Origin of the sequence: Pseudoalteromonas sp. BZK2 (assembly GCF_014349195.1) — a bacterium.
GTDB lineage: Bacteria > Pseudomonadota > Gammaproteobacteria > Enterobacterales > Alteromonadaceae > Pseudoalteromonas > Pseudoalteromonas simplex.
Genome location: NZ_JACSOG010000014.1, coordinates 57,672 through 115,342, shown reverse-complemented (window position 1 = coordinate 115,342; position 57,671 = coordinate 57,672). Strand labels below are relative to the sequence as shown.

Genomic DNA, 57,671 nt, shown 5'->3' with positions numbered 1-57,671 from the left:
AAATTTCCGAAAAGGTTAATATACAATGCAAACGCCAGTCATTCTGATCGTAGAGGATGAAGACGTAACTCGACTAAACCTCGTTAGTTTATTTGAAGCCGAAGGTTACAAAGTTATTGAAGCCATTGATGGCGATGATATGCATGACAAGCTTACAAATAATGATGATGTGAACCTTGTAGTTATGGATATCAACCTACCAGGTAAAAACGGGCTTATTTTAGCGCGTGAATTACGTCAAAAACGTAATGTTGGTTTAATTTTCTTAACAGGTCGTGACAACGACGTTGATCGCATTTTAGGTCTTGAAATTGGTGCTGATGATTACATCACAAAACCATTCAACCCTCGCGAATTAACTATTCGTGCTCGTAACCTTATTTCGCGCACAGCATTAGGTGGCGAAGAAGCGAATATTGAAACAAATGGTGTTATTACATTTAACGGTTGGGAACTTGATGAAAACAGCCGTTGTTTAACATCTCCAAGTGGCGACGCTAAGCGTTTACCTAAAGGTGAATACCGCGCACTTCGTTTAATGCTCGATTCACCAGGCCGTATTTTCAGCCGTGAGCAATTAATTAAGCACATGACTGGCCGTGAGCTTCGCGCAAATGACCGTACTGTAGACGTAACCATTCGTCGTATCAGAAAACACTTTGAAAGCGATAACAGCACCTCTGAGCTGATCAGCACCATCCATGGTGAAGGCTATCGTTTCATTGGTAAAATCGACAGCTAATTAGAATTAATCTTCTAACTGCTGTAAGAATAATTGGAGGGCGTCACGCCCTTCATTTATTTTAACTGCAAGTTCATCAAGCCACTGTTGTAACTCTTCACTACTTTCTTCAAGCGCGCCGTGTTCCATCTTCTTAGCATGTAACTGCACATCGTTTAAGCCTACAGAGCCAGCTGCACCTTTCAATTTATGCGCCACCGATTTGTATTCTTCTCTATCATCTTCAGCTAACGCATCTGCTAGCTCAGTTTGATACTGAGGGTTTAACTTATTAAATAACTCACAGCTACGATTAAAAATAACCAGCCCCATTGAGCCTACAAAGTCTTCGATGGTTTCTATATCGAGAAGCTCAACACGTATACCCGATAAGTCTTTTTCCGTCACGGCTTTAATTGGCTCAGGCTGACAATTTTGTTGCTGTTTTATATCAAATAGCTCGCCGAGCATTTTATCGAGTTTTGTGGTGTTGATAGGCTTAGCGAGTGCACCTTGAATATTAATACCCGCAAGTTCTTCTTCGGCACTACGCACGTTGGCAGTCAAGGCAACGATTGGCAGCTTATCAAAGTGCTCATCATCACGAATTTGACGAGCAACTTCATCACCATTGATGTCTGGTAATTGCATATCAAGTAAAACGAGGTCTAAGTCATCTTCTGTGTAGACAAACGACAGCGCATCTTCACCTGTTTCAGCCCAAATAACTTCGTGGCCACGCTGCTCAAGTAAGTTGGTAGCAATCTCAGCATTTAGCGGCACATCTTCAACTAAAAGAATATTTAAGCTGCGTACCGCATAACTTTGCTCAGCTGGCGCAATACAAAGCTTAAGGGGAATTTCGACAACAAAAACACTGCCCTCACCTTCAGTACTGCTGACATTGATTTCACCTTTCATCGCAGTAACAAGTGCTTTAGTTACTGCAAGACCAATCCCTGAACCAATTGCATTGGTGCCTTTGATATCAGGTGCCTTATAGTACATGTCAAAAATACGGTGCAGCTGCTCTTGAGGAATGCCTTGACCGGTGTCGCTTACACGCATCACTAACCAAGGCCCATCAGCGCGATTCTCACGGCGACATTCAAGCTCAACATGACCCTGTTGGGTGAACTTAACCGCATTATTGATGAGATTCCAAACAACTTGACGTAAACGAGTCGGATCAAGTGACGCATAAACGTCTAACGTACCTTTGCGTTTAATATTGAACTCAAGCCCCTTTTGCTCAGCAATTAAGCCTGCAAAGTTCACCACATCATTTATAAAGTCGGCCACATTGACAGAGTCAGCAACAATATCAAGCTGCTCACGATCAATTTTATCCAAGTCGATAATATCGTTAAATATATTGCCAAGGGTTTCGGCACTTGAGAATACCGTGTTACACCAACTACGTTGTTGTTTATCAAGTTCTGTATCTAGCAACATGCGGGTTAAACCCACTATACCGTTAAGCGGTGTTCTTAGTTCATGACTAAGAGTCGCAATGAATTTACCTTTATCTTTGTAAGCCGCTTCAAGGGCCTGAGCCGCCTCTTTACGGCTGGTGATATCACGGCCAAAGGCAAGTAAACCAATGTACTCACCTTTTTCATTAATAAAGGGTAACTTACGCATCTCAAACCAACGCTTTTCACCATTAACAGGGTATTCAACGTCAAGTGTAAGAGCTTGGTGAGTTTGAGATACTTTTTTGTCGGTGCGAAGTACCTCCGGTAAATAATCACTTGGATAGATTTCTTCGACACTCTTGCCGATTAACTCATCGCTGCTTTTACCAATCACTTGTTCGAACATTTTATTACAGCCAGCAAACACACCATTGTTGTCGCGGTAATAAAACAAATCGGGAGATGAGTCGACAATAGAGCGTAATAGCATGCCTTGTTGAGCTAGTTCTTGTTGAGTTTTCTTACGCTCAGCAATTTCGCGTCTAAGTTCTTCTATTGCTCTGTGCTTAGCATGAAACGCCATTTTACGTTCATCAATCTCTTCGTTTAAGCGACTGATATTGTCTTTTAGTGTTTGATTGAGCAGTTTTTCTTGTTTGGTTGCGCTATCTAGATAACTATAAGATGCTTCTAACTGGCGAATAGAATTGAGCAGCACTGTTATTAATATCGGCGATACTACTGCGGTAAAAAACAACACAGCTAAAACATCAACTAAAGTTACCGTACCGACTGCTACATAATAAAACATGCACGATAAAATCAGCGACATGACCAGTAATAAGGCATAACAGGCAGCGGCAGTTTTAAACTCACCGTACTTAGAAATAAAGCTTGAGAGTGTGCGAGCCCAGGGACTCAAAGAAGAATCAATCATATATTAAAGCTTAGGCACATAATCGAAAAAAAACAGCATAGTTAATTTTATCACTATTCCTTTAGAAATATTCATATTGTGCGATAAACATAGAATTTTTTCATCAACGCCGCTTTTTTATATTTTTTCATGTAAAATACCGCGCTTTAATAATTGCAAAGAATGAGTATTACCATGCAAACCACAATGCCAGATATTGCTGATACGGCTCCCGCCTTACAAACAGGTAAATTAGACTGGGTTGGCATGGGCGAAATTGAACTTCCTTTCATTTTTGAAACTCGCAATATTGCCCCTGTAAACGTAATTGCCAAGGCACGCGCTTTTGTAAACTTGCATAAAGAAGACGCCAAAGGCATTCATATGTCGCGTTTATTTTTAGCCCTTGATACCTTATCAACCGAGCAGCAAGTTAATCCACAAACTCTCAAGCAAGCACTTGATGCCTTTATTAGCAGCCATGATGATTTAAGTGACCAAGCACAAATCGAATTTAAGTTTGAGCTACCACTGCGCCGAAAATCTTTATTAAGTGGCAAAGTAGGTTGGAAAAACTACCCGATTCATCTGATCGCTAAGATCAACCAAGGCATTGTAAGCTTTGAGTTAATGGTTAATGTCACTTACTCGTCAACATGCCCATGTTCAGCGGCTCTTGCTCGTCAATTAATTCAAAATGCCTTTAGCGAAAAGTTTGCAGAACAAAATGTTGATAAGCAAACTGTTTTAGAATGGCTAGGCACAACTGACGGGATTGTAGCTACACCACACTCACAGCGTTCAATCGCCAACGTGAAAGTAAAACTCGACAGCCAAATTGACAGCTTTGATGTGGTTGGCTTAATTGATGCTTTAGAAACTGAGCTAAAAACGCCAGTACAAGCGGCGGTTAAACGTGAAGATGAGCAAGAGTTTGCCCGCTTAAATGGTCAAAACCTCATGTTCTGCGAAGATGCTGCACGTAAAATTAAAGGCTTACTTGAACAGCATAACTACGCAGATTACTGGCTACAAATAAACCACTACGAATCACTTCATGCCCATGACGCGGTAGCAATCGCTGTTAAAGGGGTTGCTGGCGGATACACGGCTTAAAAATTTCGGGTAGCTCCATACAGTTAGGCACGCTAATTGCTATTAGTTTTCAGTGTCAATTTGTTGTTGTGGAGTTACCGTATGGAATTCGCTTTATTATCAATTTTAGTATTAGTCGTCGTAGCCTCTGTTGTTGCGTCAAAGTTTACCGATGAAGGCGGAAACCCTTACCCTTTCACTCGTAAGCAAACTGTTTTTACGCAAGTTGAGAGTGCTTTTTTACACCTGCTAGAACGTGCTGTAGGTGACCAGTACAAAATCGTCAGCCGTGTTAAACTAATTGATTTAATCGACTGTAAGCAAGGCTTATCTGTCAAAGCTAAACGTGCTGCAATGGCTAAAGCCAAAAACAAACAGTTAGATTACGTGCTTATCGACAAGGACAAACTTAGCATTGTTGCCGCTGTTGATTTAGTAAATAACACCAACCGCGACGGCCATAAAGCACAACGTGACTGGTTTGTCAGTGGCGCGTTAGAAGCGGCAGGCATTCCGCATATTCGTATGAAAGTAAAATCAGGCTATCAACCAAGAGAAGTGCGTGACGCTATCATGTTTAAACTTGGTAAACCTGCAGCAGCACCGGCAAGACCTGCACGCAATCGAGTAACTAAACCAGCAGTACTATCACCATCACAAGCAAAAGCACACTCAACGGCGCTTGCAGAAATATAGTCCGTCATAATATTGGCAAAAGCAGACTTTAAGGTCTGCTTTTTTGTTTGTTTTAGACATTTTTAGGTATAATCATCCTATTCAATCTAAGGAATCAAATATTATGCACGTTGGTATTATTGGCGCGATGGAGCCAGAAGTAAAAATCTTACGCGAAGCAATGGTAAACCCAAGCATCATGACTAAAGCTGGTTTTACCTTTTACACCGGTGAATTAGCGGGTAACACTGTTACTTTAGTTCAATCTGGTATTGGTAAAGTAGCTTCTGCAGTAGCAACGACACTACTAATAGACAACTTCAGCCCAGATTGTGTGATCAACACAGGTTCTGCAGGTGGTTTTGAGCCATCGCTAAATGTAGGTGATGTCGTTATTTCTTCAGAAGTTCGTCACCACGATGTAGACGTGACTGCATTCGGTTACGAAATCGGCCAAGTACCACAAATGCCAGCGGGCTTTGCTGCGCACCCTAAATTGATTGAAGCGGCAGAGCAAAGCGTAAGCCAAATCAGCGATGTTAAAACCATGATTGGCCTAATTTGTACTGGTGATTCATTCATGTGTGACCCGGTAAGAATTGAAAAAACACGCGCAGAATTTCCAACTATGCTTGCAGTAGAAATGGAAGGTGCAGCAATTGCACAAGCTTGTCACGTGCTAGAAACACCATTTGTTGTTATTCGTTCAATGTCTGACATTGCTGGCAAAGAATCGCCGCAATCATTTGAAGAGTATATCGAAACTGCATCTATCAACTCATCTAAAATGGTTGTTGCTCTTTTAGAGAAGCTAACATCGGTGAGTTTATAAGGTGATTGCAAATATTGTTCAAAACCATTTGGACATTATTGTATTTTTTGTAGCGCTCTTAGCTGAGCGCTTCTTTCCTTTGGTTAGTTGGTATCATCCTAATACCTTTTTAAGCGTTATTTTCTCTGCCCTCAGCGATCGTTTATACAACCCAACGAATCCTAAAAGCTATCAATATTTAGCCTCAACTTTGGCTTTTACACTCACCATTTTAGTGATAGTGACATTAGTTGTGCTGTTTTTAGAGTTTGCTTTTTACCCTGAGTTATTAAGTGGCTTAATTTTATATTTGTTACTCAGTAGCCGCGCGCAAGAGAAGAAATCATTACGTATTGCCAGATTGCTCAAGCTCAACCAAAAAGCGACTGCTAGAGAGCTACTCTCGAGCCTTGTTGCCCGTGATGTATCACGTTTATCGGCTTCTGGAATTTGTAAAGCAACCATGGAGTCACTGGTGTTACAAAGTGCGCGGCATTATTTTGCCGTTATCTTCTTTTATCTACTTGGCGGCGCTATCCTTGCTTTAGTTTATCGCTTACTGACATTAATTCATCAAGCATGGCGAAAAAACCAAAAACCAAACAACCCGTTTTTGGCTACCATTGCTAAGTTACTATTTGTATTGGAGTGGTTACCCACTCGATTAGTTGCATTAACCATTGCAGCAACCAATGCCAGCAAACAATGTATTCATTACATTAAGCACTATGGCAGACATTTTTATCAAACCAATACGGGTTGGCTGTTAAGTGTTACATCGGCTGCTCTACAAGTGCAATTAGGCGGCCCTGCCCTTTACCAAGGTGAGCGCTTTAATAAAATGCGTGTTGGTACCGATCGCCTACCAGATGCCGATGATATTCCCGCTTTAGTGAATCGCTTAAATCAAGCGAAAGCATTTTGGTTACTACTTATCATCGCCATTGAAGTGGCTACGCTGTTTATTAACTAAAAAAAGGCACAAAAAAACCAGCCGCAGCTGGTTTTTATTCTGTTAGCTTATTTAAGCTAAGGTGATTTTAGCAAACTTACGTTTACCTACTTGGTAAATCTGTGTAGTGCCTTTAGCAACTTCAAGCTTAGTATCCGTTACTTTTTCTTCACCATTAATCTTTACAGCGCCTTGTTTAATCATACGCATTGCTTCTGACGTACTAGCTACAAGGTTCGCTTCTTTTAATAGATTAGTGATAAACACAGTGTCTTCAGCAATTGTTACTGTTACTTCAGGGATCTCATCTGGTAATGCATTCTTTTGGAAACGCTTGATGAAATCTTGATGAGCACCTTCGGCTGCTTCTTCGCTGTGGAAACGTGCAATCATTTCTTTGGCAAGCTCAATCTTAATGTCGCGCGGGTTTGCACCATCTGCAACACGTTGTTTAAGCGCTGCAATCTCTTCGATAGATAATGCACTTAATAAGTCATAGTAACGCCACATTAGCTCATCACTAATAGACATCACTTTACCAAACATGTCGTTAGGCTCATCAGTAATACCAATGTAATTACCTAATGACTTAGACATTTTCTGAACGCCATCAGTACCTTCAAGCAGTGGCATCATAAGTACTGTTTGTGGCTTTTGACCTTCGTCTTTTTGTAATTCACGACCCATTAATAGGTTAAAGCGTTGGTCTGTACCGCCAAGCTCAACATCAGCTTCTAATGCAACTGAGTCCCAACCCTGTACCAGTGGATATAAAAATTCGTGGATAGCAATTGATTGACCGCTGGCATAACGCTTTTTAAAGTCATCACGTTCTAGCATACGTGCTACTGTTTGACGCGCAGCCAGTTTAATCATACCTGCTGCACCTAAGTTCTCCATCCAAGTAGAGTTGAATGCAACTGTAGTTTTAGCAGGATCAAGAATCTTAAATACTTGCTCTTTATAGGTTTCAGCATTAGCTAATACATCTTCACGCGTTAACGGTTTACGCGTTACGTTTTTACCCGTCGGATCACCAATCATACCGGTGAAGTCACCGATCAAGAAAATCACTTCATGACCTAGGTCTTGGAAGGTTTTCATTTTGTTGATAAGAACTGTGTGACCTAAATGCAGATCAGGCGCAGTTGGATCGAAACCCGCTTTGATCTTAAGTTTCTTACCAGACTTTAGCTTTTCGACTAATTCGTCTTCAATTAATATCTCTTCTGCACCGCGTTTTATCTCAGCTAGAGCGGTTTGTAAATCCACTGTGTATTACTCCAAAAATTCAGCTACCGGGGCGTGGTGGCCTGTCAGGGTTATAAATATAGAGCTAAAAACTTTAAAATTTAGCTAGTTAGCACCAAAAAGCGACACTAGAAAAAAGCCTAACTTAAATAGTTTAAGAAACAGCCCTGAAGGCAGCGCGCATGATTGTTCTTTATACCGCGTTATTGCAATTTAATGAAGGGACTTTAGTTAACTAATGTAGATTTAGTTTAACCATAGACATCTGCTGCAATTTTAAACAAAAAAGTTTAACGCGCAGGCCAATTCTAGCGTAAAATAGCGCCAGTTTAAATCTACAAAACACTGGTATTTGCTCTATTTTAGGTATATCCTGCGATATTAGTATTTAAATTTCTTGACAGCAGAAAAGGCACGATATGGTTCACGTAGTGCACAAACTTCCCAAAAAACACAAACTGCTTATTCTCGGTTTGGTTTCTGCTATTGTCGGCTTGGCGTTATTGCCTTCTGAAAAAGCCACCGCATCAAAGGACAACAGTGCAAACGCACTTGAAATTGGCAAACGCTACGAATTACAAGTTAAAGTTGATGATAACGAAAAACTAACTGAGCTTAATTCGGAGCAAGCAGCAGCAAAACTTCCAGAATACGAGCTTATCGACCATGAAGTACGTAATGGCGATAATTTAGCACTTATCTTTAAACGTGCGGGTTTCTCAGCGCAAACATTACACAAACTAGTTAATACCAACGCTGAAACTCGTAAGTTAACAAAAATTCACCCAGGCGAAATCTTAAGCTTTGCAACCGCTGAAGATGGCTCTTTAGCGCAGCTTCGTTATGTGATCTCAAAAACAGATACCTTATACGTTACATTAAATGACGAAGGTAACTACGACACTTCTATCGATAGCAAAGAAATCGAAACGCTAAGTAAATCTGCAGGCGGCGAGATCTCTAATAGCTTTTGGACATCAGGCATTGCCGCTGGCTTGAGCGAGCGTCAAATTATGAATTTTGCTGACATCTTTGGTTGGGATGTCGACTTTGCTAATGACATTCGTAAAGGTGACCAATTTGGTCTTATTTACGAAGCTCACTATGTTGATGGTGAATACATTGGCGACGGTAAAATTATTGCCGCAGAGTTTATTAACCAAGGCGAGCGTTACACTGCTATTCGCCATACCGATGGTAACTTCTATACGCCTGAAGGCCGCAGCATGAAAAAAGCTTTCTTACGTGCGCCAGTTAACTTTAAGTATATTAGTTCGAGCTTTAACCCACGTCGTTTACACCCAGTGACCAAAACGGTAAAACCACATAACGGTATCGATTACGCAGCGCGTACAGGTACACCTGTTGTGTCATCAGGTAATGGTAAAGTGATTAGAGCAGGCTACAGTAAATACAATGGTAACTATGTATTTATTAGCCATGGCACACAATATGTAACTAAGTACTTACACTTAGACAAAAAGATGGTTAGAACTGGTCAGAAAGTGAAGCAAGGCCAAAAGATTGGTACGGTTGGTGCGACAGGTCGTGTAACGGGCCCACACTTACACTATGAATTCTTAGTAAACGGTGTACACCGTAATCCGAAAACGGTCAAACTACCTAAATCAGAGCCTTTACCGCGCGATGAGTTAGCTAAGTTTAAACCGATTGCTGATAACTTCTTAGCGCAATTACAACGTAACCGTGAGTTACAATTGGCGTTAAATAAGTAGTTAAGTAAACATATGAAAGCCGCTTCAATTGAAGTGGCTTTTTTGTGCCAAATAAACCCGGCTAAAACTATTATAGACTTTACTAAAATGAGTACTGATGGCACTGCGGTTTAATACAACTATTACCTTAAAAGAACATAGATAAGTTGAATAATCAGCGAAATCATCACCAGTGGCCAAATGTACTTTGCATACTTTGTCGCGCCATCAAGCCCCATTCTAGACTGATACTTTTCAAGTAGCGGTATCAGAATAACCAAGGCAACAAAAAGGCATAATAAGATAATAAAAACATTCATGGCGGCTTCCTTACACAACTATCATTTAACTACAATTTCTTTAGGGTGACCCTAGTCTATAGGCAAAAAAAAGCGCAGTAAAATAACTGCGCCAGTCGGTTGGAAGTAAATCGACTTAGCCAACAATCGCTAACAGAATACCTGCTGCAACGGCACTTCCTAATACCCCTGCTACGTTTGGTCCCATGGCATGCATTAACAAGAAGTTATGCGGGTTGCTCTCAAGGCCGACCTTATTAACCACCCGTGCTGCCATTGGTACCGCTGACACACCTGCTGCGCCTACTAATGGGTTGATTGGCGATTTAGAGATCTTATTCAGACCTTTTGCCATAAACACCCCTGACGCTGTACCAATTGCAAAGGCCAATGCACCTAACACCAAAATACCGATTGTTTCTACGGTTAAGAACTTATCGGCCGCAAGCTTTGAGCCTACCGCTAAGCCTAAGAAAATGGTGGTAATGTTGATGATTTCGTTTTGTGCACTATTGCTTAAACGATCAACCACGCCCGATTCACGCATCAAGTTACCTAGGCAGAACATGCCCACAAGCGGCGTTGCTGCTGGTAAAAACAAGATGGTTAAACTAAGCACCATTAACGGAAAAACAATTTTCTCTTTCTTCGATACTGTACGAAGTTGCGGCATTTGAATTTCACGTTCTTCTTGCGTTGTTAATGCACGCATAATTGGCGGCTGAATAATTGGCACAAGTGCCATATATGAATAAGCCGCTACTGCTATTGCACCAAGTAAATCAGGTGCCAGCTTAGATGCTAAGAAAATAGCTGTTGGACCATCTGCTCCACCAATAATGGCAATGGCCGATGCATCTTGAAGTGTAAACTCAAAACCAGGAATAAAGTTAAGTAGAATTGCACCAAATAAAGTAGCAAAAATACCAAACTGCGCAGCCGCGCCTAACAGCAACATACGCGGATTTGCTATCAAGGCACTAAAGTCTGTAAGCGCCCCCACGCCCATAAAGATCAAAAGTGGGAACACCCCAGAGTCAATCCCTATGTGATACACGTAATAAAGCAAACCACCCGGTTCAGATAACCCGGCTACAGGAATATTAGTTAAAATAGCCCCAAAGCCGATAGGTAATAACAATAATGGCTCAAATTTACGGGCGATTGCGAGATATAATAACCCGCAACCTACCGCAATCATTATTAATGCAGGAAAGGTAAAGTTAGCAATACCTGTCGCATGCCAGAGGTTTAAAACACCATCCATCCTCTGTCTCCTATGCTAGCGCGATTAGCGCATCGCCAGTGGCAACAGAGTCGCCCTCTGCTACTAATACTTCAGCTATTGTACCTGAGTGTGCGGCGCGAACTTCTGTTTCCATTTTCATTGCTTCCATTATGATAACCACATCACCTTCATTTACTGTTTGGCCAGCTTTTACTTTCACTTTGAAAATATTGCCTGCTAACGGCGCGTTTAAGGTTTCGCTAACAGACGCTGAGGCAGATTGAGGAATTAACTCACTGTCTTTTAGAGTTACTTCTTTTAGTTCACCACCTTGCGCTACAACGACATCGTAAACTTTACCGTCAACTTTAACGCTGTATTGCTCTGCTTTTGCAGGACTTGAAGCGGCTGGTTTGCTTTCTGACTTAGCAACTTCACCCGTTGGAATTGCTTCAAACGCATCAGGGTTGTTACGGTTTTTAATAAACTTAAGGCCAATTTGAGGGAATAATGCGTAAGTAAGCACATCATCAATCACGTCATCAGCAAGCTCTAAACCTTGCTCTTTAGCTTCACTTAATAACTCTGCTTCAAGCTTCTCAAGTTCAGGCTCAAGCTTATCAGCAGGACGGCAAGTGATTGCTTCAGCGCCATCTAGTACACGTTCTTGCAGCTCTTTATTCATTGGCGCTGGTGTTGCACCATACTCGCCTTTAAGCACACCCGCAGTTTCTTTCGTGATGGTTTTATATCGCTCGCCAGTCAACACATTAAGTACCGCTTGAGTACCAACAATTTGCGAGGTTGGTGTAACGAGTGGAATGTAACCTAAGTCTTCGCGAACACGCGGGATCTCAAGTAATACTTGATCAAGTTTATCAGCAGCACCTTGCTCTTTAAGCTGATTTTCCATATTAGTTAACATGCCGCCCGGCACTTGCGCTAATAAGATACGTCCATCAACGCCTTTAAGGCTGCCTTCAAATGCAGCATATTTCTTGCGTACGTCACGGAAGTAAGCAGCAATTTCTTCTAATTGGTTTAAATCAAGGCCTGTATCTCGCTCAGTGCCTTCTACAATTGAAACGATGGTTTCTGTGGCGCTATGACCATAAGTCATACTCATTGACGAAATAGCCGTATCAAGCATATCGATACCTGCATCGATCGCTTTTTGATAAGTTGCAGTGCTTAAACCTGTGGTTGCGTGGCATTGCATCGCAATAGGAATAGACACAGTTTCTTTTAAACCTTTGATCAACTGTTCACAATCATAAGGCTTTAATAAACCTGCCATATCTTTGATACAAATTGAATGACAACCAAGATCTTCTAGTTGTTTTGCAAGCTCAAGCCACATATCAAGCGTGTGGACTGGGCTTACTGTGTACGAAATAGTACCTTGGGCATGAGCACCTACTTTAACAGCAGCTTTAATGGCAGTTTCAAGGTTACGCACATCGTTCATCGCATCGAAAATACGGAAAACATCAACACCGTTTTTGTGGGCACGCTCAACAAACTTTTCGACTACATCATCAGCATAATGACGGTAACCTAGGAGATTCTGTCCGCGTAGTAGCATTTGTTGCTTAGTGTTTGGCATTGCCGCTTTTAGCTCGCGAATACGTTGCCAAGGATCTTCACCTAAATAACGGATACACGAGTCAAACGTCGCACCACCCCATGATTCAATTGACCAATAACCCGCATTATCGAGTTTTTCTGCCATGGGTAGCATGTCGTCTAAGCGCATACGCGTTGCCAAAAGAGACTGGTGTGCGTCACGCAATACTAATTCGGTTAGTTTTAATTTAGCCATGTTTAAGCTGCCCCGTTATTTTTGTTTATTTCGAAATTGAGCAATTGCAGCGCTGATTGCTGCAATATGTGCCTGTGGCACACCCTGTTGAGGTTGAATTTTTGCTGTACGCGTAGGTTCTGCAATTGCAGGATCATCAAATCGACCCACTACCTTTGACATTAAAGTGACTGCTGAAATCAAAATAGTCAGAAAAACAAACACGCCTACCATGCCTGTCACCATCAAACTGGCCGCAGTGGTGAGTAATCCACCTATATCCATACGACTCCCCTCGCTTACTTAAAATAAAAAGTTATTTTTGTTAAATAATTATGCACCAATAATAACAAACAAAATTCATTTGTATAGCACCATTGTAAATTGGTAAAACCAATTAAATTTAAAATAACATGACGTACATATAATTAACACCCCACTATTTATGCATTTAAAGCCCCGCTATAGATGATATAAATAATCAATATAGCCAGTCGTTATATGCTGAACTATTAATTAATAGCAACAAAATGGCTAAAAACCACACACAACAAGGTGTTAGAGGTAGCCAACCCAAATAAAGTTAAATTGGTCTTACCATTTATTGGTGCATTATCTCTTTTTCTCATGCATCTCAATATGAAAAAATATCACTATGAATAAGTTACATGCTTACTCGTAAAAGTTACCAAATGATGAGCTATCTAAAGAACAACAAAAACACACAACCCATTGAAATATATAAAATAAAAGTTCTGGCATAAAACTCGCTTCAGTTACATCGAACTTAAGAAAATTTAAATAGCCAAGGAGACCACTATGTTACGCTGGACAATTACTTTTCTAGTTATCGCGTTAATCGCAGCAGTGTTAGGTTTTGGCGGTATCGCAGGAGCCGCTGCAGGCATCGCTAAGATTATCTTTTTTATATTTTTAGTATTACTTGTTATTTCGCTGGTATCAGGAGCACTTAGAGGCAACGTCCCTAAGTAGTTAAAAGCAGATAACCACTTACTTTATTTTTAAATTTACAAGGAATTTCATTATGAAAAATTCAACTTTAAAAGCCGCAACTATCGCCCTATTTTCAGGTCTTTTCATCATGGGTTGTGAAGACAACTCTGCTGAAGACGCAGGTGAGCGTATTGACGAAGCAATTACTGATACACAAAATGCAGTTGAAGATGCATGTGAAGAAGTAAAAGAAGGTGTTAACGCAGAAGAAACTAACTGCTAATAGCACACCTTACTTAAGAAAAGCGGCCAAGTGCCGCTTTTTTGTTTTTTAAATGATGCATGAGATCTGAGATAATCGTAGGAATGGTTTTAACCGTGAACTTTTGGCTATAGCGTGAGTTTTTTCGGCGTTAAAACGCCTCCTACAAGTCTTAACTTGGGTTTAAAGTCTGATGACTTTATAAACCACCGCGCGAAATAAATTTCACGCCTACGTGAGCCTCAAACTCGATAACTTTACTCTTTCCTCTAGAAATTCGCTAACTTGTTGGGTTTTAATCTGATAGCTGACGGCTCTGAGTGCGTCTCCGTTCTACCCAACGTTATCACTCACATACCTTAGTGAGGGGCACATTTGTCGTTACACTTGCTATATGCCATCGGCCGTCGATAAAACTTACTTTTGCGACATCGCTTACAGCAAAATCTCCGGGGACATTTAAACGCGTTAAGTTACTCGCTAACGGCTGCTGACAATATGGGCCGGTATCACCATGCATTACAAGTACAGGCTTATTGGTGTGCTTTGCAAAGTCGCTGATGGCATCTCGGTATAGTTTAAATGCATCACAATTAGAGCGCTGTGATTCACTACAGGCGGGTTTACTGCTTGGGTGGTAAATATCAGCCTGAAAGCCAAACACATAGGCCTTAGCATCTTGTTGAACAAGTGCTTGTTTTAACCAAATTAAGTTGTACTTATCACGTTTGTCAGCGGCATCAAGTGCCGCGCTTTTATCACTTTTTAAAATTTGTGAGCGGCCATTAAAAGTGCCCGGAATGTGTAAGGTACGAAACTCAATACCATCAAACTGCCAACGAGCATTCTCTAGCATTTCAGCTTGTGTTGTATAACCCTGTAGTTGCTGTGCTTTTTGTGTATAAGCCTCGTCGAACATTAAGCCTTTAACAAAGCTTAGCCGCTCAAGCTCATCAAAACGTACCGATAGCTTTTCTCGGTCACAATCGGTCCATTCATTATCACCGGGGGTGTAAATAAAAGGCTGTGGGGTCAATGACGTCAATAACGCTTTATTTGTTTGCAAAAGCTTGTTCGTGCAAGCAAGCGCCCCGGATTTCATATCACCAAGATGTATTAAAAAGCCATGAGGTGTTGCTTCGATTGCCTTGGTAATTTTTCCGCCTTTGGCGAGATTAATTTCATCAATCGGGGTGTATGGCATATCGCCCATAACTAAAAAAGTATTTGTGGTCATTGCAAGTGCTAATGACATTGAACTAACAAACATACAACTTACGCCTTTAAAATACACATACCTTAAGCTCTCACAATGACAACTAAATGAAAACCAACTACGGCAGATTTTTTCTATCAATGTTAAACTGCTGTCAGCAAATTAAGTGAGCCCACGAATGACATTAAGTACAACTTACACATTAGATAAACCGTATTATTACGAATGCTTTGATGAGTCTTTGCCTTATTCATCTCAAGCCAAGCCTAAATACCCGCTGTTGATATTGTTAATAACCTTAGGCTTATTGGCGTTTTATCAATTAGAGAATCATTACCTTGGTAGCTTTATGATTATGCTTGCCGTCGTTGAGTGCTTATCGTTTTATTACAAGCGCCCATGGTGGGTCACAAGACAAATGATGAGCCGTGCATCAGGCAGCGAAGTGACTATCGTATTTGATGATGATGGGGTGAAAGCCGAAAACCCGCATAAAAGCTACCAATTAAGCTGGCAACAGATTAGTGAGATTATTGAAACTGAGCGAGGTTATATTTTAAAGGCACAGCGCGGTATGCAATATATTTCTAAACAAGCGCTAAATGATGAAATGACAGCCGAACTAAATAAAAGAGCCACTCAGTGAGTGGCTCTTAAAATATCTGTCGCTGATTAAACGTTGCCCGGATTTGGGTTAGATTTCTCTGCTTGAATTCGCATGTAGATTTCTTCACGATGTACTGATACATCTTTCGGTGCGTTTACACCAATGCGAACTTGATTTCCTTTAACACCAAGAACAGTAACTGTTACTTCGTCACCGATCATTAGGGTTTCACCTACTCTACGAGTTAGTATTAGCATTCTCTTGCTCCCATGTTCCAAAAAATTAAAAGATTCCGCGTCAAAAACATTCTAATGAAATCTAGACTTAAAAGTAAGTAAAAACTCTAGATCTTATTCATTTTCGGTTAAAAAAACTTTGTGTAGCGCACGTACAGCCAGTTCTAAATACTTTTCGTCAATTAAAACTGATATCTTTATTTCTGATGTCGATACAAGCATCACTTTGATGTTTTCATCGGCAAGGGCATTAAAAAATAAACTTGCCACACCAGAGTGAGATTTCATCCCTACACCTACTGCAGACACCTTGGCAACATTGCTGACCCCTTTAATAGATTCTGCGCTGATACCATCTTGGTTACTGGTCAAAATTTCAAGGGCTTGCTCAAAATCATTCGTGTGCACAGTAAAAGCATAGTCTATTTTTTCAAAGTTATGATTAACTTGATTAATCATATCTATTTCGATGCCAAATTCTGCAAAAAGTTTCAAAATTTTTGCAAGGTTTTCCGTTCCTTGGTGTACGCCATTGACGTAAATCAAGCTTTCGTCACGATTAAAGGCGATACCCGACACAATGTTTGCTTGCACATCCGGCTCCTCAAAACTGATCAAGGTCCCTTGATCCGGGTTAAAACTCGATAACACTCTGAGCGGTATATTGTATTTTCCTGCCGCTTCGACACTACGAATATGCAGTACCTTAGCCCCAAGACTAGCCATTTCGAGCATTTCTTCGAAGGTGACATGGCTCATACGTCGCGCATTAGGCTCAATACGTGGGTCGGTGGTGTATACCCCATCAACATCGGTGTAAATTTGACATTCATCGGCATTGATAGCGCCTGCAATCTCAACCGCAGAGGTATCAGTACCACCGCGACCAAGCGTGGTGATATTGCCTTCAATATCGCGGCCCTGAAAGCCCGCTATTATAGCAATCCGGTTATGTTCAAGTTCATGCTTTAGACGAGTCGCCGCAATCTCTTCAATCCGCGCTTTACCAAACATGTTATCGGTGCGAATGTTGACCTGATCAGCAAGTAAGCTTACCGCTGAGTGACCACGTTTAATAATAGCCATAGCGAGTAAAGAGACCGACACTTGCTCACCGGTGGTTAGCAATACATCAAGCTCACGAGCACTGGGTCGAGAATCGATTTGTTTAGCGAGTTCAATTAGACGGTTAGTTTCTCCCGACATCGCCGAGAGCACCACCACAACTTGATGGCCTTGTTGTTTGGTTTTTACAACAAGGTCGGCGACGGCCTCAATTCGCTCTATTGAGCCAACTGAGGTGCCACCGAATTTTTGGACGATAAGTGCCACTAGTGATTAAGAACGCTCAGTTAACCAAGCCGTTACACTTTCTAAGGCTGCAGCTAGGTTCTCTGGCTGAGTACCACCTGCTTGCGCCATATCAGGACGACCACCGCCCTTACCGCCTACTTGTGCAGCCATGTGATTTACAAGTTCACCGGCTTTCACTTTACCTGTTAAGTCTTTAGTTACACCGGCAATTAGGCTTACTTTGTCGCCATTAGCAACACCAAGGGCAATAACACCTGAGCCAATCTTCGTTTTCAGGTCATCAACCATGCCACGTAGTGCTTTAGACTCAGTACCTGCAACATCAGCAACCAGTAGTTTAATACCGTTCACTTCAACAACAGAGTCAAGTAACGATGCACCAGCCGCACTTGCAAGCTTGTCGTTAAGCTGTGCAATTTGCTTCTCAAGGCCTTTTGATTTCTCTAGTAACGCAGTTACTTTTTCAAGTACTGTGCTGCTATCACCTTTTACTAGTGCTGCAACATCGTTTAACTGTTGTTCTTGCTCACTTACATAAGCAACCGCTTCAGCACCCGTTACCGCTTCAATACGGCGGATACCGGCCGCGATACCGCTTTCTGATACGATTTTAAATAAACCGATATCACCTGCGCGCTTAACGTGAGTACCACCACATAGCTCGATTGAGTAATCACCAATGGTTACTACGCGCACTTCGTCATCGTATTTTTCACCGAATAATGCCATCGCACCTTTTGCTTTTGCATCTTCGATAGCCATTAGCTCAGTTTCAAGCGCAAAGTTACGACGGATTTCATCGTTTACCGCGCGCTCGATTTGACGTAATTCGTCTTTTGTTACCGCTTCAAAGTGTGAGAAGTCAAAACGTAAACGTTCAGGGTCAACTAGTGAACCTTTTTGACTTACGTGCTCACCTAAAATTTGGCGTAATGTTTCATGCAAGATATGCGTTGCAGTGTGGTTTTTCTTGATGCTATCGCGACGTGCTGCATCAATGGTTGCCTCTGCTTTATCGTTTGTACCAATACGACCTTGTACACGACCATGGTGTGCAAATGCATTACCAAGTTTCGTGGTGTTAGTCACTACAAACTCACCACCAGCTACTTTTAACACACCCGTGTCACCAACCTGACCACCTGATTCAGCGTAGAACGGTGTACGGTCTAAGATTGCGATACCTTCTTGACCATCTTCAAGTACAGAAACCGATTGACCTTCAGAGAAAAGTTCAACCACAGTACCTGTGTAATGTTCTGCATCGTAACCTTTAAAGTCTGTGTGTTTTTCAGACTTAAGTTGTTGGTTGTAATCAGCACCAAACTTACCCGCTTGCTGTGCTTGCTTACGCTGAACAGCCATACACTCTTGGAAGCCGTGCTCATCAATCGTCATGAAACGCTCACGCGCCACGTCAGCCGTTAAATCAGCTGGGAAACCGTAAGTGTCGTACAGTTTGAATACCAAGTCACCTGGGATCACATCACCTTCGATGTCAGTTAGGCTTTCTTCTAAAATAGCCAGACCACGCTCAAGTGTTTTACCAAACTGCTCTTCTTCAATACGCAGTACTTTTTCAATAATTTCTTGTTGCTTAGCAAGCTCTGGGTACGCTTGACCCATTTGCTCAATTAGCGCAGCAACTAGCTTGTAGAAGAATGCACCTTTCGCACCTAGCTTGTTACCGTGACGAACAGCACGACGAATGATACGACGTAATACATAACCACGGCCTTCGTTTGACGGCATAACGCCGTCAGATACTAAGAACGCACACGAACGAATGTGGTCAGCCACAACGCGTAACGATTTATCATCTAAATCTTGTGCGTTTGTTACTTTAGCCGCTGCTGCAATAAGCGCTTGGAATAAATCGATTTCGTAGTTTGAGTGCACGCCTTGTAAAATTGCAGAGATACGCTCAAGACCCATACCTGTATCAACAGACTGCTTAGGAAGCGGCTCCATTGTACCGTCGGCATGGCGGTTATACTGCATAAATACTAGGTTCCAGATCTCGATGAAACGGTCACCGTCTTCTTCAGGTGAACCTGGAGGACCACCCCAAATTTCTTCACCGTGATCGTAAAAGATTTCAGAACATGGACCACAAGGACCTGTATCACCCATTGACCAGAAGTTATCGCTAGTTGCAATGCGAATAATACGGTCTTCACTTAGACCCACTTCTTTATGCCAAATGTTGAAGGCTTCTTCATCATCGTGATAAATAGTAACAAGGAGCTTTTCTTGCGGTAGTTTTACAACGTCAGTTAAAAACTCCCAAGCAAATTTGATTGCGTCTTGCTTGAAGTAATCGCCAAAGCTGAAGTTACCTAGCATTTCAAAGAATGTATGGTGGCGTGCAGTGTAGCCTACGTTTTCAAGGTCGTTATGTTTACCACCTGCGCGTACACAACGTTGTGAGCTGGTTGCACGTGAATAAGGGCGGCTTTCCGCACCTAAAAATACATCTTTAAATTGCACCATACCGGCGTTGTTGAATAATAACGTGGCATCGTTACCCGGGATCAGCGAGCTTGAAGGAACAATTTGGTGTTGTTTAGAGGCAAAAAAGTCTAAGAACTGTTGCCTGATCTGTGCGGTAGTCATATGCTGCATGTGAAAATCTCACCCGTTTATTGCTGTGCTTGCATTGCAAAATCAATTTGTTCGTAATTAAAGCCTCGATACATCAAGTAGCGTACACGTTTCGCTCTTTCTTTCTGGTCGAGTTCTTTACCTGAATTTGAAAACTTCTTTAAATATGCGTCCTTTGCGAGTTCAAACCAATCGATTTCGAACTCCTCGAGCGTCTTGTCTAGTAGTGCTCGATCTATCCCTTTTGCCATTGCTTCGCTCTGAATGCGTTTTACACCATGATACTTAGCTAAATGGCGGCGTACAAACCCTTCGCAATAGCGCTGTTCGTTAATAAAGTTGTGTGATTCACACCAATCTAACAAGCGCTCTGTAAACTCAGGTGTCGCCTCTTTTTGCTGTAACTTTCGCGTTAAATCCCGACGCGAATAATCTTGTCGGGACAATAACCAAAGTACGTAATTCTTTAACTTTTGTTCTTTATCATCCATTACGCGTCAAAGCGTCCTGATTGTGACTGTGCTTCAGGTGCTTTTGTTTGGTCATCACCTTTTGGCACAACTGGCATAAAAATGGCCTGAAAAGACACGAAGAAGCTAATGTAACAAATTGGCATTAAAACCAATAGTGGAATAAACGATAAAGGAATACAGATCACCATTAAAACAGCGCAAATTAGGCCATAAACACCAAGTGGCGCCATATTATGGTAAAACACCATGAATGAGGTTTTTAAAACCTGAAACATATTGCTTTGCTTTTGAAAATAAACCAAAGGCACTGCATAGGCAAAAGCAGTTAAATACACACAGATCGCCAATAGAAATACCGCAACTTGCCCCATTGAAATGGTTGCTAATAAATCGGCAATATGTGTTTGGTTTTGTGGGTCGAAAGTTTGACTCGAAATAACTGCGTAGGCATCTGCAAAAATGAAATTAGACAGTAAGGCTAATAAAATACCTGCCGCCATCTGATACACAGCCACACGCACTAAACCTATACGGTTTCCTTTATTACTAAATGGCTTAAAAATATCAGCTTGGCTGATAGTCCCGCCTTGCTGCTTAGTTAACACAGCTTGATAAAAACCTGCCATCAAAAATGGCGTCACAAACGCACCAACAACTTGCAGTAAAGGTAGCAGCAATGCCAAAAAGCTAATTATCACGATTAGCAGATGCATTAAAATAAAAGTCAAAGGTTGCAGCTTAAAGATTTCCCACCCAGCTTTAAACCATTTAACGCCCGCATCAGCTTTAAAAATACGTACTTCGATCGACATAGTTTCTCATTCAATAACGACAAAACGCACCGAGTATAACTGGGTGCGCCGCTTGTTTATAGTCACCTGTTGTGAAATTTACTCAGGCTTTTTAATTTTTTTAATATCAAGCATGTGCGAGCCATGTTTGATTTTCGTTTCAAGGTAAGCTCGGTTACCTACCACACCCGCTTTAATGTGCGCATGAGTGCCAACCACTGAATCAACTTCAATACCCGCATCACGCAGTGCTTTGAGCTTATTTGGGTTGTTAGTCATTAACTTAACATGCTTTTGATTGAGTGCTTCGAGCATTAATACCGCGTCAGAAAAATCACGTAAATCATCAGCAAAACCCAAATGGTTATTTGCTTCGTACGTATTCATACCTTGCGACTGTAATACGTAAGCATCAATCTTATTGTATAAGCCAATACCACGGCCTTCTTGGCGTAAATACAGTAAAATACCACCCTGCTGGTGCATCATCTCGATACACTCATTTAATTGCTCACCACAATCACAACGTGAAGAGTGAAATACATCGCCCGTTAAACACTCTGAATGCATTCGAATTAAAGGAACATCTTGCTCTGTGTCTGCTTGATTAAACACTAAAGCAACATGTTCTTGGCCATCATTTAAGCCACTGAAGGATACGATTTCTGCAGGGATATCACTGTTTTTGCCAACATTCAGCTGGACTCTTGCTCTTACTTGCGCCACGACAAATCCAAATTAAAAAATAAATGCGATACTGCAAATGTGATTACAACAGCTTGAGGTTGTAAGGATGCAACATACGACGAGTGATAACTAATATTGAGGCAGTTACCAGCAATTCAAGTATTATACACTCAAACCACCCCAAGATACGAGCTTTGCGCCTCGCTTTAGTGGCGCTCATCAAACACTTGAAAACTCGCCGTCATACAGCTACCTAATTGAATTGTAATGCGTTTTAAAAAATCACATTCAAAATATTCGAAAAAATAGATTAGTTTAATCTCGATAAACAGTCAGACCTTGTTCAAATTGTTAATAAAAACATACTATGTATCTTAATATTCAACAGTGACACAGCGAGTGTAACTTGCTACCTTGCACCTAATGATGATAATGATTATCATCAACTAGTATTAATTCCCTTCTCTATCTCAGGGCAAAATAATAAGGAATATTATGAAAAAGAGCTCGCTTGCCTTATGCATGGCACTTTTATTTAGCCAGCAAAGCATGGCTAATGAAACGACCACACAAGAGTTTAACGACACCTACCGCGCTTATGTCGCCGCTGTAAAAAATCAGCAAGACAGTAGTGAGCTTGCAAAAAAAGCGTTTGAACTAGGCAAAAAAGTTTATGGCGAAAGCGCCGACAACACTGCGAACCTTGCTATTAACTATGCAAACAGCCTAGATAAAAGCGAGCAAGAGCAACGCTTTGAGTTATATCGTACAGCCTACGAAATACTAGAACAAAATCACGGTAAACTCAGTGCACAAGTGTATGACTCATTAATCGGCATGGCAGAATCAACACCTTCAGCTAAGCGTGCAGATACGTATTTAGATGATGTCATTGCCATTGCTGAAAAACAAAACTCCGCCAAGCTTGTTGCAGATGCAAAAATGACCGCCGCTCGTATCCTTGCATATAAAGGCACTGGTGAGCGCTATTACACAGCAAAGAAATATCTTGAAGAAGCCGATGATTACTATCAAGAGAATTTACCCAATAACGCTGTCGATCGTATTAGCGCTGACTTTTTAGTTGCCGCATTTGCAGAAAATCAACGTAAATACAGCACCGCCATTGAGCGTTTAAATCACGTGGTAAGCGTATTTGATCAAGAGCTAGACTTTGATCATCAAACCGAATTAAACGCCCATTCAAAGCTAGTTCACTTATACGAAAAAACAGGTAAAAGCGACGAAGCAACTAAACATTGCTTAGCGATTGCGAAAATGGTGCCGTGGAAAGAAAGCCAAGAACAAGAGCCGTTATATCGCGTACATCCTAAATATCCAAAATCAAAAGTTCAACGTATGGAAGATGGCAGTGTCGTAATGGAGTTTGAAGTAACCCCGTCAGGCTTTGTAGACAACATTACTGTGGTTGGCTCTGAGGGTGGCTCTGCATTTGAAAGAGAAGCTGTTAAAGCAGTAAAACAGTGGCGTTATGCCCCTAAGTTTGAAAATGGGCAAGCTATTGCTGCGACTTCTCGGGTGCAATTAGATTTTAAAATCAACAACTAAATAACAGGGTCGCAGTGCGACCCTATCATATCTTGTTAAGTAGTTTATCTGCTGCGTTCTCAATTAAATCGAGTACTTTTTCGAAGCCTTGATCGCCACCATAGTAGGGATCAGGGATCTCGCTTTCCCCTGCGTCACCATGACTTAAAAATAGCGACAGCTTATATTGTAAGTGCTCTGGACACTGGGCTTTTAAATCAGCAAGATTTTGCCTGTCGGCTGCGAGGATTAAATCAAACTCATAAAAATCAGCTTGAGTCACAGGTCGCGAATAAATTCCTTTAAAACTATAGCCGCGCTTTTCGGCTGCTGCTTTTGAGCGAGGATCTGGTGGATTACCTTGGTGATAACCAATGGTGCCAGCAGAATCAACTTTGACATTAATACCTAATGACTTTGCTCGACTACGAAGCACCGCCTCAGCTGTGGGTGAGCGACAAATATTGCCCAAGCAAACAATCAAAATCTTCTTCATTAAAATGAACCACCTTTATTATTTGCTTCAAAAAATTGCTTAAAACTCATAACTCAAGTTGATACCACCATCAACACGTTTATTATCATCGTTTGAGGCTTCACCGTACCCTAATTCAAACCTCAATCGCCAACCGTCTTGGTTTAAGCCACTGAAATTATAGCTGTAACTAAGCCCAATACCATTAGTGGTTTCTTCATCAAACGCTTCAGCGAGAGCACAACCAATTGCGTTGGCAAATGCTGCTGTAAGTTCATCGCTATTTTGAGATTCATCGCACTGAGTATCTACTTCTCTGTTTCCTAATGCGCCAACCAGCAAGCCGATTGCATGTTTATTATTATCACTTATAGCTTGCTCAAAACCCACAGAAAAACCATCATCAAGGCCTATCTTATAATTGCCATACCAACGCTGGCTTAAGTCAGCACTTGCAACAGATACTTCAGGTATTACAAAGTACGGATAGCCACCACCAATCGAAAAACTAATATCATTAGCGCTAGCAAAAGTGGGGCCTAGTAGCAGCAACGAGACAACTGTATGTGTTATTTTTTTCATTGTTCACAATCTTTAAAATTTTGACGCAACAAAAAATAAAGCAAAATAGGTACAAAGACAACTTTTTAGTATTGATTTAGTATCTTTTCGTCATACTTATCAACATCTAAAGTTAAATTGTACTGCTGCGCAACACTATCAAGCTCAGCCTGTTTAATTGCCAACTCATCCATGGTAATAGTGTTGTCATCAAGCTGCCATAACAAACGTGACCCCGCATAACTGTATTGAATTGCTAATAAAGCATCGGCATTGCCCTCACGCCCTGCTGCTTTTAACTTTGGCATTTTACGGGTGATTTTATTCAGCGCTTTTTTAAGCTCCCACACATAGACAATTTCAGTCATGTAATCATGATTGCGGTACTTATTAAGCACAAAGCCCACCAGCAAACTACACACAACAACACCTAATAGGTTCCAATGAAAATGGCTACCGCTTGGATCAGGAAATAACGCAATTAATGTTTGTGAAATGGCTAAACTGCCAACGGCTAAAGCAATTACACAAGCAATAATTACTTGGTTTAAATGTTTACGGTAACGGGCTTTATCTATTTGAATAAGTTTCATAACAACCTAAAAAACTTGTGAAAAATAAAAAGTGAAAAAAATTTCACCCCTTTTTTATTTGCCAGCCGTTTTAGCTATGAAAGCAATTATCCAAAGAGGAACGGCTATGCATACTTTACCACTAAACTCAGCAAGCTTGAATAACAGCAATGCTGCTTTAAAGACAACCGCAGCAATTATTGGTGGTGGTGTCATGACCTTTGCAGCATTTGCATTTATGCAGTACTTAATTTCTGCTGAGCAAAGAGCCGATGTAAAAACAGGCCCAGACATCACGGTTGAAATTTATGAAGTACCGGAAGACTCAAAAGTGCAAGTAAAGCAAACACTGCCTCCACCGCCAGTTGCTAAAATGCCACCAAAAGTGCCACCGCGGCCAACCATTGATACGACCGAAACAGTTGTGGTAGCTGATTTAACACCAACAATGACATTCGATAACATTGGCGACACACTGAGCAAAACTATTAATCAACCAACAGGAGATGCAACGCCAATTGTGCGTATTAACCCTAAGTACCCTCCGGTAGCAGCTCGCGACGGCATTGAAGGTTGGGTGCAAATTAGCTTTAGTATTTCACCGACTGGTGAAGTGATTGATCCTGTTATTATTGATGCTGAGCCAAAACGGGTATTTGACCGTGAAGCAATTCGCGCGATTAAACGTTGGAAATATCGCCCTAAAGTTGTTGAAGGTGTGGCACAATTACAAACAAACCAAAGCGTTCAACTTGATTTTAAAATAGATGGATAACTGCCTATGCTAATGAGCATCAAGACATGGTTATTTGACAAGCCAAACACAGATTGTTTGGCGCAGTATGCCAAAACGGGCGACAACCGTTACCTTAACCAACTCGTTGCTCAATACGGGAACGATCTTTATCACTATCTAGTTACACAAAGTGATAAAGATCTTGCCCTTGATATATGCCAGCAAACCTGGTTAAAAGTTATTGATAAACGCGACTTTTACAATGATCAGAACAACCCAAAAGCGTGGCTTTTTCGCTTAGCTCGTAATTTATTAATTGATGAATTTCGTAAGCAGCAAAAGTTCGTTGAATTAGAAGATAACCAACTATTTGCTGAATCTCAGGATGCAAGTTATCACTACGACTATGAAGCCTTTGATAAAGCACTTATGGCGCTTAGCTTTGTACAACGTGAAGCGCTGACCTTACAACAAGAAGGCTTTAGTCTCGAAGACATTGTTGCAATCACACAAAGTAACCCAGAGACCATTAAAACTCGGCTGCGATATGCCCGTCAAAACCTGAAACAACAACTAGGAGGCCATCATGAAGCGTAACGACGAGCAATTCGATGCTGATTTAAAAGCACATTTTCAAAAACGTAAGGCAGAGCACAGCTTAAGCAGCGACGAGCTTTCACATATGCAAAAGCCACAGTCGGCAACGCCAAGACCACAGCACTTTTTAGGCCTGCAAATGACCGGTGTTTTTGCTGCTTTAGCGATTCTTGGCTTTGTCATGCTGCAATACAACAACCGTGAATTAACCGATGTTTACGCCGTGGATTTATCAGATTATCAATGGCTTGAGGTACACGAACTCGACGCCAAAGGCAGCTATGTGAGTAATCTTAAACAACAAAAACAAAGCCTAGATGCGAACTACCAACAAGCATTAGCCAATCACCAAGCCCGCACCAGCTTCACCGGCCGTCTAGTCAGTGTTGATAACGACTGGTATATCGCCGACTGCGAGCAAAATGTCATAGTACAAATTAAACAATCACTCCTTGAAGAACTACAAAAACACGGCACCCTAGATACTCATATTCACCAAGGTGACCTACTCGCCCTAGACCAGAACAAACAAGGCCAAATCATCGCACTCAAACAGTTAACCCATGAGGCGGAAAATTGTACGAGTTAGCGAGCTCGTAGGTTGGGTAGAGCGTAGCGAAACCCAACACACTCAGAGCAGTCAGATTTAAAAAAGTTAGCGAGCTACAAGGGGAAAGAGTAAAGGAGTACCGTAGGCGTGAAATTTATTTCGCGCGGTGGCCGCAATCCATACTCTTGTAGGTCGGGCTTTAGCCCGTTAATGAAAAGATAATTTGTCGCCATAAATGACGACCTACGTGACGTTGGGTAGAACGGAGTGAAAACCCAAACACACTCGAAGCCGTCAGCTATCAGATTTAAAACAATTTAGAGGGCTACAAGAGTAAAGTCGCAAGTTTTTAGGTAGCAGCTGGTTTAGCCCGCGTAGTTAGTCTTCAGATGCCAGATCATTTTTCTGACATCTGATCCCTAATATCAATCTCACTCCCCTACCCTCGGCAACATGCTTTTACTAATCACTTCAAATGTATCTAAGTCTACCAGCATAGAGTAAACTTCATCGTTGTTAATAAATACAACGAATAAATTGCCTTCAGCGTTGAGGTTAGACTCTACAATGCGGTTGTAACCTGAAATAACTTCGCTGTAGTTTGAGCCATCAATCTTGCTTAGCGCGAAGGTGCGCTTATCTTTGCCATCGAGCAGTTTGTCGTTGTTGGTATCGTTTTTGATAACTTCGTAAGAAACGGCCTTAGGAGCATTGGCTTTTTGCTCATTGTAAACTCGAGTATCAAACTCTTCGTAATGGCTTAAAGCACCAAACTCTATGATCAACTGATCCGTTGTTTTAAATAGCCACTTGGCGTGATTGGTTTTGTCATTAAGAAACAAAATGTTCTTTGAGCGCGTAGGTCTGTATTTATAACCACCGCTAAAATTATTGTAAACTGTTACATCAGCTTTCACCTCGATATCCAGTTTTTCTGATTCCAACGGGATAAAGTAAAAATCACTCCCCTCGACCTTACGGGGGTAACCCAGTTTCCACTTTTCTTGCTGCTTTTCATCTTCAGCTAAGTTTAGTGTTTGTTGCTGAACATGGTTATCGGACTTTAGTAAGTAAGCAACAAAATTATACCCTATTGCTGCAGCTCCAATGATTAAGCCCATAAGTAAAATTAGGCCGTTAACATTCCACACCCATTTAAAAAACTTTTCTGACTTCATACGACTGGTTAAATCCTTTTAAGAATAAGAACTTGCTAAGCTAGCAGATTTAAAACAAGTTAGCGAGCTACAAGGGGGAAAGAGTAAAGGAGTACCGTAGGCGTGAAACTTATTTCGCACGATGGTTCAACGAGCCACCAGCTTTCAAACTGACGGCTGACAGCTAATACTCCACTCTTTACCTCGCTTTTCCTACCAATAATCGCACATTGCTCTAATGTTAATAACAATTTAATGCTGAACCAGCTAGGCTAGTAACATCGTGTTTAAATATTATGGAGTTACCATGAAAAGGTCTTTGTTTAACCGTTTAATCATTACCTCAATTAGCTTGTCGAGCTTGCAAGCGTGCGCTCAGCCGGAGCAAAAGATCCCTCTGGATGCTAGCGCTAATGACTACAAACTAGAATTAGTAAGTGAAGGAATTCAAATTCCGTGGGGTATGGCTTGGCTTAACGAGCGTGACTTACTCGTTACCGACAGACGTGGCGAGCTTAGATTAATTCGTGATGGCAAACTCGTTGAGCAAATAGTTAAAGGCACACCTAAAGTACATGATGAAGGTCAAGGGGGCTTATTAGACATAGAGCTTGATCCGAACTTTGCCGACAATGGCTGGATTTACTTTTCGTACTCGGGCTATGAAGGCGATGGTGAGGGTTATAACACCTCGATTATGCGCGCCCGCTTTAAAGATATGGCTCTTATCGATCAGCAATTATTGTTTGATGGCGAGCCTAATATTGAAACAACAAAACACTATGGTTCGCGTATTGAGTTCGACAAACAAGGTTACTTGTACTTCTCTATTGGCGACCGTGGCAAAAGAGACGTTCACCCACAAAGCCTTGACTATGATGCTGGCAAAATTCACCGTATCAATAGCGATGGCTCTATCCCTAAATCAAACCCGTTTTATAACCATAAAACAACTCACAAAAGTATTTATTCATATGGACACCGTAACCCTCAAGGTATGGCGATGCACCCAGAAACGGGAGTTATTTGGAGCCATGAACATGGCCCGCGGGGCGGCGATGAAATCAACATAGTTAAAGCAGGTGCTAACTATGGTTGGCCTGAGATCACTTATGGGATCAACTACATTGGTACAAAAATTACTGACGAAACCAGTCGCGAGGGAATGGAACAACCTGATTGGTATTGGGTGCCTTCCATTGCCCCTTCTGGAATGGAATTTATCACCAGCGATAAATACCCTCAGTGGCAAGGTCAAATTGCCGTAGGTTCGATGAAGTTTGGTCACCTTGTGTTAGTGAAACTTAATGGTGACAAAGTAACAGGCCACAGTAAGGTATTTGAAGGTGTAGGTCGCGTGCGCAGCCTTGCCACCCATCCTAATGGTGATTTATATCTTGGTGTTGATGGTGTCGGTGTTTATAAGGTTGTACCTAAATCGTAGGTTAGATAGAGCGAAGCGAAACCCAACACCTCAGAGCTATCAGCTTTCAAACTGACGGCTATCAAACTTGAACATACGACTTACGTTACAAGCAATAAAAAACCACAGACTCCTCTGTGGTTTTTTACTTATAACTTAAGGCTTAAAGCTATTACTTATAAAACAATTATGCTCGTCACTAGGTAAGCAATAAAAGTTAGCGCACCGCCGAATAAGGCATATGGCATTTGGGTTTTTACGTGAGTTAATAAATCACACCCTGATGCAATGGCCGATACTGCGCTGGTATCTGAGATTGGCGAGCAGTGATCGCCAAACACACCACCACCTAGAATAGCAGCAATGACCAATGAAGGTGGTAAACCTAATGCTTGAATGAGCGGTACACCAATTGGAATAAGTATTGCGAATGTGCCCCACGAAGTACCTGTGGTAAATGAAATTACTGCACCGGTTAAAAACAGCACTGGCACAACCAAGTAAATAGGTAAGAAATCACCGACTAGTCCGGCTACAAACACACCCGTACCTAGGTCTTTTAAGCTTGCACCTAAAGTGAGTGAAAGTAATACAATAGACACTAATGGCAGTAACTCACCCATTCCTTTAAAGCCAATATCAACAAGCTTATGATGCGTAAATTCACGCGAGCTAATCATTAAAAAGTAAGCCACAACACAAGCTAAAATAGTTGCATACAGCACTGATTTAGAGCCGCTGCCGCTGGCAATATCGCCATCGCCAGTCCAGAACATAAAACCAACCATGCTACCAATTAAAGTGATAAGTGGCACAAGCATGTAACGCGCTTTTGAGCCTTTGACTTCTTCTGTTAGTTCGGTTTCTTGTTGTTCAAAATTTTCTTCTGCTTGCTTTAATGGGCCATGTACCTTGTCGAAAGTAATCGTATAAAACACGATAAGTAGCGCGATAATGGCATAGAAGTTATAACCAATACTGCCCCATAATACCGATACAGCTGACTCTTCCATTTCGTAGTTGCCAAGCAAGCCCAACACATAAGCGCCCCAGCCATTTAGCAAGATTAAAATACATACAGGTGCACTAGTACTATCGATAATGTAAGCAAGGCGCGCTCGGCTCATTTTAAATTTATCAAACAAACCACGCGATAAAATCCCCGAGGTTAATACACTTAAGTTCGATTCAATGAACACCGCAATACCTGAGAACATGGTTAAGTAACCCACTTGGCGCTTACTTTTTGCAACCCCTTTGTTCATCAGTAAATTAACCGTCGCAGCCACACCGCCAGATTCACGAATGTAGGCAAGTAAAGCACCGATTAGAACACTAAAAATAAGGATACGGCTATTACCAGGGGAGCTGGCAACTTCAATGACTCGCTCTATGGTATTAATAAAGGTGAAAAACAAGGTATTACCTTCACCATTCAGAGCAAGTAAAAACTCAGACGACGCAACAGCGACTAATAACGCCATGATCACTTCTTTGCGCCAAAACACAATTAAGATAGCAATCAAGGGTGGTAAAATTGAATACCAAGACATAAAAACCCTTTTAAATTAAGAACAACATTTTATTTTTATTATGCGAAAACTTGCTAAGCTTAATGGCTTTGCCACCAAACTCAACTTAATTCGACTAGTGATTTAATATACTCTCATAAATCAGTGAGATAATAGAGCCATACTTACCTGTTTCAAAACGCTTGCCGACAAACTGGTAATTTTTTTGCGAGCCTTCAATTGGGGTATGACGCGCATTGGTTAGTAGTACAATAGCAAGGTCGTATTCGGGGTCAATAACGGTTACAGTGCCTGTCCAGCCCGTATGACCAAAAGCCCGCGGGCTAGCATAAGGGCCAAAATGCCATTTGCGCGCTTGATGCCCAGCGCGTCGCCACCCTAACCCATAGGTCTCATCGCTTGCTTGGGAGTTTGTGAATTGTTCAAGTACTTGTGGCGTAAAAATTTGTTTGTTGTCGTAACCGCCACCATTGAGTAACACCTGCATAAGTACGGACAAGTCACCAGCGGTACTAAATAGCCCCGCATGCCCCGCTACACCACCTAAAGCATAAAAGGCTTTTTCATCATGTACTTCACCTTGCAGTACATCGGTTCGAATGTTTTCAAACTCAATGCGACCACCTCGGGTGTTGCCGTTAATCTCAGTAGCGGCAATCTGTGAAGCTAAAAAGCCTTTTTGCAATGGATTATAAACCGTATGTGTTAAACCAAGCGGCTGATAAACTTGGCTCTCAACATAGGTATCGAGCGCCATACCGCTGATACGCTCAACTAATACACCAAGCAACATATAATCGATATCAGAATATAGGTGTTTTACGTTACGACCAGCCACAAAAGGCACGCCTGTTAATAACAGGTTTTTAGTACGTAGGCTGTTTTGAGAAAAAAAGCGCTCACCAAATTTATTGTCTTTACGATGAAAATCAACCACGGCTGGGTAACCCGCACTATGGGTGAGTAAATCTTTTACTAAACGCTGTTCACGGCCGCTGCCTCTAAATTCTGGTAGGTAATAGAACAGCGGTTTTTCTACGTCGAGTTTTCCTTCGCTGGCAAGCTTCATCAGCGCAAAGTTAGTGGCAAACATTTTTGAATTTGAAGCTATATCAAACAAGGTATCGTTTTGCATGGCTTGTGGGCTTGCAAGCTCACTGCCATCAACATGGTACTTTTTAGCCGCGCCATAATGGCTTAGTTTGATCAACTTGCCATCTTTAATAACGGCAAGTACTGCGCCCGGAAAGCCCTCTTTAATCTCATGATTAATTAACTCATCAACGGCACTAAAACGCTTTTGACTGTTGTTTGTATCAAGCGTTGGGTAAGGAAAACGTAAGGTTAAGCTTGCCCCTTCAGGCAACACATTCTCTACCTTATAAGTGTTAATGCCATCGCGGGTGCGTTTAGCTAAACTGTATTGATATATTTTTTCGGCTGTTAATGGTGAGGCAATATTAATTTTTTCACCATTAATGAAAATATCAGCACTGGTTGCATCTTGATTTTCAATGATGATTTCACCGCGACCTTTATAGGCTATAAAAGTGCCTCTGTCGTTCACTAGCGCGCGGCTACTCGGATCAAGCGCCGGAATACGCGCTACAACTTGTGCATTGGCCAGTGTTTTTGGCGCAGGCTCAACCGCTTGCTGTTGCTGCTGATATTCTTTAAATAACCGCTCAAGCTTTTTAGGAAAGTACTTATCTAGTAATGCAAATAGCACAGCGGCACTTCTTGCATCACTATTACCGCTTACATGCCAAGGCAAAAAGTGCATTTGAAAAGCACTTAGGGCATCGAGCGTTTGCGAATCAAGCTGACCCGTTGCAATCACCTCATAGCCGTAACTGCGCAATGCTTTTTGCATTAACTCAACAGAAGGTTTTGATGCGCTAAATAGCTGCCAATACTTATCAACGGTGTTGCTGTCATACCACGCACCGATACCTGCTTTATACAGTTGATACCAAGGAAAACGCGGGCCTGGGTCGTTCTTACGGCTTGGGGCAATATCAGAATGGCCAATAACTTGAGTTGGGCCGATATCTGGATTACGAGCAAGAATATCTTTGCTTAGCTTGATTAGTAGTTCAATTTGTTTGGCATCATAGTCTGGAAAAATACATAACTTGCTGGCGTCGTTTTCCATTGCAAGCTTTGTTTGCTCAGGAATATGACAGCTTGGTACATTCACTATTTCAATACCAATAGAATGATCGTTTAAATCTTCTCGTCCTTGCCAAAAGCTGCGTCCGGCGTGCCATGCTCTATCTTTTTCATCAACTAGCTGAATAATTTCTAAATCATCTTTTGGGTAACTAGGATCGCCTGATTCGGGTAATAAATAATGTGAACTCAATCCCCCTTCATCCACGAGCGCACGCATTGATTTTTCGTAATCAATAGCGGTGTAATGCATCACTAAGAACTTAACACGATGGCTGTAATTAGCTGATTGTGTGTAGGTATATGGATTACTGGCACAGCTTACTAATAATGCCGCACTACTGAGATAACACAGCTGTTTAAGTAATGTTTTCAAAGGGGTAAAACTCATAACAGATTCATACCTGATGATTTAAGCATTGACGATTCTCAGCAATACAGTAGCAACACCCACTTAACATGTAAAATATTTTATTTCACATTTGAAGAATAAAAAGCATACATTATCGCTAAGTTACTAAAAATAGGGCTTTCTCAATAATTAGTGTTGTATCTATTATGGAATAAAACTATATTATTCCATCTAAATTAAGAAAAATATTCCAAACTTAGGTCTGCTAAAACAAAAATAAGTCGTCGTGTTAAGCAAACAATGCGCCCAAGCCCTGTGTTTATAATAGAACCATGCTTTGCGTTTTGACTAAGTTAAGCAAACAAAGTGAGCCCTATGTCTACTTTTGTAAAAATTAAAGCCTTACGCCAATCTCTATCGAGCAGCGAAGCTAAGCTTGCTGACTTTACGTTAAATTCAGCGAATGCGATTCGTAATTTATCATCGGTTGAACTAGCAAAAGTGGTTGGTGTAAGCCAATCAAGTGTGGTGAAGTTTTCGCAAAAGTTAGGTTATAAAGGCTTCCCTGCTTTTAAGCTTGCGGTAATTGATGCCCTTAACGATGAAACGAGCGAACCTAAGCTACATGGCAAAATCACCCTGAATGACTCGCTAGAGCAAATCGCCGAAAAACTATTAAGCAGTAAATTGGCGGTGTTAACCGAAACCAAAAACCTCAACGAAGCACCGGCTGTCGAAAAGGCGGTAGAGCTATTAAAATCAGCAAAGCGCATTTTAATTTGTGGTTTAGGTGGCTCAGCGCTGGTTGCAAAAGATTTTTCTTATAAATTACAAAAACTCGGTATGCCTGCAATTGCAGAGCCAGATGGGCATGCACAACTTGCGTATGTTGCGACCTTTTCGAAAGGTGATTTGGTCATCGCGATTAGTGAATCAGGTATGACTCGCGAAATTGCCGAAGTTGTTAAGCAAGCCAAGAAAAATTCAAGCTCGGTGATCTCAGTGACAAAATTTGGCAGTAGCCTTGTTGCCGACTCAGCTGATGTAAAACTTTACTCGGTTGCTGAGGGTGAGTCTGTACGTTTATCGTCAATTTTAGCGCGAACGGCACAAGATTTTGTCATTGATATTTTGTTTATAGCCCTGACGCAATCAAGCCGTCAAGGCCGTAAGTTACTAGAACATTCTAATGAAGTTGTTGGCGAATTTAAGAATAACTAATTTCTTCATTAAAGTTACTTAAATACTAAAAAGCAGCTTAGGCTGCTTTTTTGTGTCTATTTTATATTTGTAATTAACAATTCATTTTTACCCTCTAAATCATTTACTCGATTAGCTAAGATACTGACCAAAAAGTCATAATTTCTTACAAAGTTTTGCTAACACTAAATTAGCCACTCGCTAAGGCAAGCCATTGCTAAGCTTTACCTAAAATCGGTTATATATTTTATTCCTAAAAGAACAACTTGAAATAAAAAAATATTCTTGACCACATCCAATAACACCTGTTTAATATATGGGCAACATAATTTTAAAGTTCATAAGTCTCAATTGGGTAAGTAGTCCAGCAAAGCATATAAATATAAGGACGGGAAACAATGAAACAACATGCATCCACACTCGCAATGAGCTATATAGCAAAAGCGACTAGCAATGCACTTCGCGCAAAGAAAACAGCCTTAACCGGTGTTGTTATGGCCGCGGCACTCGCCAGCGCGCCAGCCTTTGCAAATCTAACCGGGGGGATCAAAGGTAAGGTATCATCACCAGAAGCACAGCAGTCACTGGCGGGGATCACCGTTACAGCAAAAAGTAATGTGATGCCAAAACCACGTACTGTCGTTACACGAGAAGACGGCAGCTACGACTTACCACAATTAAAACCGGGTACTTATGAACTGACTTTCACCGATAAAAACGGTGTAACTCAAACCATGACTGTGGATGTTTTACTTGAACAAACTTCGAGCCTAAACGTCACTATGGGTGGTGCTAACGAAAACGTTGAAGTCATCACGGTTACCGGCAGTAAATTATTCCGCCAAGGTAAGTCTGCACTAACTAACTCATTAGGTGAAGAAGCAATCAACAGCGTGCCTGTTGGTCAAGATTATCGTGACCTATTAAAACTTGTACCGGGTGTTGAGCTTTCGGCAAATACAATTTTAGGTCCGTCAGCGGGTGGTTCTGGGGTTGATAACTCTTATGGATTTGACGGTGTAAATGTTTCAATGCCAATGTTTGGTAACTTAGCATCAGAGCCATCAACTCACGACGTTGCTTACGTTACTATGGACCGCGGTGGTGCAAAAGCGGTTGGTTTTAACCGCTCAGGCGGCTTCTCAATCAACACCGTATCAAAATCAGGTACTGACGAGTTTCACGGCAATGTAGAGTACAAAGTACAACCAAAAAGCTTTGTTGCAACACCTGTTGGTGAAGAAAGCTATGAGCTCGATAAAAGCTGGTTAACAGCAAGTTTAGGCGGTCCACTTATTGAGGATACCTTATATTTCTATACCTCTTATTATCGCCCAGAAGAAACTCGCTCGAATAAAGATACTGCCTATGGTGGCGTTAAAGAATATGAAAGTATCCGTGATGAATACTTTGGTAAATTAACTTGGGCGCCAACTGACGATATTTTAATTAATATTTCACAACGTACATCCGACAAAGAAGTTAAAGGTGATTCAATTGGCGCTTACGAAACTGACAGTGTATCTGTCGGTAGTAAAGCTGACCAAGATATTTTTACTTTGGATGGCTCTTGGATTTTAGGCTCTGCAACCACTCTATCATTCCAATACAGTAAGTTTGAATTAGAAACAGGTTCGAAACCAGATACAGAGTTGAGTGTCGTACCTTCATTAAATAGTCAGCTTGATGTTAACAACCTTACTCAGATGGGTTACTTCTCGGTACCAAGCCTTAGAGACTATGATCCTGAAGAAGGCTTCACTGAAGAACAAATTGCTATTTACAATGCTGGAGCTACCGGATTAATTAATACCTACGGTTACACGGAAGATGGAGTGTTAAAAGGCGGTGGTGGAGTTGGCGCTTATTCACAATATGACAATATTAACTTCTATCGTGATTCGTTTGAAATTAGCTTAGAGCATGAATTTGACTGGGGTGACACATACCACACGCTTCATTTTGGTGCTAAGTGGGAAGAAAGTGAAGAGCAACTTACCCGATTATCAAATGGCTGGGGACGCATCTCTTACCTTGGCGGTTTAGTCGATGCTGATGCAGACACTGAAGGCTTTGACCCTGCCGATGCTATATATAGAGCACATGTACAACAAATGAGTCTGGCAACTGAAGATGGAAGCACAGTCTCAGGTATCGATTCTGAAATGCGCAGCCTCAATTTCGAAATAAACGATACTATTGAGCATGGTGACTGGACTTATAATATCGGTTTACTTGTGAGCCAAGATACTTGGTACGGACAAGGCTTAAAAGCGAAGTCAGGAACCGTTTCAGGTTATGAGTTGGCTCCAGGAAATAAGTACGAAATGTATAAAACAGATTGGAGTGATATGCTTCAACCTCGTTTAGGTGCAACCTGGACATACTCTGGCGAAGATTCAGTATTTGCGAACTTTGCTATTTATAACCCTGAAGCAAGCTCTTTGGCTCGTGCAGCTTCATGGGATCGTAATACTCGCGCTGAAATTGAATTACTACTTGATGAATCAGGTAATATTCTTTCTGCATCACCTCGACGCGGCTCGTCAGGTAAAGCATTCCAAGAAGGCATGAAGCCTCGTCGAATTAATGAGTTCACGCTTGGTACCACTAAATACGTGGGTTCTGATTTAGTATTACGTGCTCACGTACGTCACCGTAAAGGTATGCATTTTTGGGAAGATATGCCAAACACTGCACGCTTAACTGACTACTCTGGCGTTGATGCTGATGGCGTACCGCAACATATTGCAGATAAAGGTTTATATGTAGATAACCTAGATGAAATCCGCGATGAAATTGGTGGTTCTTCTTATGTGATTGCTGAAGTCGATGGCGGTGAAACCAAATATTGGGAAGCCAGCATCGAAGCTGAATACTTAGGTGAAAACAGCTACATCAATGCTTCATATGTTTGGAGCCATTACTACGGTAATTTCGACCAAGACAATACCACAACAAGTAATGATGCAAATAACTTTATTGGCTCATCATACTATGGTGATGGTCGCGGTCGTTACTCATGGGATAACCGATACGGGACTCTTTCCGGTGATAAGCCACATAAAGTTAAAGTGTATGGTTACTACACTGTGCCGTGGGAAGCAAACATTGGTGCTTACTTTGTATTCCAATCTGGTCAAGCTTGGGAAAACTGGGATGGTACTATGTATGGTTATCCAACCAGCCATGTTAGCCGCTATGCCGAGCCTGCAGGTTCTCGAAGAACTGCAAGTCACTGGCAACTTGACTTAAACTACACCCAAGACTTTAAGTTCTCAGGTGATATGGAATTACAATTCCGCGCAGATATATTTAATGTCTTTAACCGCCAAACAGGTTACAACAAAAACCCATATGTACTTGATGAAAACTATGGTGAATCACGCAGTTACTATAACCCGCGTAGTTTGCAGCTTTCAGTTAACTTCAAGTTCTAAGTTAATCAATCCTGTTGGGGCCGCTATTGCGGCCCTTTTTTATGCCTCAAAAAAAGTAAAAGACAAAGCTTAAATTGTACAAAATGCTTTTGCAGCATCTATATTAGCCGCCTCTTTCATGAAGTAGTCTAGCTGCACCGTTCGGGTTATCGCTCGCGACTCGCTGTTACTTTTACTTGCCTGCCACAGCCAATGTTTAAGTGACTCTCGCGACACATCGACAAACAGCCCTTCTGGGAAGCTCTCTACAAAACGAATATCAGTGGTATTACCTTGTTTATCAATAGTAATAATAAAGCGCGCACAGCCTGTCTGCTTAGATATTAAAGCAGCTTGAGGATAGTTGGGCTTTGTTGCATGTTTAAGTGTCCACAGCTGCTCTGCTGCGTTTTTATCATCACGAAGGTCGAGCACATCGGTTGAGTTACTTGTTGTAGTGTTTGGGAGTTGTGAGCAGCCAGCGAGTAAAGCGAGTGCGGCAATTAAATGAACTTTCATGGTATATCCTTATAAATCAAGTCCCTGAATATACCACAATTAATTTTTAGAAATATAAAAAACGAGGCAAGCGCCTCGTTGTTATTGCTCTAATTATCTAATTATTATTGATACAGCAAATATGGCGTTCGCTTGCGTTTAAAAGCGTTCAAATCCGCTTGCCAGCTTTGCTTTATTTGCTGCTCTGTTTGGCCGGCTTCAATGGCTAAACGCAATTTATCAGTTCCTGCAAGTTTATCCATAAAACCAGCGCGTTCAAAAAACGTTTGATCATTCGCGCTCAACTGTTGATAAGCCGAAATAAACAAACTTAAATCTAAACCATGAATATCAGCATCTCGTAAGTCTTGACCAAATACTTCAACCCCTTTGAATTTAGGGTGCATTGAAGCGCCTTTAATTGCCCTTGGGGTAAAACTAAATTCGCCGAGTTTTACTGGCGAGTAACCGACAACTTGAAACGGAAAATCTGTGCCACGGCCAATTGTTACAGGCGTTGCTTCAAAGAAACACAATGATGGATAAAGCGCAATTGATTGAGCATTCGGTAAGTTTGGGCTTGGCTTTATTGGTAGCTTATAAGCCATAGTACGGTCATAATTCGCAACAGGCACGACACTTAGCTCAAGCTTATCTGCGTCATTTATCCAGCCTTCGCCTTTGATCATTTGAGCTAGTTCAGCCACTGTCATACCGTGTAGAACAGGAATTTCGTGCATGCCAACAAATGAGCGAAATTGTGGGTCAAGAATAGGCCCATCAACATAGGCAATATTCGGATTAGGTCTATCGAGTACCACAACCTGTTTACCATTTTCAGCGGCAGCTTCCATTACGTAATGCATTGAGCTGATGTAAGTATAAAAACGCACACCAACATCTTGAATATCAAAAATAATAACATCTAGATCCGCAAGCATCTCAGGGCTTGGCTTTTTATTACTGCCATAAATCGACACAACATCAATGCCGGTTTTAGCATCTACTGTGCTTTTAACGTGAGCACCGGCGTCATGATCGCCGCGAAAACCATGCTCTGGCGCAAATATTTTGCCAATCACTACACCATTATCAAGTAATGCATCAACCAAATGTTGACCATTCACCACTGACGTTTGATTAACGACCAAGCCAACACGTTTACCTTTTAATACAGGAACATAAGCTTGAAAATTGGCTGCGCCAACCTGTAAAGGCTGTGCATTTTTAGGCGCTTGTACGGGTGTTTCTTGGCAACCTAAAAGCGCAAAACAACTAAGAACTAAAATAACTAATAAACGCATTATTCTTCAACCGCCTTACGTAAAAAGCCACCTGCTTTTGACAATAACTGTTTTGCTTCAGGAGCTGGTTTTCCGGTCAACACAATTAAAATAGCCAGTTTTGCGCTTTGCCCTGCTTGCTTTAATGAATCAACGGCTTGCTGCTGCGAACACTCTGTTGCTTGCATCACAATACGAATAGCACGAGCATGTAGCTTTTCGTTACTGGCATTTACATCAACCATCAGGTTTTTATAGACTTTACCTGTGCGGATCATGCTGGCTGTACTTAGCATATTCAACACCAGTTTCTGTGCAGTGCCCGATTTCATACGTGTAGAACCAGTCACAGCTTCTGCACCAACTACAGGGCAAATACCAATTTGTGGTAAACGCATCACTGCTGAGTCTGGGTTACAAGTAACACCCACAGTGACACAACCTAACGATTTAGCGTATTCAATTGCCGAGCAAACATAGGGGGTACGGCCACTGGCAGCTATGCCAATCACGACATCTTTACTGGTTAAACTCACATTTTTTAAATCTTCAACAGCAAGTGTTGTACTATCCTCAGCGCCTTCTACGGCTTTTTTAACCGCGGTGTCACCACCTGCAATAATACCGAGCACTTGCTGATCGCTAACGCTATAGGTAGGCGCACATTCAACCGCATCCAAAATACCTAAGCGACCACTGGTGCCAGCGCCAATGTAGATTAACCTGCCACCTTGTTGAAATGCGTCAACCACATGATCGACTGCTTCGCTAATTTGTGGGATCACTTGTTTCACGGCACCCGCTACTTTGTGATCTTCATTATTGATCTTAGTGAGGATCTCAGTGGAGCTGAGCAGATCGATATCCAAAGTGTCTGGGTTTTGCCCTTCGGAGACAATACCGTTTAACTCTTCGAGTAACTCACGTTGTTGCTTAAAGACGTGCTCAGGGCTCATTGGGTTGTCCTTTTTCAATAATGTCATGGTAATGCTTTGCCGCTAAAATGGCGGCACCAGTTAATGAATCTCCTTTACAAGGAGATAATTCGTTTTGTAAGGCACGTGGCAATAACGGTTGGCTGACTTTCGCTAAACCACCGATTAAAATCACCGGTAACGGCGAGTTACCTCGGCTTTTATTTATTAACCGAACCACCGATTGGGTATGCTCTGTTAATACCGTTTTTGCCGCCTCACAGTCGTTTTGTAAGCTAAACACTAATGGGCTAAATGCTGCATAATCCGCAGGTTTTGCTTGTTTAAGCCAACTACTAATTGTTTGACGAGTGCATCCTAGCTGCTCACTCAAACGAACCGTTAATCGACTTTTTGGTAAATCATAAATATCTATATCGTTTAATAATTGCTGCACTGCCATCAGGCCGATGCGGGCACCACCGCCAAAATCATCAACGGAAAAGCCCCAGCCGCTCACCAACTTTGTTTGCTTTTGGGCGTTTAATCGTGCCCCGACAGCACCGGTGCCAAGGGCAATAACCACACATGGGTCACCAAGATTAGCACCATATAATGACGTAATTGCATCGCTGGTAATTTGCAAACTGGCAAATTCTATTTCGTACACTAGCTTGAGCATCACTGTTAATTGTTCAGCAAGACTCTGCGATGAGCCACCAGCAACCCCCATAACGGTGACAATTTCACTTGGCTTTGCGCCACTTTGCTGACAAACATCACGGGTCACTTTAACAATGTTTTCTAACGCTAAATCAAGATCATTCGAAATTGATGCCGAACCCGCTTGGGCACGGAAAGTCGCACCACTTGCCTGCTCTTTTAGCTCAGCTAACACTTTGGTGCCGCCGCCATCGATGGCTAAAATATAGCGTAAGGCCATTTATGCGCTCTTCTCGTGTGCCGCTTTACCTAGGCAACATACAAGTGTTGCGAGCAATGTACCTATGCATAGCTGCCAAGTAAATCCTAAGTAAAAGCGCATTGACTCAGGTAGTAGCCAGTCAATCATGTAGGGCTGCATTAATAAGGTCACCATAAAGCCCGCTATTAGCGCCGCTAACACTGAACCTTCACTACCTCGTTTGGTGAACAAGGTAGTAAAATACACACCTAACAAACCGCTGTACGAAAACACCATGACACTTAGCGCAAATTTTAATAATGGCATATCACTGTATTGCTGCCAGAAATAGCAAAGAATAGCCATAAGCGCTAAAGCAAGGCTTACTAAAGCCATGCCTACACGACCCGCTTTTACAAAGTGATGGTCATTTACTTGTTTATTGTGTTTTTCCAAGTAAGGGCGATAGATATCTTGTACGATGACTGAAGACATCGAACTAAGCCCAGAGTTCAAAGTAGAAATAGCGGCAGCAATAATACCCACGCTGACTAAACCTTTAACCCCGGCTGGTACTTCGTTTAATACGTAGTACATAAAGATAGTAATTTTTTCGCCATTAAATTCTTGTACGACCGTTTGCCCAGCTTCGCTATTCATTAGTGCAGGTTGCTGATAAACAATATACAGCAGCAAACCAATAAAGATAAAAATAGCCATAACTGGGATCACCATCACCACCGATAGTAATAACGCTTTACTGCCTTCTTTTGGACTTTTACAGGTTAATAAGCGCTGCGTCATATCTTGGTCTAAACCAAATGCAGCGATGTTTAATAGCACAAACCCCGTTAACACAGAGGCCATGTTAAACACACCTGACGGGCCAAAATCTAAATCAAATTTAAACAGCGCAAGTTTTGAATCTGCACCAGGACTTGGTTCACTCAAAGTTGCAATAATGGTTGAGAAATCAGCCGGAATAACACTCAACAAGCACCAAATAACCGCAATAGCCGCACTGACATAAACGATACTTTGCAGTACATCAGAATAAATAACGCTGCGAATGCCACCCAAAAAGGTATAAAGCAGACCCGCAAGCGCCAATACTAAAGTCGCGATGACCACACTATCGGCATCGATATTGCCATACAGAATCATCGCCACAGCAATCGCTGCCATGTATAAGCGGGCGCCACTGGCAAACACACGACCAAATAAATACATCATGCCGCTACGGCGCTTGGCCTTTGGCCCGATACGTTTTTCAAGCAGTTCATATACAGTGAACACTTTTTGCTGGTAGAACTTCGGAATTAAAAATGCCGATACTATGAAGGCCGCAATAAAGGCACCGATATTAGTCGCAATATAAGAAAAATCACCTTGATAGCCTTGATCAGGCCCGCCAATAAACGTTGCCGCTGATTGCGAAGTCGCTAAAACAGAAATAGCCACCATCCACGTTGGCATGCTATTTCCGCCTAGAAAAAAATCTTGGCTTGAGTTAGCGCGTTTGCGATTAAACCACCAGCCACTTAGCAATAAAATTGCACCGTAACTTGCGAATACTAGCCAATCGAGAAAAGCGTAATTTGCACTCATTTATTATCCTAACCCAAACCTTGATGGAATATATTATTCCATCATTATGACAAAATTAAAATACTTTTATTTCATTATTTTTATTTAGCTAAGTTAGGTAATTGCCACTGACTTTGCTTTTGTTGATATTGCGCTTTGGTTAAGCTGACTAATAGCGGCTTTTTACGCTCATCTAACCACGCAAGTAACGCATCCATATTGCTTTCTGTCATTGCTGTGCAACCTGCTGTAGGCTTACTTGGCGCCCGCCATAAATGCATAAAGATACAACTGCCCGCGCCATTGATATTGCTTGGGTTATGCTTAACAACAATGCCTTTTTTATAAAGGTTATCTTGGCTGTAAATATCACGACGCATCCATTCTGAAGAGTCTTTTACGGCATCTTCACCTACTTGTGCTTTATCAACCAATTGGTTGTAAAACGGTGAGCCTTTCACATCGATACAATAATCATTTGCTGTCATTGCTTGATAACTAAGGTTCGTTTGTAATGAATCTAAATAGCCAAAAGCAGTACCAAGCTCAAAAATACCTGCCGGCGCTTTACCATCACCTTCTTGTTTTTGCTGACCCGGCTGTGCAGGATGCAGCCCCACTCCCCACGCAAGGCCAGTACGACCCAGTACCACCGCGTGTTGCTGGCCTTGTTGTTGCCAACTACCAGCGGTTTTTTCAAAGCGATACAAGGTAGCATCAATGGCATCACTGTCATTGGCTACCACCACCACGAGCTGTTGATGACTGTTATCAATAACAGGTTTAGGTAACTCTTTACTGGCACAAGCCGATAAACTCATAACTGCAATAAGACTGACTAGTTTTTTCATGCTGGCCATACTCCGTTTGTAATTAGTTCAAGCCCCGTTATTGATTCAATACCAAGACCTGGGGATTCCGATAAGCGTATTTGTGGGCCGCTAAATTCAACGCCCCCTTGCACAGGGTCATATTGACCAAGGGCTGGACCATCTAAATCGATTTTACTGATTTGCTGCGCTTTGGCAGAGGCTAAATGTGCAGCACCTGCAACGGCAATACTGCCCTCTAGCATACAACCTATCATGCACTCTGCTTGGTATTGCGCTGTGATATTAGCAATCTCTATTGCTCGGCTTAAACCGCCCGTTTTCATTAATTTAATATTGATGATATCAACTGCGCCAAGCTCTAAAAGTTGTATTACTTGCTTCGGTGAAAAGGCGCTTTCATCGGCCATAATCGGGGTGTTCACTCGCTCAGTAATATATTTTAGACCTTGAATATCACTGCTTTTTACTGGCTGCTCAACCAACTCTAATACCACGCCGGCTTGCTCAAGTTGCTGCAGTGCAAACACAGTTTGTTTGGCATTCCAACCTTGGTTTACATCTAAACGCAGCTGAGCCTTATCGGCAAAGCCGGCATGAATTGCTTTTACACGTTCAATATCTTGATTAAGGTTATTGCCGATTTTTATTTTTAATACATCAAAGCCTTGCTCAATCGCTCGCTGACAGTCACTGAGCATTTTATCTATGTTATCGACACTAATGGTGATATCGGTTTTTAGCGCTGATTTACCACCACCAAGTAGCTTATATAAAGGCGCTTGATAGAGCTTGCCCCACAAGTCGTAAACCGCCAACTCTAAAGCCGCTTTTGCACTACTGTTACCAACCACCGTTGATTGAATAATGTGGGTAAGCTGATTAATGTTTTCGATTTCTTGCCCCACTAATTTAGGAGCAATAAACTGCTGAATGACCGCTATCATTCCTTGATGGGTATCGCCTGTAATAACCGGAGTTGAGGCCGCAGAGCCATAGCCAATTTGACCACATTCAGTGTCGATTAAAACCACTAAATCCTCGATAAAACTCACTTCTCTCAGTGCGGTTTTAAATGGGGTAACTAATGGCACTTTGAGCTTTGCAAAGCGAACAGCTTTAATTTTCATACTGGCCTCTAACGAATACGCTTAATGTTATAAACACGATCTAAGTAGCTGGTTTCTTGCGATAATCTAAGTGGCAATAATGGCGTGACCGACACCCCATTCAAGGCACTACTATAAAAGCTACCATCACCTTTGTTATAACCTAAGCCTTTAACGTCATGAATAACATAAGGCTCACCGTGATGCTCTCCTAAGTACATCATTACATGACCCGGAATATAAATTAGATCGCCAATCGCCATGTTCTTAACCGTCGGCAACTTATCATCTGCCGCAGTATTTTTATCAAAACGACTATTTTGCCCGTATTCACTACTGCCTTGCTGGCCTGAATTACGCGGCATTAGTAGGCCAAAGCTCTTATAAATTTCACCAACAAACCCAGTGCAGTCGCGACCATTGTAATCATGGCCCCAACCATAACGCTCGCCTAAAAACTTAAAGCCTTGTTTAATCAGATTCTGTTCGTTGTAGTCTAGGTAGCCTAAGTTTACATCGGCAGTTTTACTGATCATCGCCGGTTTAATTACAAGTTTGCCTTGCTCATCGCGGGTTGGTAACTGTACAACATGGCTAGCATAGCTGTTTTGGCCGTTGAGCAAATACGGTACTTGCTCACTATCAACCAATGGTAAGCGTACTCCCATATCGAGCTGCACTTCTGAGAGGGTTTCATCGCTTGGCACATAAGCAGTATTGACCTTTGCCCCGGTTACCACCAAAAAGTTAGCTTGTTCGCGATAAGCTTTTATTTTATCCGCATCAGCAAAGGCAAGATCTTCGGCTGGCGTCCATGCAAGGTAGTTGTAAGCACGAACTAACAACCATTTTTTATCTGCGCTTTGATGCAATACAGCAACCGCTTCGCCCGGAAACATACCGCTTTCTTGAAAACGATCTAAGTCTTGATCAAGGCCGCTATTTAATACCCGATCCCAGGTTGGAAAAGTGCGTAATGCGGTGCGCTTAACGACCACAGCAAAGCGTACCTCATTGTTATCTCTGACTTTGTTAAGGTTTAAGTTTTCCTGATATTTAGCAAAATCTTTCGCTGTGAGTTGGCGGCCATCGGTAAAAAAGCGCGGGCTTTTTGGAATTGAACTTGTTGAATAAATGGCGCTTGTTAGCTCGTCTTTAGTGAGCGATTTTTGAAATGAAAGAGGATCAACAATGTATTTATTATTTTTTACTAGTTTCTCGTTGAAGGCCGCAATTTGCGCCTCTGTCATGATCACTTTTGTCGATGCACCTTGTGCTAGCCAGTAGCTGGGCGAAAGCTGCGACTGCGTGACTCCGATAACATCTGATTGCCACCCCTCAGCATGCATAGGTGCACTAAAAGCAACACCTAAAGTAATTGATAAAGCGATAATTGAACGACGCATAGCTGTACCTTAATTCTTATTGAACGCGTGAATCTAATAATTTTGTAAAAGCATGCTGCAATTTTTGCTGCATTTGCTTACCGACTGTTGGCAAATTGGCTTCGTCGGCTCCCAAAGTTGACTGCTGCACACTAAATGTAAACTCACGGCCACCTTGATAATTGCCTAAACACACATGTGCCAACATAACCGTTTCTGTGGTGGAGCGCGTTTCACTTGGCCCCCAACCAATTTTTTGCCAAACACGCCACTGCCCATTCGTTGCACCATCGAGCACTTCCTTTACTGAGCGACTATCATTTGGTGCAATAACATTTGCCAATGCATTTGTAACGATATGACTGATACCTACCATCATACCGCCAACTTGAGCATGTTCATCTGTATGGCCTGTGCCGTTAAGTAGCACGTCAACATCAGTTGCTTGTAAATAAGGCATTTGCGTACTTGGTTCACGCTGATGACTAACCAGACGTTTTAACCATTCCGCTTGAACAAGTGTGGTCATTGCTTTGTTGCCCGTTAAACCACAACCCTCACAACGATACCCTAAATAGCCAGGATCATCACTGCTTGCTTTGAACCGGCTTATCTTTGCATCAAGCTCATTATTAACAGGGTTATGCCAGTATTCGTCTGATGGCATAAACTGCTCTGAGCCATATGCGCCGTTAAATAACAAACGCTGATCCTGTAGTTTTAGCCAGCCATCATTAAAAAGCCCACGTAAATATTCGCGCCCTGCGACATTGACAAAATAACTGGCTATCGCATTTGAGTTACCATCAGCTTTACCAAATGCTTCGTAGCTATTAATACTGCTGATCAAATCAGCGAGTGCCGTATCACCAGCAAAAGAAGCTGCGCCAAGCTCTGGGTGAGTTTGCTTTACTTTTGACAGCGCACCGCTAAACGCTTGAACCTTCGATGAGCTCCAAGGTTCATACAGCTCATTGTGGCTGCCGTCACTTAAATACCGGTAAGCTAATTGCCCTGCTTGAACTTGATAATCGATTAGGAGTAGCTTGCCCGGTTGCTCTGGGGCTAAAAAATACTGCCAGTCGGCTGCCACTCTGTTTTGCCAACCCACCTGCTGGTAATTAACCTCAGCTGCTGATTTATAGCCTTGCAGCTTAGTTTCACTCTCAAGCGATAAACAGCCGGTATTGGTTAAATCGTTTGGCAAAATAGCAGGCGCTAACATTACCTGCTCGAAGTATTGTTGGTCGGTTATCGGGGCTTTTTCAGTGCTTGTTTGACAACCTGCCAAGAGTATCAGGGTGCAACTTATAGCCAGCCTGTTTTGATATGCACCTTTCACATACATAAAATAAAATTCCCACTTGTTATTATTTTTGGAATATTTTATTAAATCTAACACAAATTGACCATGAAGCAAATTAACTCAATTTTTTAAACGTTTCTTGCATCCAATATTAGCAATTACTCGTTTGTTGATTAGCACCTTTCAAATAAGGATCTTTCAAATGAATAAGCTATGTATCAGTGTTGTAACCTTCTGCTGCTCTTTTAACGCGTTTGCTAATATAGAAAAAATAACGGTTTATGGTCACCGTACTGGATTAATTGGTGAGTCTATAAGCGCCTCTAGCGGTATTATTGGTCAGGGTGAAATAGAAAATAGACCCATGCTTCGATCTACTGAATTGCTTGAGTTAATTCCCGGTATGGCTGTCACCCAACACAGCGGCTCTGGAAAAGCGAATCAATATTTTATTCGTGGCTTTAATCTTGATCATGGAACAGACTTTGCCACGAACATTGATGGTATGCCTATCAATATGCGCAATCATGGTCATGGGCAAGGCTATACTGACTTAAACTTTATAATTCCAGAAACAATTGCCACTGTTAGTTATCAAAAAGGCAGTTATGATGTGCGCCAAGGCGACTTTTCAACGGCTGGCAGTGCTTATTTTCATTTATCTGACAACCCTAAACATGATCAGCTCAGTATCACTGTAGGGGAAGATAACTTCTATAGAGGTGTTGCATTAGGGAGTACCTCAATTGGTAGTGGCAAACTGGTAGGCGCGACAGAGTGGCAAGTTTATGATGGGCCTTGGCAGGATATTAATGAAGACGTTAATAAAAAAAACGCATTGCTACGTTATAGTCGTGATTCAGAACAAGGTAACTTATCAATTACGGCAATGGCTTATGACAACAGTTGGAATTCAGCAGATCAGATCCCGCAAAGGGCTATTGAGCAAGGTATCATTTCAGAGCTTGGCTCACTCGATAAAACACTTGGCGGAGAGTCAAGTCGGTATAGCTTATCGACAAATTGGCAAGGACAAAACTTATCAGTAAGTGCATACCTCATCGACTACGAGCTAAATTTATACTCTAACTTCTCATATTTCCTTAATGATCCAATTAATGGCGATCAGTTTAACCAACGAGATAACCGCACTATCTCAGGTGGAACACTAAGCTATCAATTTACAGCTAATGTAGGTGATATTCCCGTTAATCATACCGTTGGAACAGAGCTTAGGCATGATAATGTGAATAAAGTTGGCCTATACAATACACAAGCCCGAAAGTACCTTTCAACAGTACGACAAGACAGTGTCGAGGAAACAAGCTATACAGCATACTGGCAAACACAACTTCATTTAAGCCAACAGTTAGAGGCAACCCTTGGTGTTAGATATGATTATTTAGATGCTCACGTTGATAGCGACAACAGTTTAAATTCTGGAGATGCAGATGATGATTTACTCGGCTTTAAGGCGAGTCTAACTTACTTATTTACTGATAACCTTGCTGGTTATGCAAACTGGGGGCAGTCTTTTCATTCAAATGATGCTCGAGGCGCCACCATTACCCAAGATCCAGTGTCACTTGAAGCAACAGACACCGTTGACTTATTGGTCAAGAGTGAGGGCGCTGAAGTAGGCATGCGTTACTTCGATGAGCAGCAATTTAACTTCTCCGCGGCACTTTGGTGGTTGAAACTTGATTCAGAATTACTTTTCGTCGGCGATGCAGGTAACACCGAAGCCAGTGATGCATCACAGCGCTATGGTTTAGAGCTGAGTGCCTACTATTGGCTCGCAGACACATTAAGCCTAGATGCAGAAGCATCCTTTACCCACTCACGTTTAAACGTTGACAGCCAAAACGACCGTATTGAAGGAGCCGTTCCTGTTGTTGCAAGTGCAGGTGTTAATTGGCAGTTTGCTCAGCAATGGCAAACCTCATTACGACTACGTCATATTGGTAAACGTATGCTGAGCGATGATGGTAGCAAACGTTCCGAACCGCTAACTGTGGTGAATGGTTTAGTTGCTTATCAGCAAACTCACTGGAAAGCAGAGCTTGAATTACTTAACTTGTTTGATAGTAATGACCATGACATTGATTACTACTACTCATCAAGACTAGCGGGCGAACCAACAGAAGGGGTAAAAGATAATCACTTTCACCCCATTGAGCCACGCACAGTTCGATTAAGCATGAGTTTTTTATTTTAAAGAACTTGCTCAGTGTACTTTTGTAAGTCAGTGATCAAATCACGATATAATATTGAGCTTTTATCTTTAATGCGGTCAAGAAAGAAATCATCGGCAATACTGGTGATTTTTTGACGCTTCTTTTTATCGCTTAACTTGCTTTGCGCAACATCCATCAGTTCGGCTATTTTCTCACGTTCATAGCCGTTTAAAGAGGGGTCTGTGCTGATATCTTTTAGCATGATTAATGAGTCTATTGTTGAGCCATTTAATGCTACCGTTAACGCTTTTGCTAAGCTTGGTAGCCAAGGTTTTTCGATCTGCTCACCTATCACATAAAACATGTTTTGTGCTGTCGCCAAGTCACCATCACGCACTGCAACACTGCCAAGAATGAGGTAAGAAATAAGCTGCTCTTTTGGATAGCTCTGGCTCACTGTCGCAAACAAAGGGTCGGTGCGAATAAAGTCAGCTTTTTGTTTAGCCATTTTACGCCAGCCTTTGTTATAAAAAGCCAAAGACTGAGCACTATATGCTAAATACTTACCCCGCAAATCAGTTGCTTTAGCAAGCGCTAAGTCGCTTTCAGCAATTGCAAAATCTTTACTTACACCAAGGCTCAAAATGTAGCTCATCATGGCATGAGTGAGTGTTGGCTCAATTGCACCTATTTGCTCTAACTGTTCTTTTTGCAGTTTGTTATAACCATAAGCAATGGTATCGACACTGGTATTCGACACTCCCCTGTACGTTTCATAACTAAAACTATCTTGTAGATCAGCATATTGTTGTTGCTCAGTCTTTGTTGATTTGCAACCACTTAGTAAAGCGACACAAAACAGCGAGCACGCTGCTAATTTAACAAAAGGGATGCTATTTAAAGCGGTCATCAATAATTCCTTTTTCTACTTCTATGGCATCATGTGCCAAACCTTGATATATCGGGCTATGGATTCTACTTAACGAAAATATAATATTGCTGTCATCGACAACATTTATTGCATGCTCAGATGCATTGATTTGCATACCAGCACCATCAAATCGGCTTTCATTAAGTTTTACGCCTTGTTGTGCGGTAATAGTGACATTGGTTAGCTCAACTACTGAACGCTTAATATTCAAAGCGAGTTTAGCCCCTGACAAGCTGACATTTTCTAATCTCACTAATGAATCTTTAATACGAATAGATTCAGCAACCACATTTTTAAGTAACACATTATTACAGTCTTCAATGATCATATGACGATAGTGACCTGAAAACTCACGGCTGTGTTGATCTTCACAATGAAATGTCTCGATTTGCCTAGCTGAAACTTCTGCGCTGACTTCTTTTTGAACTCCCCCATTTAAAGCACTATCTAATAAAGCTAAAAACTGCTTAGGCTGTTGCTTCATCGGAACATGACCCACATCAGGCAAAGTTGCTAAGTCACTATTAATTAACTGGCTGTTCAATACTTTTGCAGTTCGTAATGGAGCAATGGCATCTTCTTCACCCCAGATAATATGTGTTTCTATTTTCAGATTGCTAACAATCTCGCTAAAATCTTCTTCAACTAAACTCAGCGCTGCATTCATATTCGGTGTTTCGCCCATAACTAGCTTCCACGCACCATCACTACGTTGTAATAGCTCTGAAAGATATGAGTCAATTGCCCCTTCTTCAATGAGTCCGGTTGTAAAATCATTAAGCTGGGCTAACTTAGTTGAGAGAAATTTAGGTAGCCTAATATCAGGCTTAGGTACGTTAGAGATAGGCTTTATAAATGCCACTTTATGTAAAATCCCCGCTGCGTCGACTAACACCAATTTATTGAGTTTCTCCGGGTATTTGCCAGCAAAATACAGACTGACCGCGCCACCCATTGAGTGACCCACAACCGAGGTTGGTTCTGCAATATAGTGATCAACCACTTCCGCCAGTACAGCAGCATAATTGCGAGGAGAGTAACGCCCTTCGGGGTTTTCTGAGTGAGCAAAACCAGGTAAATCAATCGCAATAACATGATAATGCTTAGTGAGTTCAGGGATAACCCCAAACCAATCTTGCATACCTAATACGCCTAAACCATGTACGAGCAACAAAGGCGGAGCCTTTTTATCACCTGCTTCTAAGACCAAAATTGATGAATTAAATACGGACTCTTGGTAAGTACTAAATATCCAATCAGCTTTAATAGGTGACTCAAACCTGAGTGCTTGGATTTGTTGTTGGGTCAATGATGTTGATTGCGATGCAATTGACTCGCTTTGCACTGCAAACGCACAAAGCACGATGCAAAAGAAATAGAATAAGTGAAATAGGCGCAAGGGATATTGGTTTAATTATTATTGTATTAGCTAGATTGTACCCTTTGCCGGTTAAATGTAAATAATGCAGAGCATGAACCTAATATTGAGAAATGGTTATTCTGGGATAGATAACAAGATGTGGTAGATAGAGGTCATCATTTATGGCGACTGTATCTTGATCCGCGCGAAACAAGTTTCACGCCTACGGGGTGCATTTTTTGTATTTTGAGTTGGGGATTTAATTTGTGATGTGGAAGCGTGATGTTCACAACTGAAGTCGCTCCTACAACCACACCTACGCGAATTGCAGGCACAAAAAAACCGACTTTCGTCGGTTTATGTCACTTTAACTCTACTTAAGAGAAAGAGGCGGACGCGGGACGTATTTTGAAACAGTGAACCTCCGGCTGCGTGATTCAAAGTCGCCTAAAGAATAATAAGGTGCAATAAAACGGTATATTTATTCACGACTGAAGTCGCACCTACAACCAAACCTACGCGAATTGCAGGCACAAAAAAACCGACTTTCGTCGGTTTATGTCACTTTAACTCTACTTGAGAGAAAAGTGGCGGACGCGGGAGGATTCGAACCTCCGACCGCCTGGTTCGTAGCCAGGTACTCTATCCAGCTGAGCTACGCGTCCGCAGTATGTTTTGCATGTTTAAGTCGCGCATTGACCATGTCTTAAAGACAAAAAAACCGACAGCTTGTCGGCTTATATCACTTTCTAAGAGAAAGTGGCGGACGCGGGAGGATTCGAACCTCCGACCGCCTGGTTCGTAGCCAGGTACTCTATCCAGCTGAGCTACGCGTCCGCAGTTGCATTTTATAATCTTGCAATGATTTATCTTTATACTCGATGTGAGCTTTCAAATATGGCGGTTTCGGGACGTCTCTTGAAAGAGTGAACCTCCGACCAAATTTGTATCTTTAAACTCGATGTGAGTTTCAAATATGGCGGACGCGGGAGGATTCGAACCTCCGACCGCCTGGTTCGTAGCCAGGTACTCTATCCAGCTGAGCTACGCGTCCACACGCACATTTGAACATTGCTAATTTATTCTCTTAGCAAGAGACTCAAGTTTATACTCGATGCAGAGTCAAAGTAAAAAGTGGCGGACGCGGGAGGATTCGAACCTCCGACCGCCTGGTTCGTAGCCAGGTACTCTATCCAGCTGAGCTACGCGTCCACACATATTACTTTCAAGACATGCCATTTTAGAAAAATGGTGGAGAAGGAGGGATTCGAACCCTCGATAGAGCTACAAACCCTATACTCCCTTAGCAGGGGAGCGCCTTCGGCCACTCGGCCACCTCTCCGTCTTGTGGGGCGTATAATAAAGACTTCAGGAAATATGTCAAACACTTTTCAAGGAAAATCGTACAGATGGTTATAGATTATCCACAACGCACAAAAACAACTCGTTTTTGTTTACCCTTTAGTCGTTTTTTCTTTATCACTCAACGGCTCAAGACCCGTCAGTGGGATTAGTTCATCTGTTAATTCGGCTAGGTATTGGTCTTGATAACCCAATTGTTGGAATTCGGCGATGCAGGCACGATAAAAAGCTTCACGTTGATGCTCGCTTGGCGTTGTCTCTACTGAAGACTGCGAAGGCTTTTTTGTCATTATTATTAAGTCCGTTTAAACGTTGAAGAGAATGGCGTAATGATGTCATATCTTGTCTAAAAATAATACTATCGGACTTAGAATTAGTAGAAAAACTTTACAACTTAGTAACTTCGTTTGAAAAATAATTCAGCATTTTCTTTTAGATCAGCTAATTACAATTAAATATAAAAATTGAGAGCAATAAAAATCAGAAAATTCTGATAACAAAAACGCCGCTAAAAAGCGGCGTTTTCAGAACATTTAGCTGATTAGTCAGCTTGAGGACGCATGTGTGGGAATAGGATCACGTCTTTAATTGTTGGTGAGTCAGTAAATAACATCACTAGACGATCGATACCAATACCCTCACCCGCTGTTGGTGGTAAGCCGTACTCTAACGCACGAATGTAATCTTCATCGTAGTGCATTGCTTCATCATCACCTGCGTCTTTCTCTTCAACTTGACGAGCAAAACGCTCAGCTTGATCTTGTGCATCGTTAAGCTCAGAGAAACCATTTGCTAATTCACGGCCACCTACGAAGAATTCGAAACGGTCAGTCACAAATGGGTTTTCATCGTTACGGCGCGCAAGTGGAGACACTTCCCACGGGTAAGCGGTAATGAAAGTTGGTTGAATTAACTTATGCTCAGCAGTCTCTTCGAAGATTTCACACAAGAACTTACCAGGGCCCCATACGCAGTTTTCTGGGATCTTAACGTGTACTTGCTTCGCGTACGCTTTAAGTTCTTCAAAATGGTTTTCAGGGTCACTAAATACCGCAGCATCAAAGTCTGGGTTGTACTTAAGGATAGCCTCGCTCATTGTTAAACGAGCAAAAGGTTGTCCAAAGTCGTACTCTACTGAATCAACCACTTCACCATTTTCATCTTTCGTTGTGTTTACAACAATTGGTGAACCAAGTACGTCTGTCGCAACAGTACGTAACATATCTTCAGTAATGTTCATCAGGTCAATGTAATCCGCATATGCTTGGTAGAATTCGATCATCGTGAATTCTGGGTTATGACGCGTTGATAAACCTTCGTTACGGAAGTTACGGTTGATTTCGAATACACGCTCAAAGCCACCTACAACTAAACGTTTTAAGTAAAGTTCAGGGGCAATACGTAAGTACATGTCGATATCAAGTGCATTGTGGTGTGTGACGAATGGACGAGCAGACGCACCACCTGGGATCACTTGTAGCATCGGTGTTTCAACTTCCATGAAATCACGATCAGCTAAGAAACGACGGATACCTTCAACAACCTTAGAGCGAATACGGAAAGTTTCACGTGTCGCATCATTAGTAATTAAATCAACATAACGTTGACGGTATTTAGTTTCTTGGTCAGATAAACCATGGAATTTTTCTGGTAACGGACGTAATGACTTTGTCAGTAACTCGTACTCTGTCATTTCTACGTAAAGGTCACCTTTACCTGATTTATTTAGTGCGCCTTTAACACCGATGATGTCACCGATATCAAGTTGACCGTATTTTGCTTTTAAATCTTTTTGTACGTCTTTTGATGCGTACGCTTGAATTTGACCTTTCATGTCTTGCAACGCAAGGAAAGGACCACGTTTTGCAAGAATACGACCTGCTACAGATACAACGTGCTGCTCAGCAACTAATTCTTCTTTCGATTTATCACCAAACTCAGCTTGCAAATCAGCCGTGTAATGTTCACGACGGAATTGGTTTGGATGACCGTTGGCTGGGCAATTTTCGCGGATTGCGTCTAATTTGCCACGACGCTCAGCGATTAACTTATTTTCGTCTTGGATTTGATCAGTCATTTTTTAGCTCTTTTTTAGCTTGGTGGTTATAGGCCAGATTTAAGGCTGGCTTCAATAAATTTATCTAAGTCGCCGTCAAGAACCGCTTGTGTATTACGGTTTTCAACGCCAGTACGTAAGTCTTTAATGCGCGAGTCATCAAGTACGTATGAACGAATTTGACTACCCCAGCCAATGTCAGATTTAGCATCTTCTTGGCTTTGTTTTTCAGCATTTTGTTTTTGAATTTCAAGTTCAAACAATTTCGCTTTTAACTGCTTCATTGCTTGGTCTTTATTCTTGTGCTGTGAACGCTCATTTTGGCACTGTACAACAGTGTTAGTTGGTATGTGAGTAATACGAACCGCTGACTCTGTTGTATTTACGTGCTGACCACCTGCGCCTGATGCGCGGTAAACGTCAATACGTAAGTCTGCCGGATTAATATCAATTTCGATATTATCGTCGATTTCTGGGTAAACGAATGCCGATGCAAACGAGGTATGGCGACGACCACTTGAGTCGAACGGGCTCTTACGCACTAAACGGTGAACACCTGTTTCTGTACGTAACCAACCGTATGCATATTCGCCAACAAAGCGCACTGTTGCGCCTTTGATACCAGCCACATCACCATCCGTTGCTTCAACCAGTTCAACTTTAAAGCCTTTTGCTTCACCCCAACGTAAATACATACGCAGTAGCATGTTGCACCAGTCTTGGGCTTCAGTGCCGCCAGAGCCTGATTGTAAATCAAGGTAAGCATCGTTTTGGTCATGGTCGCCTGAGAACATACGACGGAACTCTAGCTTTTCAAGCTGTGCGTTTAAATCGCCTAATTCAGCTTCAGCTTCAGCGAAGGTTTCTTCATCTTCTGCTTCAACAGCAAGCTCAACTAAACCTTCAACATCTTCGGTACCAGACACTAGATTATCAATGGTCTCAACAATAGCTTCGAGTGCCGACTTTTCACGGCCAAGTGCTTGAGCTCGCTCTGGCTCATTCCACACTGCTGAATCTTCAAGTTCTGCGTTAACTTCTTCTAACCGCTCTTTCTTAAGAGGGTAGTCAAAGGTACCCCCGAAGCAGTTCAGTACGTTCGCGAATTTCCTTGATTTGATTAATCACAGGATTCACTTCAAACATGTACATTACTCCAAAATGGCTGATTTACCGCGCACCGATATCGACAATAAATACGGTAAATTATCTACAAATATTAAAAACGCCCGATTTTAACAAAAAACCGAGCGTTTTATTAGCCTTTTATGTCGATTATAACGATATTTTTATGTCGCTTTTTGTAGCTCTCGAATAATCAACTGTAACGAGAATTTACCACGGAATTCATTTATATCGAGTTGATAAGCAGCTTTCACATAACGCACTTCGGTATCTGGCCATGCACGCACATCAACCCCAAATGCAATGCCATCAACTAATCGTCCAGACTGATGTTTTAAAACTAGTTTTAAGTGTTTTTCACCGACAATGCGCTGCTGTATTACTTCGAATACATGTTCAAACACTGGCTCTGGAAATTGCTGACCCCAGGGGCCGGCATTTTTTAGCTGGTTTGCAAACTCCATCGAAAAGCACTCATTAGGTAATTCACCATCGGTAAGTAAAATACTTTGCTTATGCTCTTC

General features: G+C 41.8%; 50 protein-coding genes and 5 tRNA genes (1 of these 55 only partly in view). 17 read left to right on the top strand and 38 right to left on the bottom strand.

The annotated features are described in order from the left end of the window. Positions 1-25: 25 nt before the first annotated feature. The gene (gene arcA / locus BIZ38_RS10765; RefSeq protein ID WP_054551295.1) at positions 26-742 is read left to right on the top strand and encodes a two-component system response regulator ArcA; all 717 of its coding nucleotides are present in this window, start codon (positions 26-28) and stop codon (positions 740-742) included. A gap of 6 nt (positions 743-748) precedes the next feature. On the opposite strand, the gene arcB is transcribed toward arcA, so the two are convergent. Then, the gene (arcB, locus tag BIZ38_RS10760) at positions 749-3,076 is read right to left on the bottom strand and encodes an aerobic respiration two-component sensor histidine kinase ArcB (protein WP_138602046.1); all 2,328 of its coding nucleotides are present in this window, start codon (positions 3,074-3,076) and stop codon (positions 749-751) included. A gap of 174 nt (positions 3,077-3,250) precedes the next feature. On the opposite strand from arcB, the gene folE2 reads away from it, so the two are divergent. The 4 genes from folE2 to BIZ38_RS10740 all read left to right on the top strand — a co-directional run bounded on the left by folE2 (position 3,251) and on the right by BIZ38_RS10740 (position 6,609). Continuing rightward, complete coding sequence (gene folE2, locus BIZ38_RS10755; RefSeq protein WP_187490254.1) at positions 3,251-4,171, top strand: GTP cyclohydrolase FolE2; 921 nt, start codon at positions 3,251-3,253, stop codon at positions 4,169-4,171. A gap of 81 nt (positions 4,172-4,252) precedes the next feature. Further along, the gene (locus tag BIZ38_RS10750; RefSeq protein ID WP_054551292.1) at positions 4,253-4,846 is read left to right on the top strand and encodes a DUF2726 domain-containing protein; all 594 of its coding nucleotides are present in this window, start codon (positions 4,253-4,255) and stop codon (positions 4,844-4,846) included. 103 nt (positions 4,847-4,949) lie between these two features. Beyond that, positions 4,950-5,657 (top strand): 5'-methylthioadenosine/S-adenosylhomocysteine nucleosidase, encoded by a 708-nt coding sequence (gene mtnN, locus BIZ38_RS10745; RefSeq protein WP_054551291.1) that lies wholly within the window; start codon positions 4,950-4,952, stop codon positions 5,655-5,657. A 1-nt stretch (position 5,658) separates the two neighbouring features. Next, on the top strand, positions 5,659-6,609 hold the full coding sequence (locus tag BIZ38_RS10740) for a cobalamin biosynthesis protein (protein ID WP_138617525.1): 951 nt from the start codon (positions 5,659-5,661) through the stop codon (positions 6,607-6,609). A gap of 51 nt (positions 6,610-6,660) precedes the next feature. On the opposite strand, the gene tyrS is transcribed toward BIZ38_RS10740, so the two are convergent. Then, positions 6,661-7,860: a tyrosine--tRNA ligase gene (tyrS, locus tag BIZ38_RS10735; RefSeq protein ID WP_138602042.1), complete on the bottom strand. Its 1,200-nt coding sequence runs from the start codon at positions 7,858-7,860 to the stop codon at positions 6,661-6,663. Positions 7,861-8,258: 398 nt separating this feature from the next. Between tyrS and BIZ38_RS10730 the strand changes: the two genes are divergently transcribed. Further along, entirely contained in the window at positions 8,259-9,575 is a 1,317-nt protein-coding gene (locus BIZ38_RS10730) for a peptidoglycan DD-metalloendopeptidase family protein (RefSeq protein ID WP_054551288.1), read from the top strand. A 414-nt stretch (positions 9,576-9,989) separates the two neighbouring features. Here BIZ38_RS10730 and BIZ38_RS10725 read toward each other — a convergent pair whose 3' ends face one another. Genes BIZ38_RS10725 through BIZ38_RS10715 form a run of 3 tightly spaced genes read right to left on the bottom strand, consistent with a single transcriptional unit; the run spans position 9,990 to position 13,167 of the window. After that, on the bottom strand, positions 9,990-11,120 hold the full coding sequence (locus BIZ38_RS10725; protein ID WP_138602040.1) for a sodium ion-translocating decarboxylase subunit beta: 1,131 nt from the start codon (positions 11,118-11,120) through the stop codon (positions 9,990-9,992). A 10-nt stretch (positions 11,121-11,130) separates the two neighbouring features. Continuing rightward, entirely contained in the window at positions 11,131-12,903 is a 1,773-nt protein-coding gene (oadA, locus tag BIZ38_RS10720) for a sodium-extruding oxaloacetate decarboxylase subunit alpha (RefSeq protein WP_054551286.1), read from the bottom strand. A gap of 15 nt (positions 12,904-12,918) precedes the next feature. After that, entirely contained in the window at positions 12,919-13,167 is a 249-nt protein-coding gene (locus BIZ38_RS10715; protein WP_054551285.1) for an OadG family protein, read from the bottom strand. Positions 13,168-13,701: 534 nt separating this feature from the next. On the opposite strand from BIZ38_RS10715, the gene BIZ38_RS10710 reads away from it, so the two are divergent. Beyond that, a complete protein-coding gene (locus BIZ38_RS10710) occupies positions 13,702-13,875 on the top strand; it encodes a DUF1328 domain-containing protein (protein WP_064485886.1) in 174 nt (57 codons plus the stop codon). A gap of 52 nt (positions 13,876-13,927) precedes the next feature. Continuing rightward, positions 13,928-14,119 carry a hypothetical protein gene (locus tag BIZ38_RS10705; RefSeq protein ID WP_054551284.1) on the top strand — a complete coding sequence of 64 codons (192 nt, stop codon included), beginning with the start codon at positions 13,928-13,930 and terminating at the stop codon, positions 14,117-14,119. Between the two features lie 325 nt (positions 14,120-14,444). On the opposite strand, the gene BIZ38_RS10700 is transcribed toward BIZ38_RS10705, so the two are convergent. Then, on the bottom strand, positions 14,445-15,368 hold the full coding sequence (locus BIZ38_RS10700; protein WP_187490253.1) for a hypothetical protein: 924 nt from the start codon (positions 15,366-15,368) through the stop codon (positions 14,445-14,447). Positions 15,369-15,492: 124 nt separating this feature from the next. On the opposite strand from BIZ38_RS10700, the gene BIZ38_RS10695 reads away from it, so the two are divergent. Further along, positions 15,493-15,960, top strand: a complete 468-nt coding sequence (locus BIZ38_RS10695; RefSeq protein ID WP_187490252.1) for a YcxB family protein — start codon at positions 15,493-15,495, stop codon at positions 15,958-15,960. Positions 15,961-15,986: 26 nt separating this feature from the next. Here BIZ38_RS10695 and csrA read toward each other — a convergent pair whose 3' ends face one another. The 6 genes from csrA to ribA form a co-directional block, all read right to left on the bottom strand. Beyond that, positions 15,987-16,178, bottom strand: a complete 192-nt coding sequence (gene csrA / locus BIZ38_RS10690; RefSeq protein WP_036970495.1) for a carbon storage regulator CsrA — start codon at positions 16,176-16,178, stop codon at positions 15,987-15,989. Positions 16,179-16,271: 93 nt separating this feature from the next. Next, entirely contained in the window at positions 16,272-17,489 is a 1,218-nt protein-coding gene (locus BIZ38_RS10685; RefSeq protein WP_138601893.1) for an aspartate kinase, read from the bottom strand. 6 nt (positions 17,490-17,495) lie between these two features. After that, positions 17,496-20,096: an alanine--tRNA ligase gene (gene alaS / locus BIZ38_RS10680; protein ID WP_054551280.1), complete on the bottom strand. Its 2,601-nt coding sequence runs from the start codon at positions 20,094-20,096 to the stop codon at positions 17,496-17,498. A gap of 17 nt (positions 20,097-20,113) precedes the next feature. Then, positions 20,114-20,566, bottom strand: coding sequence for a regulatory protein RecX (locus tag BIZ38_RS10675; protein WP_138601891.1), 453 nt, complete (start codon positions 20,564-20,566; stop codon positions 20,114-20,116). After that, complete coding sequence (locus BIZ38_RS10670; RefSeq protein ID WP_166339830.1) at positions 20,566-21,360, bottom strand: BPSS1780 family membrane protein; 795 nt, start codon at positions 21,358-21,360, stop codon at positions 20,566-20,568. The genes BIZ38_RS10675 and BIZ38_RS10670 overlap by 1 nt, the downstream gene beginning before the upstream one ends. A gap of 78 nt (positions 21,361-21,438) precedes the next feature. Continuing rightward, a complete protein-coding gene (ribA, locus tag BIZ38_RS10665) occupies positions 21,439-22,065 on the bottom strand; it encodes a GTP cyclohydrolase II (RefSeq protein WP_054551277.1) in 627 nt (208 codons plus the stop codon). A 456-nt stretch (positions 22,066-22,521) separates the two neighbouring features. On the opposite strand from ribA, the gene BIZ38_RS10660 reads away from it, so the two are divergent. Beyond that, on the top strand, positions 22,522-23,595 hold the full coding sequence (locus tag BIZ38_RS10660) for an energy transducer TonB (protein WP_054551276.1): 1,074 nt from the start codon (positions 22,522-22,524) through the stop codon (positions 23,593-23,595). A gap of 25 nt (positions 23,596-23,620) precedes the next feature. Here BIZ38_RS10660 and BIZ38_RS10655 read toward each other — a convergent pair whose 3' ends face one another. From BIZ38_RS10655 to BIZ38_RS10645, 3 genes are all read right to left on the bottom strand, one after another. Next, entirely contained in the window at positions 23,621-24,070 is a 450-nt protein-coding gene (locus BIZ38_RS10655) for a low molecular weight protein-tyrosine-phosphatase (protein WP_187490251.1), read from the bottom strand. Between the two features lie 39 nt (positions 24,071-24,109). After that, positions 24,110-24,631 (bottom strand): hypothetical protein, encoded by a 522-nt coding sequence (locus tag BIZ38_RS10650; RefSeq protein ID WP_138617537.1) that lies wholly within the window; start codon positions 24,629-24,631, stop codon positions 24,110-24,112. A gap of 65 nt (positions 24,632-24,696) precedes the next feature. After that, positions 24,697-25,203 carry a DUF3087 domain-containing protein gene (locus BIZ38_RS10645; RefSeq protein ID WP_054551273.1) on the bottom strand — a complete coding sequence of 169 codons (507 nt, stop codon included), beginning with the start codon at positions 25,201-25,203 and terminating at the stop codon, positions 24,697-24,699. A gap of 106 nt (positions 25,204-25,309) precedes the next feature. Here BIZ38_RS10645 and BIZ38_RS10640 point away from each other — a divergent pair, with 106 nt between their 5' ends. The 3 genes from BIZ38_RS10640 to BIZ38_RS10630 are packed head-to-tail and all read left to right on the top strand — an operon-like array spanning position 25,310 to position 27,104. After that, complete coding sequence (locus BIZ38_RS10640; protein WP_054551272.1) at positions 25,310-25,957, top strand: energy transducer TonB; 648 nt, start codon at positions 25,310-25,312, stop codon at positions 25,955-25,957. 6 nt (positions 25,958-25,963) lie between these two features. Then, on the top strand, positions 25,964-26,515 hold the full coding sequence (locus BIZ38_RS10635; RefSeq protein ID WP_175083452.1) for an RNA polymerase sigma factor: 552 nt from the start codon (positions 25,964-25,966) through the stop codon (positions 26,513-26,515). Continuing rightward, positions 26,505-27,104 carry a hypothetical protein gene (locus BIZ38_RS10630; protein WP_187490250.1) on the top strand — a complete coding sequence of 200 codons (600 nt, stop codon included), beginning with the start codon at positions 26,505-26,507 and terminating at the stop codon, positions 27,102-27,104. The genes BIZ38_RS10635 and BIZ38_RS10630 overlap by 11 nt, the downstream gene beginning before the upstream one ends. A gap of 392 nt (positions 27,105-27,496) precedes the next feature. Here BIZ38_RS10630 and BIZ38_RS10625 read toward each other — a convergent pair whose 3' ends face one another. Further along, a complete protein-coding gene (locus tag BIZ38_RS10625; protein ID WP_187490249.1) occupies positions 27,497-28,243 on the bottom strand; it encodes a hypothetical protein in 747 nt (248 codons plus the stop codon). Between the two features lie 286 nt (positions 28,244-28,529). Between BIZ38_RS10625 and BIZ38_RS10620 the strand changes: the two genes are divergently transcribed. Next, positions 28,530-29,666 carry a PQQ-dependent sugar dehydrogenase gene (locus tag BIZ38_RS10620; RefSeq protein WP_187490248.1) on the top strand — a complete coding sequence of 379 codons (1,137 nt, stop codon included), beginning with the start codon at positions 28,530-28,532 and terminating at the stop codon, positions 29,664-29,666. 155 nt (positions 29,667-29,821) lie between these two features. Here the strand turns inward: BIZ38_RS10620 and BIZ38_RS10615 are convergent, their stop codons facing one another. Next, positions 29,822-31,198: a Na+/H+ antiporter NhaC family protein gene (locus BIZ38_RS10615; RefSeq protein ID WP_054551265.1), complete on the bottom strand. Its 1,377-nt coding sequence runs from the start codon at positions 31,196-31,198 to the stop codon at positions 29,822-29,824. Between the two features lie 94 nt (positions 31,199-31,292). Next, the gene (pbp4b, locus tag BIZ38_RS10610) at positions 31,293-33,740 is read right to left on the bottom strand and encodes a penicillin binding protein PBP4B (RefSeq protein WP_187490247.1); all 2,448 of its coding nucleotides are present in this window, start codon (positions 33,738-33,740) and stop codon (positions 31,293-31,295) included. A gap of 336 nt (positions 33,741-34,076) precedes the next feature. Between pbp4b and BIZ38_RS10605 the strand changes: the two genes are divergently transcribed. Both BIZ38_RS10605 and BIZ38_RS10600 read left to right on the top strand, forming a co-directional pair. Further along, complete coding sequence (locus tag BIZ38_RS10605) at positions 34,077-34,922, top strand: MurR/RpiR family transcriptional regulator (RefSeq protein ID WP_054551264.1); 846 nt, start codon at positions 34,077-34,079, stop codon at positions 34,920-34,922. A gap of 377 nt (positions 34,923-35,299) precedes the next feature. After that, positions 35,300-38,341: a carboxypeptidase regulatory-like domain-containing protein gene (locus tag BIZ38_RS10600; protein WP_138601976.1), complete on the top strand. Its 3,042-nt coding sequence runs from the start codon at positions 35,300-35,302 to the stop codon at positions 38,339-38,341. 69 nt (positions 38,342-38,410) lie between these two features. Here BIZ38_RS10600 and BIZ38_RS10595 read toward each other — a convergent pair whose 3' ends face one another. From BIZ38_RS10595 to BIZ38_RS10555, 9 genes are all read right to left on the bottom strand, one after another. Next, the gene (locus BIZ38_RS10595; protein WP_187490246.1) at positions 38,411-38,839 is read right to left on the bottom strand and encodes an energy transducer TonB; all 429 of its coding nucleotides are present in this window, start codon (positions 38,837-38,839) and stop codon (positions 38,411-38,413) included. A 104-nt stretch (positions 38,840-38,943) separates the two neighbouring features. Next, complete coding sequence (locus BIZ38_RS10590) at positions 38,944-40,122, bottom strand: exo-beta-N-acetylmuramidase NamZ domain-containing protein (protein WP_187490245.1); 1,179 nt, start codon at positions 40,120-40,122, stop codon at positions 38,944-38,946. After that, a complete protein-coding gene (gene murQ / locus BIZ38_RS10585; protein ID WP_187490244.1) occupies positions 40,122-41,057 on the bottom strand; it encodes an N-acetylmuramic acid 6-phosphate etherase in 936 nt (311 codons plus the stop codon). The genes BIZ38_RS10590 and murQ overlap by 1 nt, the downstream gene beginning before the upstream one ends. Next, positions 41,047-41,958, bottom strand: coding sequence for a BadF/BadG/BcrA/BcrD ATPase family protein (locus BIZ38_RS10580; protein WP_138601984.1), 912 nt, complete (start codon positions 41,956-41,958; stop codon positions 41,047-41,049). Before BIZ38_RS10580 ends, murQ begins: the two co-directional genes overlap by 11 nt. Continuing rightward, entirely contained in the window at positions 41,959-43,527 is a 1,569-nt protein-coding gene (locus tag BIZ38_RS10575; RefSeq protein ID WP_138617555.1) for a sodium:solute symporter, read from the bottom strand. A gap of 80 nt (positions 43,528-43,607) precedes the next feature. Beyond that, positions 43,608-44,357: a L,D-transpeptidase gene (locus BIZ38_RS10570; protein ID WP_082389162.1), complete on the bottom strand. Its 750-nt coding sequence runs from the start codon at positions 44,355-44,357 to the stop codon at positions 43,608-43,610. Further along, positions 44,354-45,466 carry a dipeptide epimerase gene (locus BIZ38_RS10565; RefSeq protein WP_138617557.1) on the bottom strand — a complete coding sequence of 371 codons (1,113 nt, stop codon included), beginning with the start codon at positions 45,464-45,466 and terminating at the stop codon, positions 44,354-44,356. Before BIZ38_RS10565 ends, BIZ38_RS10570 begins: the two co-directional genes overlap by 4 nt. Before the next feature lie 8 nt (positions 45,467-45,474). Beyond that, positions 45,475-46,851: an SH3 domain-containing protein gene (locus BIZ38_RS10560; RefSeq protein ID WP_187490243.1), complete on the bottom strand. Its 1,377-nt coding sequence runs from the start codon at positions 46,849-46,851 to the stop codon at positions 45,475-45,477. Positions 46,852-46,867: 16 nt separating this feature from the next. Continuing rightward, the gene (locus BIZ38_RS10555) at positions 46,868-48,178 is read right to left on the bottom strand and encodes a hypothetical protein (protein ID WP_187490242.1); all 1,311 of its coding nucleotides are present in this window, start codon (positions 48,176-48,178) and stop codon (positions 46,868-46,870) included. A gap of 160 nt (positions 48,179-48,338) precedes the next feature. On the opposite strand from BIZ38_RS10555, the gene BIZ38_RS10550 reads away from it, so the two are divergent. Continuing rightward, complete coding sequence (locus tag BIZ38_RS10550; protein WP_187490241.1) at positions 48,339-50,354, top strand: TonB-dependent receptor; 2,016 nt, start codon at positions 48,339-48,341, stop codon at positions 50,352-50,354. On the opposite strand, the gene BIZ38_RS10545 is transcribed toward BIZ38_RS10550, so the two are convergent. The 11 genes from BIZ38_RS10545 to recJ form a co-directional block, all read right to left on the bottom strand. Then, complete coding sequence (locus BIZ38_RS10545) at positions 50,351-51,223, bottom strand: hypothetical protein (RefSeq protein ID WP_187490240.1); 873 nt, start codon at positions 51,221-51,223, stop codon at positions 50,351-50,353. The genes BIZ38_RS10550 and BIZ38_RS10545 overlap by 4 nt on opposite strands. Then, positions 51,207-52,589, bottom strand: coding sequence for an alpha/beta fold hydrolase (locus BIZ38_RS10540; RefSeq protein WP_187490239.1), 1,383 nt, complete (start codon positions 52,587-52,589; stop codon positions 51,207-51,209). Before BIZ38_RS10540 ends, BIZ38_RS10545 begins: the two co-directional genes overlap by 17 nt. Before the next feature lie 603 nt (positions 52,590-53,192). Further along, positions 53,193-53,269 (bottom strand) — tRNA-Arg (locus BIZ38_RS10535). A 95-nt stretch (positions 53,270-53,364) separates the two neighbouring features. Beyond that, a tRNA-Arg gene (locus tag BIZ38_RS10530) sits at positions 53,365-53,441 on the bottom strand. Positions 53,442-53,581: 140 nt separating this feature from the next. After that, positions 53,582-53,658 (bottom strand) — tRNA-Arg (locus tag BIZ38_RS10525). A gap of 81 nt (positions 53,659-53,739) precedes the next feature. Next, a tRNA-Arg gene (locus tag BIZ38_RS10520) sits at positions 53,740-53,816 on the bottom strand. Between the two features lie 37 nt (positions 53,817-53,853). Further along, positions 53,854-53,946, bottom strand: a tRNA-Ser gene (locus BIZ38_RS10515). 112 nt (positions 53,947-54,058) lie between these two features. After that, a complete protein-coding gene (locus BIZ38_RS10510) occupies positions 54,059-54,256 on the bottom strand; it encodes a hypothetical protein (protein ID WP_054551252.1) in 198 nt (65 codons plus the stop codon). Between the two features lie 251 nt (positions 54,257-54,507). Next, complete coding sequence (lysS, locus tag BIZ38_RS10505) at positions 54,508-56,043, bottom strand: lysine--tRNA ligase (protein WP_166338105.1); 1,536 nt, start codon at positions 56,041-56,043, stop codon at positions 54,508-54,510. A gap of 26 nt (positions 56,044-56,069) precedes the next feature. Beyond that, positions 56,070-57,168 (bottom strand): peptide chain release factor 2 gene (gene prfB / locus BIZ38_RS10500; protein ID WP_105181232.1). Its coding sequence is split into 2 segments (ribosomal slippage): positions 56,070-57,092 and positions 57,094-57,168, totalling 1,098 coding nucleotides; the frame shifts between segments, so codons are not numbered across the junction. A 143-nt stretch (positions 57,169-57,311) separates the two neighbouring features. Next, positions 57,312-57,671 carry the end of a single-stranded-DNA-specific exonuclease RecJ gene (gene recJ, locus BIZ38_RS10495; protein ID WP_054551250.1) on the bottom strand. The gene runs 1,362 nt beyond the window's last position, so only the last 360 of its 1,722 coding nucleotides appear in the window; its start codon lies off the right edge, out of view; it ends in the stop codon at positions 57,312-57,314.

Bases quoted from the DNA above. Each gene is read 5' to 3' on its own strand.
- arcA (WP_054551295.1), top strand. From the start codon at position 26: ATGCAAACGCCAGTCATTCTGATCGTAGAGGATGAAGACGTAACTCGA.
- arcB (WP_138602046.1), bottom strand. From the start codon at position 3,076: ATGATTGATTCTTCTTTGAGTCCCTGGGCTCGCACACTCTCAAGCTTT.
- folE2 (WP_187490254.1), top strand. From the start codon at position 3,251: ATGCAAACCACAATGCCAGATATTGCTGATACGGCTCCCGCCTTACAA.
- BIZ38_RS10750 (WP_054551292.1), top strand. From the start codon at position 4,253: ATGGAATTCGCTTTATTATCAATTTTAGTATTAGTCGTCGTAGCCTCT.
- mtnN (WP_054551291.1), top strand. From the start codon at position 4,950: ATGCACGTTGGTATTATTGGCGCGATGGAGCCAGAAGTAAAAATCTTA.
- BIZ38_RS10730 (WP_054551288.1), top strand. From the start codon at position 8,259: ATGGTTCACGTAGTGCACAAACTTCCCAAAAAACACAAACTGCTTATT.
- BIZ38_RS10725 (WP_138602040.1), bottom strand. From the start codon at position 11,120: ATGGATGGTGTTTTAAACCTCTGGCATGCGACAGGTATTGCTAACTTT.
- oadA (WP_054551286.1), bottom strand. From the start codon at position 12,903: ATGGCTAAATTAAAACTAACCGAATTAGTATTGCGTGACGCACACCAG.
- BIZ38_RS10715 (WP_054551285.1), bottom strand. From the start codon at position 13,167: ATGGATATAGGTGGATTACTCACCACTGCGGCCAGTTTGATGGTGACA.
- BIZ38_RS10710 (WP_064485886.1), top strand. From the start codon at position 13,702: ATGTTACGCTGGACAATTACTTTTCTAGTTATCGCGTTAATCGCAGCA.
- BIZ38_RS10705 (WP_054551284.1), top strand. From the start codon at position 13,928: ATGAAAAATTCAACTTTAAAAGCCGCAACTATCGCCCTATTTTCAGGT.
- BIZ38_RS10700 (WP_187490253.1), bottom strand. From the start codon at position 15,368: ATGTTTGTTAGTTCAATGTCATTAGCACTTGCAATGACCACAAATACT.
- BIZ38_RS10695 (WP_187490252.1), top strand. From the start codon at position 15,493: ATGACATTAAGTACAACTTACACATTAGATAAACCGTATTATTACGAA.
- csrA (WP_036970495.1), bottom strand. From the start codon at position 16,178: ATGCTAATACTAACTCGTAGAGTAGGTGAAACCCTAATGATCGGTGAC.
- alaS (WP_054551280.1), bottom strand. From the start codon at position 20,096: ATGCAGCATATGACTACCGCACAGATCAGGCAACAGTTCTTAGACTTT.
- BIZ38_RS10675 (WP_138601891.1), bottom strand. From the start codon at position 20,566: ATGGATGATAAAGAACAAAAGTTAAAGAATTACGTACTTTGGTTATTG.
- BIZ38_RS10670 (WP_166339830.1), bottom strand. From the start codon at position 21,360: ATGTCGATCGAAGTACGTATTTTTAAAGCTGATGCGGGCGTTAAATGG.
- BIZ38_RS10660 (WP_054551276.1), top strand. From the start codon at position 22,522: ATGAAAAAGAGCTCGCTTGCCTTATGCATGGCACTTTTATTTAGCCAG.
- BIZ38_RS10655 (WP_187490251.1), bottom strand. From the start codon at position 24,070: ATGAAGAAGATTTTGATTGTTTGCTTGGGCAATATTTGTCGCTCACCC.
- BIZ38_RS10650 (WP_138617537.1), bottom strand. From the start codon at position 24,631: ATGAAAAAAATAACACATACAGTTGTCTCGTTGCTGCTACTAGGCCCC.
- BIZ38_RS10645 (WP_054551273.1), bottom strand. From the start codon at position 25,203: ATGAAACTTATTCAAATAGATAAAGCCCGTTACCGTAAACATTTAAAC.
- BIZ38_RS10640 (WP_054551272.1), top strand. From the start codon at position 25,310: ATGCATACTTTACCACTAAACTCAGCAAGCTTGAATAACAGCAATGCT.
- BIZ38_RS10635 (WP_175083452.1), top strand. From the start codon at position 25,964: ATGCTAATGAGCATCAAGACATGGTTATTTGACAAGCCAAACACAGAT.
- BIZ38_RS10630 (WP_187490250.1), top strand. From the start codon at position 26,505: ATGAAGCGTAACGACGAGCAATTCGATGCTGATTTAAAAGCACATTTT.
- BIZ38_RS10625 (WP_187490249.1), bottom strand. From the start codon at position 28,243: ATGAAGTCAGAAAAGTTTTTTAAATGGGTGTGGAATGTTAACGGCCTA.
- BIZ38_RS10620 (WP_187490248.1), top strand. From the start codon at position 28,530: ATGAAAAGGTCTTTGTTTAACCGTTTAATCATTACCTCAATTAGCTTG.
- BIZ38_RS10615 (WP_054551265.1), bottom strand. From the start codon at position 31,198: ATGTCTTGGTATTCAATTTTACCACCCTTGATTGCTATCTTAATTGTG.
- pbp4b (WP_187490247.1), bottom strand. From the start codon at position 33,740: ATGAGTTTTACCCCTTTGAAAACATTACTTAAACAGCTGTGTTATCTC.
- BIZ38_RS10605 (WP_054551264.1), top strand. From the start codon at position 34,077: ATGTCTACTTTTGTAAAAATTAAAGCCTTACGCCAATCTCTATCGAGC.
- BIZ38_RS10600 (WP_138601976.1), top strand. From the start codon at position 35,300: ATGAAACAACATGCATCCACACTCGCAATGAGCTATATAGCAAAAGCG.
- BIZ38_RS10595 (WP_187490246.1), bottom strand. From the start codon at position 38,839: ATGAAAGTTCATTTAATTGCCGCACTCGCTTTACTCGCTGGCTGCTCA.
- BIZ38_RS10590 (WP_187490245.1), bottom strand. From the start codon at position 40,122: ATGCGTTTATTAGTTATTTTAGTTCTTAGTTGTTTTGCGCTTTTAGGT.
- murQ (WP_187490244.1), bottom strand. From the start codon at position 41,057: ATGAGCCCTGAGCACGTCTTTAAGCAACAACGTGAGTTACTCGAAGAG.
- BIZ38_RS10580 (WP_138601984.1), bottom strand. From the start codon at position 41,958: ATGGCCTTACGCTATATTTTAGCCATCGATGGCGGCGGCACCAAAGTG.
- BIZ38_RS10575 (WP_138617555.1), bottom strand. From the start codon at position 43,527: ATGAGTGCAAATTACGCTTTTCTCGATTGGCTAGTATTCGCAAGTTAC.
- BIZ38_RS10570 (WP_082389162.1), bottom strand. From the start codon at position 44,357: ATGAAAAAACTAGTCAGTCTTATTGCAGTTATGAGTTTATCGGCTTGT.
- BIZ38_RS10565 (WP_138617557.1), bottom strand. From the start codon at position 45,466: ATGAAAATTAAAGCTGTTCGCTTTGCAAAGCTCAAAGTGCCATTAGTT.
- BIZ38_RS10560 (WP_187490243.1), bottom strand. From the start codon at position 46,851: ATGCGTCGTTCAATTATCGCTTTATCAATTACTTTAGGTGTTGCTTTT.
- BIZ38_RS10555 (WP_187490242.1), bottom strand. From the start codon at position 48,178: ATGTATGTGAAAGGTGCATATCAAAACAGGCTGGCTATAAGTTGCACC.
- BIZ38_RS10550 (WP_187490241.1), top strand. From the start codon at position 48,339: ATGAATAAGCTATGTATCAGTGTTGTAACCTTCTGCTGCTCTTTTAAC.
- BIZ38_RS10545 (WP_187490240.1), bottom strand. From the start codon at position 51,223: ATGACCGCTTTAAATAGCATCCCTTTTGTTAAATTAGCAGCGTGCTCG.
- BIZ38_RS10510 (WP_054551252.1), bottom strand. From the start codon at position 54,256: ATGACAAAAAAGCCTTCGCAGTCTTCAGTAGAGACAACGCCAAGCGAG.
- lysS (WP_166338105.1), bottom strand. From the start codon at position 56,043: ATGACTGATCAAATCCAAGACGAAAATAAGTTAATCGCTGAGCGTCGT.